We start from the raw sequence: 57,671 nt of genomic DNA on the forward strand, positions 1-57,671 counted from the left end.
TGTCGGGGCTGGTCGTGTGGAAGTCTGTGCAGTTTCCGTGGCTGCGCACGCTGATGGGCGGCTATGACAACGCCCGCGTCGTGCATTTCTTCGGCATGAGCTTTCTGGTTGCGTTCGTCGTGCTGCATGTGGCGATGGTCGCGCTCGTGCCGCGTTCGCTCGTATTGATGATCAAAGGACGTTGACGCCATGCCGATCAGCAAGAACACACTCGACGCCGAGTCCATCGTCAAGGACGCAGCGAAGGAACTCAAAGCGCCCGCGCGGCGCCTGTTCGGCAAGCGGATTCTTTCGCTGGGCGGCCTCGTAATGCTGTCGGGCTGCAATATCACCGACGACAAATCCGTGAACGCGATGCTGCGCAAGATTTCGTCGCTGAACGACGACGCGCAGGCGCTGCTCTTCGATCCGAACAAGCTCGCGCCGACGTATCCCGAGTCGATGATCACGCGGCCGTTTCCGTTTAACGCGTTTTATGACATCGACCAAGTGCCGGAAGTGGATCCGTCCGCGTACAAGCTTGCAGTCGGCGGTCTCGTCAAAGGCAAGCGCGTGTGGACGCTCGACGAGCTTCACGCGATGCCGCAGGAAAGCCAGATCACGCGGCACATCTGCATAGAAGGCTGGAGCGCGATCGGCAAATGGGGTGGCGTGCGCTTTGCGCAGTTTCTGGCGCGCGCGGGCGCGGATACGAGCGCGAAGTATGTCGCGTTCCATTGCGCGGACAACTACTCGACGAGCATCGACATGCCGACCGCGCTGCACGCGCAGACGCTGCTCACGCTGACCTACGACGGTCAGATCTTGCCGCCGAAGTACGGATTCCCGATGAAGCTGCGCATGCCGACCAAGCTCGGCTACAAGAACCCGAAGCATATCGTCGCGATGACCGTGACCAACGAATACCCCGGCGGCTATTGGGAGAACCAGGGCTACAACTGGTTCGGCGGTTCCTGATCAGACGTTGATTCAACACTTGTCTTTTGTTCAACCACAAGGAGATTGCATGTCCATTCGCATGAAACTCGGCGTCAGCATCGCGGCGCTCGCATTCACGGCTGGCGCGTTCGCGCAGACGCCCGCTGCCAAGCCCACGCGTATTCGCGGCGATATCGTTGCGCTGTCGGGCGATACGCTCACGGTGCATCGTCGTAGCGGCGATACGGTCAAAATCACGGTCAAAGCCGACACGCCCGTGACGGCGCTCAGGAACATCAAGCTGCAGGACATCAAGCCGGGCGAATTCGTCGGCACGGCCGCGACGACGGGCACCGATGGCAAGCTGACGGCGACCGAAGTGCTGGTCTTCCCGGAAGCGGCGCGCGGCACCGGCGAGGGTCACTACGCGTGGGATCTGGGCCCGCAAAGCTCGATGACGAATGCGAATGTCGATCAGGTCGTGCAGGGCACGAGCGGACGTGATCTGAAGCTGTCGTACAAGGGCGGGTCGAGTTCGATCACGGTGCCGGAGAATGTGCCGGTGGTGACGTTTGCGCCTGCCACGCACGATGATCTGAAGCCGGGGAAGAAGGTGTTCGTCGTGGCGAGCCCGGCGGGTGGGGATTTCGCGGCGCAGCGGATCGTGGTGGAGAAGGAAGGGGTTGTGCCGCCGATGTGAGGGGGCAGGTGGGCACACGGATGCCACGCACCCGAAAAAAAAACCCGGCCAAGGCCGGGTTCAATGTTCCCGCGCCCTTTCGGGCGCGGTCACCTGCAAAACACTTCCGCTTACGCCGCGAGCAGCGAGCGCAGCACGAACGGCAGAATCCCGCCGTGCTTGTAGTAGTCCACTTCGATCGGCGTATCGATACGCAGCAGCACCGCCACGCGATCTTCCTTGCCGTCTTTGCGGTGAATCACAAGCGTCACTTCCTGCTGCGGCTTGAAGTCGTCGCCGAGACCTTCGATGTCGTACGTTTCTTCGCCCGTGATGTTGAGCGACTGAACGCTGTCCGAGCCCTTGAACTGCAGCGGCAACACACCCATGCCGACGAGATTCGAGCGATGGATCCGCTCGAAGCTGCGCGCCACCACGGCCTTCACGCCGAGCAGTTGCGTGCCTTTCGCCGCCCAGTCGCGCGACGAACCCGTGCCGTACTCCTCGCCCGCGAACACGATGGTCGGCGTGCCTTCGTCGATGTACTTCATCGCGGCGTCGTAGATCGACAGCTGTTCGCCGCTCGGCTGGTGAATCGTCAGGCCGCCTTCCACGCGCGTGCCGTCCGCCTTGGGCGGGATCATCAGGTTCTTGATCCGCACGTTCGCGAACGTGCCGCGCATCATCACGTCGTGATTGCCGCGGCGCGAGCCGTAGCTGTTGAAGTCGGCCTTCTGCACGCCGTTCGCCTTCAGCCACACGCCCGCCGGCGACGTTTCCTTGATCGAACCCGCCGGGCTGATGTGGTCGGTCGTCACCGAATCGCCGAAGATGCCGAGCGCGCGCGCTTTCGTCACCGCCGGAATCGAATCGGCCGGCTTCATCGAGAAGTCATTGCCGAAGAAGGGCGGCTCCGCGATGTACGTCGACTTCGGCCAGTCATAGACCTGACCGGTTTCGCCCGCAATCTTGCTCCACAGGTCGCCTTCCTTCGTGAGCTGCGAGTAGTTCTGGCGGAACGTATCCGCGTCGAGGGCGAACTTGAGCAGCGCGTGCACTTCTTCGCTCGTCGGCCAGATATCGCCCAGGAACACGTCGCGGCCATCCTTGCCCTGGCCGACGGGCTCGGTCATCAGGTCGCGCGTGATGTTGCCCGCGATCGCATAGGCGACGACCAGCGGCGGCGATGCCAGGAAGTTCGCGCGGATGTTCGGGTGAATGCGCGCCTCGAAGTTGCGATTGCCCGACAGCACGGCCGCCGCGACGATATCGTTCTTCACGATCGCGTCGTTCAGTTCCGGCGTCAGGTCGCCCGCGTTGCCGATACACGTCGTGCAGCCGTAAGCGGCCAGCGTGAAGCCGAGCTGGTCGAGATACGGCAGCAGGTTCGTCTTCGTCAGATAGTCGGTGACGATGCGCGATCCCGGCGCGAGCGACGTCTTGATGTGCGGCGCAACCGTCAGGCCGGCTTCGACCGCCTTCTTTGCGAGCAGGCCAGCGGCGAGCAGCACGCTCGGGTTCGACGTGTTCGTGCACGAGGTGATGGCCGCGATCAGCACGTCGCCGTTCTTCACTTCGATGCCGTCTGACGTCTTGTACGTGGCCTGCAGGTCTTCCGGCTTCTTCGCGAAACCGTTTTCGCCGACCGGCTTCGAGAACAGGTCGGTGAACGTGCTCTTCACATTGCCGATCTCGATGCGGTCTTGCGGACGCTTCGGGCCTGCGAGCGACGGCGCGACGGTCGACAGATCGAGCGTCAGCGTCTTCGTGTATTCGATGTCGCCGGCCTTCGGCACGCCCCAGAGGTTCTGCGCCTTGAAGTAGTTCTCGAACGCCGAGATTTCTTCGTCGGTGCGACCCGTGCCGCGGAAGTAGTCGATGGTCTTCTCATCGACCGGGAAGAAGCCCATGGTCGCGCCGTATTCCGGCGCCATGTTGCCGATGGTCGCGCGGTCCGGCACTGCGATCGACGCCGTGCCTTCGCCGAAGAACTCGACGAACTTGCCGACGACCTTCTCCTTGCGCAGCATCTCGGTGATGGTCAGCACGAGGTCGGTGGCCGTGCAGCCTTCGCGCAGCTTGCCCTTCAGTTCGACGCCGACCACGTCCGGCGTCAGGAAGTACACCGGCTGGCCGAGCATGCCCGCTTCCGCTTCGATGCCGCCCACACCCCAGCCCACGACGCCGATGCCGTTGATCATCGTCGTGTGGCTGTCAGTGCCGACGAGCGTGTCCGGGTAATAGACGCCGTCCTTCTTGTGGACGCCGCGCGCGAGGTATTCGAGGTTCACCTGGTGCACGATGCCGACGCCCGGCGGCACGACCTTGAACGTGTCGAACGCCTGCATGCCCCACTTCATGAACTGGTAGCGCTCGTTGTTGCGCTGGAATTCCAGCTTCATGTTCAGGTCGAGCGCGTTCGGCTCGCGGAAGTGGTCGATCTGCACCGAGTGATCGACAACGAGATCCACCGGCACCAGCGGCTCGATCGCCTTCGGGTCCTTGCCCGTGCGCTTCGCCACGCCGCGCATCGCGGCGATGTCGGCGAGCAGCGGCACGCCGGTGAAGTCCTGCAGCACCACGCGCGCGACGACGAACGGGATTTCATCGACGCGGGCCGCGTTCGGCTTCCAGTTCGCGAGCTGCTTGATGTGCTCTTCGCTGATCTTCTTTTCGTCGTAGTTGCGCAGCACGGATTCGAGCACGAGACGAATCGAAACCGGCAGGCGCTGAATGTCGACGTTCAGTGCTTTTCCGAGTTGCGGCAGCGAGTAGTACTTGCCTTTGCCGGAGCCGCTGTCGAATTCCTTGAGCGTGTTATGGAGATTGTGGGCCATGGTTATTTTCCTAGGGCTAAACGAGGAAATAGCTTCGATGCAACGTTTCTGTATGACCGAGTCGATCGACTAAATCACGTACAGATCGACGTATTCATTGACCGGCATTGCTTCCAGCTTTGCCTGGTCCAGCGATACCGCGAGGATCGCCTGCTGTTGCCTGGTTGGAAAGCGCCGCGCGAGGTTCGTCTTGAACTTCTCGACGAGCAGCGGAATACCGTCCGCGCGGCGGCGCTTGTGTCCGATCGGATAGTCGACCGCGATTTCATCGAGCTTCGTGCCGTCGTTGAACTCGACAGTCAGCGCATTCGCGATCGAACGCTTGTCCGGGTCGAAATAATCCTTCGTGAATTGCGGGTCTTCCACGCATTCCATTTTCGCGCGCAATGTGTCGATGCGCGGGTCTTTCGCGACGACGTCTTCGTAATCCGCAGCCGTCAGCCGGCCGAAAATCAGCGGCACGGCGATCATGTACTGAATGCAGTGATCGCGGTCAGCCGGATTATCGAGCGGGCCTTTCTTGTCGATGATGCGAATCGCCGCTTCGTGGGTCCGAATGGTGATCTTCGCGATGTCTTCGACGCCTTTGCCGACTTCCTTCAGCTTGTCGTGCAGCGTCATGGCCGCCTCCACCGCCGTTTGCGAATGGAATTCGGCCGGAAACGAAATCTTGAAGAGCACGTTCTCCATCACATACGAGCCATACGGACGCTGGAACTTGAACTCGTTGCCCTTGAAGAGGACATCGTAGAAGCCCCACGTCTTGGCGGTCAGCACGGACGGATAGCCCATTTCGCCGGTCTTCGCGATCAACGCGAGACGCACGGCGCGCGAAGTCGCGTCGCCCGCCGCCCACGACTTGCGCGAGCCGGTATTCGGCGCATGACGGTACGTGCGCAGCGAGTGCCCGTCCACGAAGGCGAGCGATACCGCGTTGATCAGTTCTTCGCGCGACAGGCCGATCATCTGCCCGACCACCGCCGTCGATGCGACCTTGACGAGCAGCACGTGATCGAGCCCGACCTTGTTGAACGAGTTTTCGAGCGCGATGCAGCCTTGAATCTCGTGCGCCTTGACCATCGCGATCAGGACGTCTTTCATCGTGAGCGGCTGCTTGCCGGTCGCGACGGCGTTGCGCGAAAGCCAGTCCGCGGTGGCGAGAATGCCGCCGAGGTTGTCCGACGGATGGCCCCATTCCGCGGCGAGCCATGTGTCGTTGAAGTCGAGCCAGCGGATCATCGCGCCGATGTTGAACGCGGCCTGAACCGGATCGAGCTGGAATTGGGTGCCCGGCACCTTCGCGCCGTTGGGGACGATCGTGCCGGGCACGATCGGTCCCATCAGCTTGGTGCAGGCGGGGTACGAGAGGGCTTCGAGTCCGCAACCGAGTGTGTCGATCAGGCAATTGCGCGCGGTTTCCAGCGCAAGGGCGCTGTCGACGTCGTAATCGAGAACGTAGTCGACTATGTCGACGAGTACCTTGTCCGGTTCGGGCCGGACATTGGAGATCGGTGCGGACATCGAGGATTCCTGTATTGAATACTGATGTGGCTTATTCCGCCGGCTTGAGCAGCAGCGGGTTCTGCTTCAGCGCTTCCGCCTGCGTGGGCGCCGTCGCGCCGGCTGCCATCTCGGCTGTCATGCACTCGTCGGCAAGACGCGACGAGTCCTTGTCCGAGAACAGCATCGCCTTCGTCGGAATGACGACCAGGTCCATGCCTGTTGCGGCGTCGTGGAAGCGGTCTGCGCCGGTCGTCGTGTCCTGACGCGGCAGCTTGTAGTCCTTCTTGGCCCAGTTCACCGTGACGATCGCGTCACGCTTCATGTCGCCTTTCAGGTAGAAAGCCGAGCCGTCCTTGCAGGACCACTTCACTGCGCCGTCGGGGATCGGGTCCGTCTTCGCTGCCGCAGCCGCTTCGGCCTTGGGCTTGCGCTTGATCAGGCGGCGTGCCGGAGCGGGGCGTTTGGCCTTGGCCGCGCTCGATTCGGTTGTCGCGGCGAAGGCGTCGGCACTCACGAACACGCTCGGCGTGGCGAGCGTGCCGACGATTGCAGCGATCAGAAGTTTATTCATCGGTGAAACCTTTCAGAAACATTTGGGTTGAGTGGCGGTTGCTGCGCGGATGGAAATCGCGGAATCACGAATTCTGATCGCGCAGCCCGCTATTTTCGCTTATTTATCGGGACGAACTTCAAATTCTCCGGTCCCGTGTAATTCGCGCTCGGCCGGATGATCTTATTGTCGATGCGCTGCTCGATGATGTGCGCGCTCCATCCCGACGTACGCGAGATGACGAAGAGCGGCGTGAACATCGCGGTCGGCACGCCCATCATGTGATACGACACCGCGCTGAACCAGTCGAGATTCGGGAACATCTTCTTCGCGTCCCACATGACCGTTTCCAGGCGTTCCGCGATATCGAAGAGCTTGGTGTTGCCCGCTTCTTTCGACAGCGACTTGGCCACTTCCTTGATGACCTTGTTGCGCGGATCGGAGATCGTATAAACCGGATGCCCGAAGCCGATCACGACTTCCTTGTTCTCGACGCGACGCTTGATGTCGGCTTCCGCCTCGTCGGGCGTCTCGTAGCGCGATTGGATCTCGAATGCGACTTCGTTCGCGCCGCCGTGCTTCGGACCGCGCAGCGCGCCAATTGCGCCGGTAATCGCCGAATACATGTCGGAGCCCGTGCCCGCGATCACGCGGCTCGTGAACGTGGACGCGTTGAACTCGTGTTCGGCGTACAGATTGAGCGAGACATGCATCGCCTGCACCCACGACTGCGACGGCTCCACGCCATGCAGCAGATGCAGAAAGTGGCCGCCGATGGAGTCGTCATCGGTTTCCACTTCGATGCGCTGGCCGTTGTGCGAGTAGTGATACCAGTAGAGCAACATCGAGCCGAGCGAGGCCATCAGCTTGTCGGCGATATCTCTCGCGCCCGCGATGTTGTGATCTTCCTTCTCCGGCAAAATCGTGCCGAGCACGGAGACGCCAGTACGCATCACGTCCATCGGATGCGCGGAGGCGGGAATCCATTCGAGCGCAGCCTTCAGGTTCGCAGGCAAGCCGCGCAGCGCTTTCAGCTTCGTCTTGTACGCCTTCAGTTCGGCGACGTTCGGCAGCTTGCCATGCACGAGCAGATACGCGATCTCTTCGAACTCGGACGTGGTCGCCACATCGAGAATGTCGTAGCCGCGATAGTGCAGATCGTTGCCGGTCTTGCCGACGGTGCACAAAGCGGTATTACCCGCTGTCACGCCCGACAGCGCGACGGATTTCTTCGGCTTGAAACCACCGGCTGCGGCTGCGTCGCTCGATACGGTGTCGCTCATTGCTTCAAGTCTCCTGTGAACGCCCGTCCCGCGGCGTCGTCTCTTTCGCTTGAAACGCGCGCCGGGCTTGCGCTCGCGCCGCGTGACCAAAGGCTCGTGTCAGCTTGCATCTAGTTCGCGCCGAAAAGCGGCGCGCACTCGTCGGGCAGCGCGTGTCCCGTCGACTTCGCCCGGCGCAGCACCGACCAGTAATAGCGATAACTCGCGCGGTCGTGCAGCGTGTCGCCGTGGCGCGTCGGTCCCCATTGCGCGCGCTGTGCCGCGAGCAGAATCTCGGCGGCCAGCGTGATTTCGTCGGAGCGCGGCGAGAAAGCCTCGACAATCGGGCGAATCTGTTCCGGATGAATGCTCCACATGCGCGTGTAGCCGAACTCGTTGCGGGCGCGCGCGGCATCGTTCGCGACGACCGTCATGTCCCGCACTTCCGTCGACACGTTATGCGACGGCACCTTGCCATGCGCGTGACATGCGGCCGCAATCTCCAGCTTCGCGCGTCGCACGAGCGGATGATCGAACTGACCGGGCGAGCGCATCGCGGAATCCGGAATCGCGCCGTTGTGCGCGGACACGAAGTCCATCAGTCCGAAGCTCAGCGACTCGACGCCGGGCAGCGCGGCCAGCCCGAAGACATCCGCGAGCGCGCCATGCGTTTCGACCAGCACATGACAGGCGATGGCCTTCGCGATGCCCAACTCGCGCCGCGTGGCCTCGATGAATGCGACCATTTCGGCGGCATCGGAGACGCTGCGGATCTTCGGCAGCATCACGTAGGCCGGCGCCTGCTTCCCCTGACGCAGGATGATGCGCACGTCGTCGCGCCATGCGCGATGCTGGAAGTCGTGGATGCGCACGCCGACGCGCCCGAAGCGATCGTCCTCGCCGCCGACGAACGACGCCACCATCTCCGCATGTTCGGCCTCGCGACCGACCTGCGCGCCGTCCTCGCAATCGAGCGTGATGTCGAACACCGGGCCGAGCTGCGCCTGCAACGCGAGCGACTTCCTGATCAGCTTCTCGCTGCCCGCGTAGTGATCGCAGGGCGGCAGAACTGCGGGTTGCGGCTCGCCGTCAAACAGCACGTCGGCGGGGGAGAGAGCGGGCATTGTCGGCGTCGGGTCCGAGGAAATGTGAATTCGATGCTGCTCGTATGTCTGATTCGGCCGCGCTCGCAGTGGTACGCGAGGTACGCAAGCGCGACCGGATCAGGCGCGAACCGCAAAGTCCGCGCTGAAGGGAAGCGCGTGCGCTTCCCATGTGCCGCCGTGCTTACTTGCCCAGCAGATGCGCAACGCCGTCGCGCTCTTCGAGCAGTTCGTTCAGCGTGTTGTCCATCTTCTCGCGCGAGAAAGCGTCGATTTCCAGGCCTTCCACGCGCTTGTACTCGCCGTTTTCGCACGTGACGGGCACGCCGTAGATGATGTCTTCCGGAATGCCGTACGAGCCGTCCGACGGAATGCCCATGGTGACCCACTTGCCGTTGGTGCCGAGCACCCAGTCGCGCACATGGTCGATCGCCGCGTTAGCCGCCGATGCCGCCGACGACAGGCCGCGAGCCTCGATGATCGCCGCGCCGCGCTTGCCGACGGTCGGGATGAACGTGTTGCGGTTCCATTCATCGTCGTTGATGAGCTTCGTCAGGTTCTCGCCTTCGGCCGTCGCGAAGCGGAAGTCCGGGTACATGGTCGGCGAGTGGTTGCCCCACACGGCAAGCTTCTCGATGGACGCCACCGGCTTGCCCGACTTGGCCGCCAGTTGCGACAGCGCGCGGTTGTGGTCCAGACGCAGCATGGCGGTGAAGTTCTTCTTCGGCAGGTCCGGCGCCGACTTCATCGCGATATAGGCGTTCGTGTTCGCCGGGTTGCCGACGACCAGCACCTTCACGTCGCGGCTCGCGACTTCGTTCAGCGCCTTGCCCTGAACCGTGAAGATTTCGGCGTTGGCCGAGAGCAAATCCTTGCGCTCCATGCCCTTCGAACGCGGACGCGCGCCGACCAGCAGCGCGATGTCGGCGTCCTTGAACGCGACCTTGGGATCGTCCGTGACGACGACGCCCGCGAGCAGCGGGAACGCGCAGTCTTCCAGTTCCATCACGACGCCCTTCACGGCGGCTTGCGCTTGCGGCAGATCGAGCAGCTGAAGAATCACGGGCTGGTCTTTGCCGAGCAGATCGCCGTTGGCGATGCGAAACAGCAGCGAGTAGCCGATTTGACCTGCGGCGCCGGTGACGGCAACGCGCTTTGCGGACTTAGCCATTGAAACTCTCCTGGACGGTACGTGGAACGCTAGGGAAAAACGCCATTTTATGCGCGTTACGCAAAGCGTTGATGATGTCATGCCGGACATGCCGCCCGCGGATTGCTGAGAGCCTTCCGCCACGCGGGCCGCGCGCCGCATGGCTGCGCTTTCCCGCATGGCTGCGTGGCGGCATGACCGTCATGCCATGAATCCTTCTATGAGCGGAAAGTGCGGGACTGCGCGAGGAGGCGCATTTTCGCTAGAGTCTGACGGCAAGCGCCCATTCGAGACGGCGCTGGACGTTGCGAGGCGGTAGACAGGCAGCGGCGCGCGAATCGTGTGGCCGATCGGCGTAAGGCGAAGCGAAAGGGCGTGCCTGGCGGTTGGTGGCGTGGACCCGGCGCGCGCCCGACACTGGCAATTCGGCGAAAACCGCCGAAAAAACCACGCCGAACGAACGTTTCCGAAAACCGTGCGACGACCCGCAAACCCTTGCTCGACAAGGAGTGTAGGATTGCCCGCAGGCAAAGTCAACACTATCTTATGTCTTATATAAGACATAGAACTCGCGCGAAAATGTGGACGCGCGACGGGCCTTTGTGTTGAAATGCGCGGCATGAATTCGAACGCGCCAAACTCGGCGGGCACGCCCCCACAGAACGGCAGCGCACAGGCGGGCGAGCCCGCGGGCGCGCCGTCGCCGACGTTTAGCCCGCTGTATCAGCAAATCAAGGCGCTCATCACGCAGGGCCTCGAATCCGGCGAATGGAAGCCGGGCGAGATCATTCCGAGCGAGGTCGAGCTCGCGGCCCGCTACAAGGTGAGCCAGGGCACCGTGCGCAAGGCGATCGACGAACTTGCCGCGGACAACCTTCTGGTGCGCCGCCAGGGCAAAGGCACGTTCGTTGCGACGCACAGCGAAGATCGCGTGCAATTCCGCTTCCTGCGCCTTCTGCCCGACGATGGCGACATTCATCCCCATGTCAGCCGCCTGCTCGAATGCCGACGCCTGCGCGCGCCCGCCGAAATTGCGCGCCAGCTCGATCTCAAGCCCGCCGATCCCGTCGTTCTTATCAAGCGTCTGTTGCAATTCGATGGCGTCACCACGGTCTTCGACGAAATCTGGTTGCCGGGCGCCGTGTTTCGCGGGCTGACGGCGGAACGCCTCGCCGACTACAAGGGCCCGCTCTACGCGATGTTCGAAACGGAGTTCGGCACGCGCATGATTCGCGCGTCGGAGAAGATTCGGGCGGTCGCGGCGGAAGAGCCGGTCGCGCAATTGCTGGATGTGCAGCCGGGCTATCCGCTGTTGTCGGTCGAACGTATTTCGTACACCTACGGCGATCGTCCGGTGGAAGTGCGGCGCGGCTGGTACGTGACGAGCGGCTATTACTATCAGAACGACTTGAGTTGAGCGCGCGGGCTTGGGTCGAGTGGTCCGCCTGGTTGGAAGCGGCCTGGCAAGGGCATCCGAGGGCGCTATTTTCGCGTGGGCGGCAACAGTCTCTTGGGCCGCTTTTCGCTGCGTTGCGGAATGAAAAGGCGCTAAAATCGCGGGTTAGTGTAATAACAAGTTGGGGTCTAGCATGGCTGAAGCCGTAAAAAAACCAAGGCCCGAGTACCGGAACATCGGGCTTGGACAGATCGCGAAGTATCGCTTGCCGTGGGCGGGCAAGGTGTCCATCCTGCATCGCATCAGCGGTCTGTTGCTCTTCATCGCGCTGCCCTTTCTGCTGTATCTGCTCGACCAGAGCCTCACGTCCGAGATCAGCTTCGAGGCGTTCAAGGGCTTTCTCGCGCACCCCATCGTCAAGATCATCACGCTCGTGCTGTCGTGGGCGTATCTGCATCACTTCTGCGCGGGTATCCGCTTTCTCGTGCTTGACATGCACGTCGCCGTCAACAAGGAAGGCGGACGGCAGACCGCCATCGCGGTGCTGGTCGTGTCGCTCGTGCTGACGCTTGCCGTCGCGCTGAAACTTTTCGGAGCCTTCTAACATGGGAACGCAAAACCGGGTCGGCCCGAAGCGCCTCGTCGTGGGCGCGCATTACGGCACAGGCGAATGGCTCGCGCAACGCGTGACGGCCGTCGCCGTGGCGGTGTACACGCTCTTGCTGCTCGTGCTCTTTTTCGGCGCACATAACTTCTCCTATGAAGGCTGGGCCGGCATCTTCGCGATGCAGTGGATGAAGCTCGCCACCTTCGTCGCCTTGCTCTCGCTCTTCTATCACGCGTGGGTCGGCATGCGCGACATCTGGATGGATTACGTGAAGCCCGTCGGATTGCGCCTGGGCCTGCTGGTGCTCACCGTCCTGTGGCTCATCGGATGCGCCGGCTACGCTGCACAGATTCTCTGGAGAGTTTAAAGAACATGGCTGCAATCAAGACTTCCTTGCCGCGTCGTCGTTTCGACGTGGTGATCGTGGGCGCGGGCGGGTCGGGCATGCGCGCGTCGCTGCAGCTCGCGCGCGCGGGCCTGTCCGTCGCGGTGCTCTCCAAAGTGTTCCCGACGCGCTCGCATACGGTGGCCGCGCAAGGCGGCATCGGCGCATCGCTCGGCAACATGAGCGAAGACAACTGGCACTACCACTTCTACGACACGATCAAGGGCTCCGACTGGCTCGGCGACCAGGACGCGATCGAGTTCATGTGCCGCGAGGCGCCGAACGCCGTGTACGAGCTCGAACACATGGGCATGCCGTTCGACCGCAATCCGGACGGCACCATCTATCAACGCCCGTTCGGCGGCCACACCGCGAACTACGGCGAGAAACCCGTGCAACGCGCGTGCGCCGCTGCTGACCGCACGGGTCACGCGTTGCTGCACACGCTGTATCAGCAGAACGTCGCGGCCAAGACGCACTTCTTCGTCGAGTGGATGGCGCTGGACTTGATCCGCGACGCCGACGGCGACGTGCTCGGCGTGACCGCGCTCGAAATGGAAACGGGCGACGTCTACATCCTCGAAGGCAAGACGACGCTGTTCGCCACGGGCGGCGCGGGTCGCATCTTCGCGGCATCGACCAATGCGTTCATCAACACGGGCGATGGCCTCGGCATGGCCGCTCGCTCGGGCATCGCGCTGCAGGACATGGAGTTCTGGCAGTTCCACCCGACGGGCGTCGCGGGCGCGGGCGTGCTGATCACCGAAGGCGTGCGCGGCGAAGGCGGCATTTTGCGTAACGCGAACGGCGACCGCTTCATGGAACGCTACGCGCCGACGCTGAAAGACCTCGCGCCGCGCGACTTCGTCTCGCGCTCGATGGACCAGGAGATCAAGGAAGGACGCGGCGTCGGTCCGAACAAGGATCACGTGCTGCTGGACCTGTCGCACATCGGCGCCGAGACGATCATGAAGCGTCTGCCGTCGATCCGCGAGATCGCGCTCAAGTTCGCCAACGTGGACTGCATCAAAGAGCCGATTCCCGTGGTGCCGACCATCCACTATCAGATGGGCGGGATTCCGACGAACATGCACGGTCAGGTCGTCGGCACGGCCAAGGGCTACGACGATCCGGTCAACGGCTTCTATGCAGTGGGCGAATGCTCGTGCGTGTCGGTGCACGGCGCGAACCGTCTGGGCACGAACTCGCTGCTCGACCTCGTCGTGTTCGGCCGCGCGGCGGGCAATCACATCATCAAGCACGCGACCGAGATGAAGGAGCACAAGCCGCTGCCGGCCGACGCCGCCGACTTCGCGCTCGAACGCCTCGCGGTGCTGGAGAAGTCGACCTCGGGCGAATACACGCAGCACATCGCCAACGACATCCGCGCGACGATGCAGTCGCACGCGGGCGTCTTCCGAACCTCGAAGCTCCTGGAAGAGGGCGTCGGCAAGATCGCGGAGTTGGCCGAGCGCGTGAAGCACGTGCATCTGAAGGACAAGTCGAAGGTGTTCAACACCGCGAAGGTCGAGGCGCTGGAGCTGGCGAATCTGATCGAAGTGGCGCGCGCGACGATGGTCTCGGCCGAGGCGCGCAAGGAAAGCCGCGGCGCGCATGCGCATAGCGACTACGAACATCGCGATGACGAGAACTGGATGCGTCATACGCTGTGGTTCAGCGAAGGCAATCGCCTCGACTACAAGCCGGTGCAGATGAAGCCGCTGACGGTCGAATCGGTGCCGCCGAAGGCGCGTACCTTCTAAGGCAAGGGCAAGGATATCCAAATGGCAAAGAGAATTTTCGAGGTCTACCGGTACGATCCGGACAAGGACGCCGCGCCGCGCATGCAGCGCTACGAGCTCGACCTGACGCATGAACGCATGCTGCTGGATGCGCTGGTGAAGCTGAAGGAGCTCGATGAAACGCTGTCGTTCCGTCGTTCGTGCCGCGAGGGCGTGTGCGGATCGGACGCGATGAACATCAACGGCAAGAACGGGCTCGCGTGCCTCACGAACCTGAACGACTTGCCGCAGCGCATCGTGCTGCGTCCGCTGCCGGGGCTGCCGGTGGTGCGCGATCTGATCTGCGATTTCACGCAGTTCTTCAACCAGTATCACTCGATCAAGCCGTACCTGATCAACGACACGCCGCCGCCGGAGAAGGAGCGTTTGCAGTCGCCGGTGGAGCGGGATGAACTCGATGGGCTGTACGAGTGCATTCTGTGCGCGAGCTGCTCGACGTCGTGCCCGAGCTTCTGGTGGAATCCGGACAAGTTCGTGGGTCCGGCGGGTTTGCTGCAGGCGTATCGCTTTATCGCCGATAGCCGCGATCAGGCCACTGGCGAGCGGCTCGATAATCTGGAAGACCCGTATCGCCTGTTCCGCTGCCATACCATCATGAACTGCGTCGATGTGTGCCCGAAGGGACTCAACCCGACGAAGGCCATCGGCAAGATCAGGGAAATGCTGGTGCGGCGGGCGGTTTGACAAAGGACGATGACATGGTCGACAAGCAAGACGACTCGCATCAGTCCGACCCTCTTCGCCGTGCGCGTCTTCGCTGGCGCGCGCGGCGCGGCTTGCTGGAAAACGATCTGATCTTCGAGCGTTTTTTCAGCCGATATGAGCATGACCTCAGCGACGCCGACGTGGCCGCTTTGACGCGCCTGCTGGAGCTGAGCGACAACGAACTGATGGACCTGCTGCTCGCGCGCACCGAACCGGAAGGCGATCTCGCCACGCCGGACGTGCTGCGCCTGCTGCAGTGGCTGCGTTCGGTGTGATTTCGGCAAAGATCCCGGGCGTTCTGCACAATACGCGTACGAACCGGGCCGAAGTCACGCGACGACCAGCCTAAAGCACTCGCGGCTACTCAAAAGCGTTGCCGCGCAGCTTCCGTCGTGCAAATTATCGAAAACCTGTATCCATACTTCGATTGAGGATGTGCTATGACCCCGTCAGATGTTAAAGCCACGCTATCGTTCAGCGACAACTCGCCGAGCGTCGAAATGCCGATCTACAAGGGCACGATGGGCCCGGACGTGATCGACATCCGCAAGTTGTACGGGCAGACCGGCAAGTTCACGTACGACCCGGGCTTCATGTCGACGGCGGCGTGTAATTCGGCGATCACGTATATCGACGGCGACAAGGGCGAGCTGCTGTATCGCGGCTACCCGATCGAGCAACTGGCCGTGAACGCCGACTTCCTCGAAACCTGCTATCTGCTGCTGAAGGGCGAATTGCCGAACGCGGCGCAGAACAAGGAATTCGTCGACACGGTGACGCGTCACACGATGGTGCATGAGCAGATGCACTTCTTCTTCCGCGGCTTCCGTCGCGACGCGCACCCGATGGCCGTGCTGACTGCGGCAGTTGGCGCGCTGTCGGCGTTCTATCACGATTCGCTGAACATCAACGACCCGCGTCACCGCGAAGTCTCCGCGATTCGCATGATCGCGAAGCTGCCGACGCTCGTCGCGATGGCGTACAAGTTCAGCATCGGCCAGCCGTTCGTGTATCCGAAGAACGATCTGTCGTACAGCGCGAACTTCATGCACATGATGTTCTCGAACCCGTGCGAAGAGTACAAGGTCAATGACGTGCTGGTGCGCGCGCTCGACCGCATCCTGATTCTGCACGCGGATCACGAGCAGAACGCGTCGACGTCCACCGTGCGTCTCGCGGGCTCGTCGGGCGCGAATCCGTTCGCGTGTATCGCGGCCGGTATCGCGTGTCTGTGGGGCCCGGCGCACGGCGGCGCGAACGAAGCCGCGCTGAACATGCTGGAAGAGATCGGCTCCGTCGAGAACATTCCCGAATTCATCAAGCAGGTGAAGGACAAGAATTCGGGCGTGAAGCTGATGGGCTTCGGCCACCGCGTCTACAAGAACTACGATCCGCGCGCCAAGCTGATGCGCGAAACCTGCCACGAAGTGCTGAACGAGCTCGGCCTGCACGACGATCCGCTCTTCAAGCTCGCGATGGAACTGGAAAAGATCGCGCTGGAAGACGAATACTTCGTGTCGCGCAAGCTGTACCCGAACGTCGATTTCTACTCGGGCATCGTGCAGCGCGCGCTGGGCATTCCGACGTCGATGTTCACCTGCATCTTCGCGATGGCGCGTACCGTCGGCTGGATCGCGCAGTGGAACGAGATGATCGCCGATCCCGAGCAGAAGATTGGCCGTCCGCGTCAGTTGTTTATTGGTCAGACGCCGCGTGAGGCAAAGCCGCTGGATCAGCGTTAAGCCGATCTCACGGTTCAAGTAGGTTTGAAGGCCCCGGCGGGCGACTGCCGGGGCCTTTTGCGTTGTGAATGACAGAATCGACGGGGAGACTGATATGCGAACGACTGTCGCGATTGATCGTGACTTACTGGCTAGAGCGCAGGCTTACACTAGTCTGACGGACGAATCCGCGGTGTGTACGAAGCGCTGAAGGCGCTCGTGCAGCGCGAGGCAGCGCGGCGGCTTGCGAGCCTCGGCGGCATTCAGCCGGACGTTAAAGGCGCTCGCCGTCGTCGGTAGGAAGGGCGTAAAGATCTGGACGCGCGATAAGCGCTTGCACAAAGTCGCGGAAGAGCTCGGCGTCAATGCAGTGCTCCAACATTGATGGCACAGGAGCGGAAGGCTGGTAGTGCCCATCCAGGTACTGATACCACTACCATAACCCCATGTTTTCAATAGCTTTTTTGCCTTAGCCTATTACCCAAGCGGCGCGCGAAGGTGGCATAATCGTCCAACAAGCTGCCGACGAAGCGAAGCAGCGTCACCCCGCAGTCATCTGAGAAGCGCTCACCATGTCCCAGACTCTCTACGACAAGTTGTGGAACTCGCACGTCATCCACACGGAAGAGGACGGCACCTCGATCCTCTATATCGACCGTCATCTGCTGCATGAAGTGACGAGCCCGCAAGCCTTCGAAGGGCTCAAGCTGCATCAGCGTCCCGTCTGGCGCATCAGCGCGAATCTGGCCGTGTCCGATCACAACGTACCGACCACCGACCGCTCGCAAGGCATCGCCGATCCGGTGTCGAAGCTGCAAGTCGACACGCTCGACGCCAATTGCGACGAGTTCGGCATCACGCAGTTCAAGATGAACGACCTGCGGCAGGGCATCGTGCACATCATCGGGCCGGAGCAGGGCGCGACGCTGCCGGGCATGACCATCGTCTGCGGCGACTCGCACACGTCCACGCACGGCGCGTTCGGCGCGCTCGCGCACGGTATCGGCACGTCGGAAGTCGAGCACGTGCTCGCTACGCAAACGCTCCTGCAAAAGAAGAGCAAGAACATGCTCGTCAAGGTGGAAGGTCCGCTGCCGCGCGGTTGCACGGGTAAGGACATCGCGCTCGCGGTCATCGGCAAGATCGGCACGGCGGGCGGCACGGGCTACGCCATCGAGTTCGGCGGCTCCACCATTCGCGCGCTCAGCATGGAAGGCCGCATGACCGTCTGCAACATGGCGATCGAAGCGGGCGCGCGCGCGGGCATGGTCGCCGTCGACGATACGACCATCAACTATCTGAAGGATCGTCCGTATTCGCCGCAGGGCGTCGAGTGGAATCAGGCGGTCGAATACTGGCGCACGCTCAAGTCGGACCCGGACGCGCACTTCGATCGCGTGGTGGAGATCAATGCCGCCGAGATCGTGCCGCAAGTGACGTGGGGCACGTCGCCGGAAATGGTGACGTCCATCGACGGTCGCGTGCCCGATCCCGAGCGCGAGAAGGACCCGGTCAAGCGCGATGCCATGGAGCGCGCGCTGCATTACATGGCGCTGCAGCCGAATACGCCGATCGAATCGATCAAGCCGGACAAGATCTTCATCGGCTCGTGCACGAACGCGCGCATCGAAGACCTGCGCGCCGCCGCGTACGTGGTGAAGTCGCTCGGCAAGCGCGTGGCGTCGAACATCCGCACGGCCATGGTCGTGCCTGGCTCGGGTCTCGTGAAGGCGCAGGCCGAGCGCGAAGGGCTCGACAAGATCTTCACCAACGCCGGTTTCGAGTGGCGCGAGCCGGGCTGCTCCATGTGCCTCGCGATGAACGCGGACCGTTTGGAGCCGGGCGAACGCTGCGCATCGACGTCGAACCGCAACTTCGAAGGGCGTCAGGGCGCGGGCGGCCGCACGCACCTCGTCAGCCCGGCGATGGCCGCCGCGGCGGCCATCGAAGGTCACTTCGTCGACGTGCGCAAGCTCGCGTAACCCAACGGGACACAGAGACAGATCATGGAAAAATTCACCGTGCATAGCGGCCTCGTGGCGCCCCTGGACCGCGAGAACGTCGATACCGACGCAATCATCCCGAAGCAGTTCCTGAAGTCGATCAAGCGCACCGGTTTCGGCCCGAACGCGTTCGACGAATGGCGTTATCTGGACGTCGGCCAGCCTGGCCAGGACAACAGCAAGCGTCCGCTGAATCCGGACTTCGTGCTGAACCAGCCGCGCTATCAGGGCGCGTCGATTCTGCTCACGCGCAAGAACTTCGGCTGCGGCAGTTCGCGCGAGCATGCGCCGTGGGCGCTGGAACAGTACGGTTTCCGCGCGATCATCGCGCCGAGCTTCGCGGACATTTTCTATAACAACTGCTTCAAGAACGGCTTGCTGCCGGTCGTGCTGTCGGAGCAACAGGTCGACAGGCTCTTCAACGAGACGTACGCGTTCGTCGGCTTCAAGCTGACCATCGACCTCGAAGCGCAAGTCGTGCGCACCGGCGACGGCACCGAGTACGCGTTCGACGTGCCCGGCTTTCGCAAGTATTGCCTGCTGAACGGTTTCGACGACATCGGTCTCACGCTGCGCCACGCGGACAAGATCAAGCAGTTCGAAGCCGAGCGGCTCGCGAAGCAGCCGTGGCTGAACAATCGGCTCGTCGGATAAACGAAACACGCACACGTAGAAGGAAGCGACATGAAGATTGCAGTGCTCCCCGGCGACGGGATCGGTCCGGAAATCACGGCCGAAGCGGTCAAGGTGCTGAACGCGCTCGGCGAAAAGTTCGAGCTGGAGGAAGCGCCCGTCGGCGGCGCGGGTTACGAAGCGAAGGGGCATCCGCTGCCCGACGAGACGCTCGCCCTCGCGAAAGAGGCCGACGCGATTCTCTTCGGCGCGGTCGGCGACTGGAAGTACGACTCGCTCGAGCGCGCGCTGCGCCCGGAGCAAGCCATTCTCGGCCTGCGCAAGCATCTGCAGCTCTTCGCGAACTTCCGCCCGGCGATCTGCTATCCGCAACTGACGGCCGCGTCGTCGCTGAAGGCGGAAATCGTGTCGGGGCTCGACATCCTGATCGTGCGCGAACTAAATGGCGACATCTACTTCGGCCAGCCGCGCGGCGTGCGGCAAGCGCCGGACGGCCCGTTCGAAGGCGCGCGCGAAGGTTTCGACACCATGCGCTATTCGGAGCCGGAAGTGCGCCGTATCGCGCACGTCGCGTTTCAGGCCGCGCAAAAGCGCCAGAAAAAGCTGACGAGCGTCGACAAGGCCAACGTGCTGGAAACGTCGCAACTTTGGCGCGACACGATGATCGACGTCGCGAAGGAATACGCGGACGTCGAGCTGTCGCACATGTATGTGGACAACGCGGCGATGCAGCTCGTCAAGGCGCCGAAGGCATTCGACGTGGTCGTGACCGGCAACATGTTCGGCGACATTCTGTCCGACGAAGCCGCGATGCTGACCGGCTCTATCGGTATGTTGCCGTCGGCGTCGCTCGACAAGAACAACAAGGGTCTGTACGAGCCGTCGCACGGTTCCGCGCCGGATATCGCGGGCAAGGGCGTGGCCAATCCTCTCGCGACCATCCTGTCGGCCGCGATGATGCTGCGCTATTCGCTCGGCAAGACGGAGCAGGCGGATCGCATCGAGAACGCGGTAAAGAAGGTGCTCGAACAGGGCTACCGCACCGGCGATATCGCGACGCAGGACGGCAGGACCGTCGGCACGAAGGAAATGGGCGACGCGGTGCTGGCAGCGCTGTAATGTCCGTCTCGGGATGACCCGAGTCGGTACAGTTGACACGCAATTCGCGGCGATTTCACCGGAAAGACGGTACTTCCGACGAAAACGCCGCGTTTCGTGTATATTCTTTGGTCATGGCGAAGAACTCTCAATTCTCTACGGATTGCATCGGCCGCGGCATCGACGCTCGCGCGACCGGCTTCGCCATCGTCACGCGCATCGACGGCATCGCCAGCATTGGCGCTATCGGCACTATCGGCACGTCGAAAACGCGCATTACGAAACTCTCCATCAAAGCGATCACGATTCGCTGATCGTCCCTCGTGTCCGAGCGTCTTCCCCGCGCGGCCACGCCGGGTAAGGATGCGGGGAAGCCTCAACAAATAAGGTTAGTCATGAACGTAGGTCTCGTGGGTTGGCGCGGCATGGTCGGCAGCGTGCTGATGCAGCGCATGCAGCAGGAAGGCGATTTCGACCTGATCGAACCGGTGTTTTTCAGCACCAGCAATGCGGGCGGCAACGCGCCGTCGTTCGCCAAAAACGAGACGAAGCTCAAAGACGCGACGAGCATCGACGACCTGAAGAAGTGCGACGCCATCATCACCTGCCAGGGCGGCGACTACACGAACGACGTGTATCCGAAGCTGCGCGCGGCGGGCTGGAAGGGCTACTGGATCGACGCGGCCTCGGCACTGCGCATGAAGGACGACGCGGTCATCATTCTCGATCCGGTGAACCTCGACGTCATCAAGGATTCGCTCGTCAAGGGCGGCCGCGATTTCATCGGCGGCAACTGCACCGTCAGCCTGATGCTGATGGCGTTGGGCGGCCTCTTCCGCGAAAACCTCGTCGACTGGATGACGGCCATGACGTACCAGGCCGCATCGGGCGCGGGCGCGCAGAACATGCGCGAACTGCTGTCGCAAATGGGCGCGCTGAACGCGTCGGTGGCGGACGATCTCGCGAATCCGTCGTCGGCCATTCTGGATATCGACCGCAAGGTGCTCGCCACCATGAACAGCGACGCCATGCCGACCGACCATTTCGGCGTGCCGCTCGCCGGCTCGCTGATTCCGTGGATCGACAAGGATCTCGGCAACGGCATGTCGAAGGAAGAGTGGAAGGGCGGCGCGGAAACCAACAAGATTCTCGGCAAGCCGGCAATGGGCCAGCCGGGTTCCATTCCGGTCGATGGCCTCTGCGTGCGTATCGGCGCGATGCGCTGCCATTCGCAGGCGCTGACCATCAAGCTGAACAAGGACGTGCCGCTCGACGAAATCAACGGCATTCTGGCTTCGGCGAACGACTGGGTGAAGGTCGTGCCGAACGAGCGCGAAGCCTCGATGCGCGATCTGTCGCCGGCAGTCGTCACCGGCACGCTGACCGTGCCGGTCGGCCGTCTGCGCAAGCTCGCCATGGGCGGCGAATACCTGTCGGCGTTCACCGTCGGCGACCAGCTGCTGTGGGGCGCCGCGGAGCCGTTGCGCCGCATGCTTCGCATTCTGTTGGACAAGTAAAGTAAACTACGCGCCTGAGAGCGCGGACCTCGTCCAGGAAGCGTCGCGTTATCGCGGCGCTTTTTGTTTATGGAGCCGCATTTTTGGGACTGCGAGCGAATCGACCGGTCGTACGATTGGGGCGCGCATCAGTCTTGCTGTTCGTATCAACCTTCGCCGTACTTCTGGAGCTTCAATGATTCGACGACCCCGCCGGTCCTTCATCCCGTCATCGCGTGCGGCGCTTGCCGCGGCCAGCGCCGTTCTGTGCGCGGCGCTCTGGACGAACTCCGGCGCGGCGTTCGCGCAGGCGAGCGGCGCGACAGCCGATGCCGCCGCGCCCGGCAATGCGCCCGCGCAGCGGTACGCCGTGAAGCCGGGGCAGTCGCTGAGTGATATCGCGGGCGAGCTCACGGGTTCGAAAGAGCGGGCCGTCAAGGAGAAGATGGCGCGTGCGCTGTTCGACGCGAATCCGAACGCGTTCGCGGGCCACGACATCAATCGGCTGAAGCTGGGCGCGGTGTTGAACGTTCCGGCTATGGATGCCAGCGCGGCCTCTGAAGGCGCCGCAGCGCCGGCGCCAGCGCCGCAGGCAGTTCAGCCGAGCGCGCCGTCGGCGAATTCGGCGAGTGCAGCGCAGTCGTCGTCGCTGGCGGTCGAAACCGCGCCGGTTCAGCCGGCGGCGTCCGCCCCCAAACCGGCCGCGAGCGAGCAGGCCACGCCGGGCACGGCTTCGGCGGCATCGCAAGCCGCGCCCGAGGCCGCGCCTGCCGTCGCGCCCGTCGCGAGCGCGCCTGCGGCCGACGCCGCGCCGCAAGCCCACGGCGGCATCGATCCGAAGGTGATCGCGCTCGTTCTCGCGGTCATCGCCGTGCTGCTGTTTCTCGTGCTCCGCCGCAATAAGCGCCGCGCTCAGGCCGAAGCCGAAGCCCGCCAGCAGCCGCCCGCGCCGGTTCCCGCCGCAACGCCGCAGCGTGCTGAATCGGCAGCCGATCTGGAAGGTACCGCCGTCGAGCGCGATCAATCCGAACTGAACGCCGTGGCTGCGAGCCTGGAAAGTTACGAAGCGGCGCAGTCTTTCGCGACGCCGTCGGCGGATGACGCGCCCGAGTCCGCCAGAACGCCCGAAGCGCGCGCGGACCAGCCGAATCGCACAGAGCCTGCCGAGCCGTTCATTCCGACGCCGCCGGCCGCGGCTCACGCTGCCTTCGTTCCGCCGCTTGCGCATGCGGGCACGGCCGACGCCCAAACGCATGAGGCCCAGGAGGCTCACGTGCGGGAAATCGCCGCCCGCGAGGCCGCAGCGCACGAAGCCGAAAAGTGGGAAACCGAAGAACGGGAAGCCGCCGCGCGACAGGCCGCCGCTCGAGAAGCGGAGGAGCGCGAAGCCGCAGCGCGGGAAGCCGCAGCGCGCGAAGCACTGGAACGCGAGCTTGCCGGGCGCGACGAGGCGTCTCGCGAAGCGGCCGAGCAGGAAGCGCAGGCGCATCAGGCTCGCGAGGCAGCGGCGCGCGAGATCATCGCTCGCGAAGCCGAGTTGCGCGAAGCGCAGGCGGTTGCCGCGCGGCAGCAAGCAGCGGAGCAGCGCGCGGCGCAACAACGCGCCGTCGAGGAGCAAGCCGCGCGCGACGCGGAGAAGCATCCTGCGGGCGTCGAGGACGACGAACCGGCATCCGCTGACCGCTTCCCGATGCCCAAGTTTCCGACCGAAGCCGTCCAGGCGCTGGACTCGCTCGACATGAGCCTGCCGCCTCGCATGGAGCTGACGCTGGCTCCGCCTTCCGATGACCACGCTCCGCGCCACGACGCGCCGGCGCACCGGTCGGTCGGGGACGAGCCTTTCGTTCCGCAGCCGATTGCCGAGACGAACCCCGCGCACGAGGCGCAGGCATTCGCGCTGCCATCGGTTGCCGACGAGGATCAGTCGTCCGCCGCCGCGCGTATCGAAGCGGGAACGGCCGGCGCGCCGTCGGTCGCAGGGCTGGGCGCGACGCAGTTCGGCCCGTTGAGTCTCGACTTCAATCTTGATCTGCCATCGAGCCACACCGAACCGCTGCCCGCGCTGACCGCCGCGCAACTGGCGACCATCGCGCGCAATAAGCTGGAATTGGCGGTCGAATACATCGAATTGGGCGATCTTTCGGGCGCGCGCACGCTGTTGCAGGAAGTGATCGCATCGAACGATCAGGCGACGCGCCAGCAAGCGGCCGGCTTGCTCTCGACGCTCGCGCCGCACTCCTGATATGCGCATAGCGTTAGGCGTTCAGTACGACGGGGCCGCGTTTTGCGGCTGGCAATCGCAGCCGCATGGCAATACGGTGCAGAATGAACTGGAGCGCGCGCTCGCGGAATTCACGCAGACGCCGGTTCAGACGGTCGTCGCCGGACGAACGGACACGGGCGTCCACGGCCTCGGGCAAGTGGTGCACTTCGACACCGAACTGGACCGCACCGACTTCTCGTGGGTGCGCGGGACGAACGCGTTTCTGCCGAGTTCGGTCGCCGTTCAGTGGGCGAAGGCGATGCCCGACGACTTTCACGCCCGTTTCGCGGCCTTCGAGCGCACGTACTTTTACGTTCTGTACGTCAATCCGGTGCGTTCACCCATGCTGGCGAAACGCGCGGGCTGGGTGCACACGCCGCTCGACGTCGCCGCGATGCGCGATTCCGCCGCGTGCCTCATCGGCGAGCACGATTTCTCGTCCTTCCGTGCGGCCGATTGCCAGTCGAAGACGCCGGTCAAGCATCTCTATCGGATCGACGTGCGCGAACAGGGAGATTTCGTCCACTTTCGTTTTCGGGCGAATGCGTTCCTGCATCACATGGTGCGCAATTTGATGGGCTGCTTCGTCGCGATCGGGCGCGGACGCTATCCCGCGTCGTGGATGGCCGACGTGCTCGCAGCGCGCGACCGTCGCGCCGCCGCGCCGACCTTCATGCCCGACGGGCTTTATCTCGCGGAAGTCGGATACCCCGAGCATTTCGCGGTTCCGCCACCGCATATTGCAAGCATGCCGTGGAGCGCCGTTTGGGCCGACCAGCCATGACAACTCAAGATTTGCACCGGACCAGAATCAAGCTGTGCGGGCTCTCGACAGAGGAGCACGTTAAGCACGCCGTCGCGCTAGGCGCGGACGCCGTGGGTTTCGTCTTTTATCCGCCGAGTCCGCGCTCGCTGACCGTGTCTCAGGCGGTGGAACTGTGCCGCTACGTGCCGCCGCTCGTGGCGGCGGTTGGTCTGTTCGTCAACGCGACGCCCGAAAGGGTTCGCGAGGTGACGTCGAACGTGCCGCTCTCGCTGCTGCAATTTCACGGCGACGAAACGCCCGAGCAGTGTGCAGAACTGGCCGCGATTGCGGGTTTGCCCTGGTGGCGCGCAGTGCGTGTAGGGCCTGATGCGGCCGCAAGCGATTTGGTAGAATCGTCGCTTAACTATGCGGCTGCAGGCGGTATTTTGCTCGACGCACTCGTCGAGGGCTTCGGCGGCGGTGGGAAGGTATTCGATTGGTCACTTATTCCAACAGATCTCGGGCATCGGGCCGTTTTGAGTGGTGGGTTGAACGCGCAAAACGTCAGTGACGCCATCCGGCGCGTGCGCCCGTTCGCGGTCGATGTCTCGAGCGGCATCGAAGTGCCGGGCGCAAAGGGCGTGAAAGATTCCGCCCGAATGACCGCGTTCGTGCGCGCAGTGCGCGAAGCGGACGCCGGTTGATTCCGTCTGCGAGCCAACCAAGGCTCGCCACCGAGAGAGTGACGCAATGTACAACTTGCCTGACGAAAGAGGCCACTTCGGCCAATATGGCGGCGTGTTCGTCTCCGAAACGCTGATTCACGCGCTGGACGAACTGCGCCGCGCCTACGACGCAGCCCGCCAGGACCCTGCATTCCAGGCCGAATACGACTACGAACTGAAGCACTACGTCGGCCGTCCTTCCCCGATCTATCACGCGAAACGCTGGAGCGACATGCTCGGCGGCGCGCAGCTTTATCTGAAGCGCGAAGACCTGAATCACACGGGCGCGCACAAGGTCAACAACGTGATCGGGCAGGCGCTGCTCGCCCGCAAGATGGGCAAGCCGCGCGTGATCGCCGAGACCGGCGCAGGACAGCACGGCGTGGCGACGGCGACCATCGCGGCGCGCTTCGGCATGGAGTGCGTGGTCTACATGGGCGCGGAGGACGTGAAGCGGCAGGCGGCGAACGTCTATCGCATGAAACTGCTGGGCGCGACCGTCGTGCCCGTGGAATCCGGCTCGCGTACGCTGAAGGACGCGCTCAACGAAGCCATGCGCGACTGGGTGACGAACGTGGAAAACACGTTCTATATCATCGGCACCGTGGCCGGTCCGCATCCCTACCCGATGATGGTGCGCGACTTCCAGCGCGTGATCGGCGACGAATGCCGCGTGCAGATGCCCGAAATGGCGGGCCGCCAGCCGGATGCCGTGATCGCGTGCGTCGGCGGCGGATCGAATGCGATGGGAATCTTTTATCCGTACATCGAAGATGAAGCCGTACGTTTGATCGGCGTGGAGGCGGCCGGCGACGGTATCGACACCGGTCGGCACGCGGCGTCGCTGATGGGCGGAAGCCCCGGCGTGCTGCACGGCAACCGCACCTATCTCTTGCAGGACGACAACGGCCAGATCATCGAGACGCATTCGGTGTCGGCAGGGCTCGACTATCCGGGCGTCGGTCCGGAGCACGCGTGGCTCAAGGACGTCGGCCGCGCAGAGTACGTCGGCATCACGGACGACGAGGCGCTGAAGGCGTTCCACGACTGCTGCCGCATCGAGGGCATCATTCCGGCGCTGGAGTCGAGTCACGCGCTGGCGTACGGGGCGAAGCTCGCGAAGACGTTGCCGCGCGACAAGGTGCTGCTCGTCAACCTGTCGGGCCGCGGCGACAAGGACATGCACACGGTCGCCGAGCGATCGGGCATCCAGTTCTAAGCCGCAGATGCGCACCGTTATCGACGAACCGATGTCCGCCGGCGCGCTGCAAGGCGCCGGCATCGACATTCGGAACCGCGATTTTCTCGCCGATGCCGCCTCCATTCCCGATGCGTCGATCGATCTGATCGTCGCCGACCCGCCGTACGGGCTCGGCAAGGACTACGGGAACGATTCGGACATGCTGTCCGGCGAGGCCTTTCTTGCGTGGACGTATCGCTGGCTGGATATCGCGATACCCAAGCTCAAGAAAAGCGGGTCGATGTACATCTTCTGCACCTGGCAGTATTCGCCGGAACTGTTCGTGTTTCTGAAGCGCCGGATGACGATGGTCAACGAGATCGTCTGGGACCGGCGCGTGCCGAGCATGGGCGGAACCACGCGCAAATACACGTCGGTGCACGACAACATCGGCTATTTCGCGGTATCGAAGGACTACTACTTCGATCTCGATCCGGTGCGCATTCCCTACGACGCAGCGACGAAGAAGGCGCGCTCGCGCAAGATTTTCGAGGGCAGCAAGTGGCTCGAAATGGGCTACAACCCGAAGGACGTCTGGTCCGTGTCGCGGCTGCACCGGCAGCACGCGGAGCGGGTCGATCATCCGACGCAAAAGCCGCTGGAAATCGTCGAGCGCATGGTGCTGGCGAGTTGTCCGCCGGGCGGCCGCGTGCTCGATCCGTTCATGGGCAGCGGCACGACCGCTGTCGCGTGCGCGCGCCACGGCCGGCTGTTCACGGGCTTCGAGATCAACGCGGATTACTGCGCCATCGCGGAAAACCGCCTGGCGAAGGTGGATGCGCCGCTGACCGCCGAAACCGAGACCGCCGAATAACGCGCGAGCCGCCGCTTCGTCGCTGAAACGCGTCGAATGATCGACGCTAACGAATACGCTTACGAGAATTCTCATGTCCCGTATCAAGAACACTTTCGCGACGCTTGCCGCGCAAGGCCGCAAAGGGCTGATTCCGTTCATCACGGCGGGCGATCCGAACCCCGAGCAAACCGTCGAATTCATGCACGCGCTCGCTAGGGGCGGCGCGGACGTCATCGAACTGGGCGTGCCGTTTTCCGATCCGATGGCCGATGGCCCCGTCATCCAGCGTTCGTCGGAGCGCGCGCTGGCGCGCGGCGTGACGCTCAAGCGCGTGCTCGCCGACGTGACGCGCTTTCGCGAGACCGACGCCGACACGCCTGTCGTGCTGATGGGCTACGCGAATCCGATCGAGCGCATGGGCGCGGACGCGTTCGCGCAAGCCGCGAAGCAGGCGGGCGTGGACGGCGTGCTCGTCGTCGATTACCCGCCCGAGGAAGCCAGCGATTTCGGCGCGACGATGCGCGCGGCCGGCATCGATCCGATCTTTCTCCTCGCGCCGACATCGACCGATGAGCGCGTGGCGGCGGTCGGCAAGATCGCGAGCGGCTACGTGTACTACGTGTCGCTCAAGGGCGTGACGGGCGCGGCAAATCTGGACGTTTCCAGCATCGCGAGTAAAATCCCGGCCATCAAGTCGCAGGTGCCGCTGCCGGTCGGCGTCGGCTTCGGCATTCGCGACGCAGAGACGGCCCGCGCCGTCGCGGAAGTCGCGGACGCGGTCGTCATCGGAAGCCGGCTCGTGCAGTTGCTCGAAGAGGCGCCGCCGGACACGGCCGCCGCGTCGCTCACGAGCTTCATCGCGGAAATTCGCGCGGCGCTCGATTCCGCCAAATAACATGTGCTGCCGCGGCCGTCGTCGACGGTGCGCGGCGCTGCCCCGATCAGTCAAGGAACAACGATGAGCTGGCTCGACAAACTGCTGCCGCCCAAGATCAAGCAAACCGATCCCAAGAACCGCAAGAGCATCCCGGAAGGGCTGTGGGTGAAGTGTCCGTCGTGCGAAGCGGTGCTGTACCGCAACGACGTCGAGGCCAATCTGCACGTTTGCCCGAAGTGCAGCCACCACATGCGCATCGGCGCGCGCGAGCGGCTCGACCGCCTGCTGGACCCGGAAGGCCGCTACGAAATCGGCCAGGAAATCGTGCCGGTCGACGCGCTCAAGTTCAAGGACAGCCGCAAGTATCCGGACCGCCTGAAAGAAGCGATGGAAGACACCGACGAAACCGACGCGATGGTCGTCATGGGCGGCGCGATCCATACGCTGCCGTGCGTGGTCGCATGCTTCGAGTTCGCGTTCATGGGCGGCTCGATGGGCTCGGTGGTCGGCGAACGCTTCGCTCGCGGCGCGCGCAACGCGCTGGAGCAGAACGTGCCGTTCATCTGCTTCACGGCGTCGGGCGGCGCGCGCATGCAGGAAAGCCTGCTTTCGCTGATGCAAATGGCCAAGACCACCGCCATGCTGACCAAGCTCGCCGACGCGAAACTGCCGTTCATCTCCGTTCTCACCGACCCGACGATGGGCGGCGTGTCCGCGAGCTTCGCGTTCCTGGGCGACGTCGTGATCGCGGAGCCGAAGGCGCTGATCGGCTTTGCCGGCCCGCGCGTGATCGAGCAGACGGTGCGCGAGAAGCTGCCCGAAGGCTTCCAGCGCGCGGAATTCCTGTTGCAGAAGGGCGCGATCGACATGATCGTGGATCGCCGCAAGATGCGCGAAGAAATCGCCCAGTTGATGGCGCTGATGACGCGACAGCCGGCCGATTCGGTGACTTGACGCCGTTTTGTGCCCGCGCCGCGCCGCGCGTGAACCGCGAGGTTCCGCGCGGCGTTTTTGCTTTTCCGACTACCGAACATGACCACATTTCCCACTCTCGACGCGTGGCTCGCTCATCTGGAAGCGGCGCATCCGGTCGGCATCGACATGGGCCTCGCGCGCATCGGGCGCGTCAAGGAGGCGCTCGGCCTGCGCTTCGACTGCCCGGTGATCACCGTCGGCGGCACGAACGGCAAGGGCTCGACGTGCGCGATCCTCGAAAGCATTCTGCTGCGCGCGGGCTATCGCGTGGGCTGCCATACGTCGCCGCATCTGCTGTCGTTCAATGAACGCGCGCGCCTCGATGGTGTGGAAGCCACGGACGGTGACTTGCTGGAACACTTCGAAGCCGTCGAGAAGGCGCGCGTCAGTTTGCCGGATCCCGTTTCGCTGACGTATTTCGAATTTACGACGCTCGCCATCCTGCATCTGTTCGCGTCGCGCGGGCTGGATGTCGTCATCCTCGAAGTGGGGCTCGGCGGGCGGCTGGACGCGGTGAATATCGTCGATACGGACTGCGCCGTGGTGACGAGCATCGACATCGATCATGCGGACTATCTCGGCGACACGCGCGAGAAGATCGGCTTCGAGAAGGCGGGCATCTTCCGTCCGGGCAAGCCTGCCGTGTGCGGCGATCCTTCGCCGCCGCAGACGCTGATCGACCATGCCGCCGCTGTGGGCGCGGATTTGTGGCTCGTCGGCCGCGACTTCCGCTACGAAGCGCAGCCGGGCAACGAACGCCAGCAGTGGAGCTACATCGGCCGCACGCAGCGGCGCGCGGCGCTCGCGTATCCGGCGCTGCGCGGGGCGAATCAGCTCATCAATACGTCGGCGGCGCTCGCCGCGCTGGAGGCGCTGCGCGACCGCCTGCCGGTGTCCGCGCAGGATATTCGTCTCGGGCTCGCGAACGTGGAATTGCCGGGGCGCTTTCAGGTGCTGCCGGGCAAGCCGCAGATCATTCTCGACGTGGCGCACAATCCGCACGCCGCCGCCGTGCTCGCGCAAAACCTCGGCAACATGGGCTATTTCCCGTACACCTACGCGGTTTTCGGCGCGATGGGCGACAAGGACATCGAGGGCATCGTGAAGCAGCTCGCGGGCGAGATCGATCACTGGAACGTGACCGCGCTGCCGACGCCGCGTGCGGCCACCGCCGACCGCCTGGAAGCTGTCCTGCGCGATGCCGGTGTCAACGACGGCCCCGACAGCAGCGTTCTCCGATTCGAGACCCCGGCCGATGCATTTCGAGACGCGTTAAGTCGCGCGTCCGAAAATGATAGAATCGTGGTTTTCGGCAGTTTCTATACGGTGGCTGGCGTCATGGCCTACCGCAAATCGCAGCATCACTGAGACGGCAGGCCGTCTGAAGCTTCTCGCACCAAGCCATACATGGGACTTTTCTCGTTCGGCAAGAAAGACGACGCCCGCGCCGCGAGCGACGCATACTCCGATTCCCCGCGCGGCTCGCGTCATACCGTGCGCACGGAGCGCCGCACGCGCCGCACCGACCGTCCCGATGCCGACGCGATGATGCTCGACCCCACGCTTCCCGAGAAGCAGCGCGCGCGCCGCAGGCTCGTCGGAGCCATCGCGCTGGTGCTGGCGGCGGTCATTGTTTTGCCGATGGTGCTGGATTCGCGCCCGAAACCCGTCGCCGACGACATTTCCATCGATATTCCAAACCGCGCCGCGCCCGCCGCGAAGCAGTCCCGCGAGGCGAACGACGCGGACACGCAGGCAGGCGTCGCGCATGAGTCGCCTGCTGCGGCAACTGACACGGCCAACGTGGCCGCAGGCGTGACGCAGCCGCAACCGTCGGCTTCGGCGCCTGCTGCCGCTGCGCAGGCGAAGCCGGAAGCGAAGGTTGACAGCAAGCCGGCACCCGTTGCCAAGGAAGCCGCGAAGCCGCAGGCCCAAGCGGCCGCGGAAAAGGACGCCACCGCAAGCCCGGCATCGGGCGCGGCAAACACGCCGTCGTCGCCGGCCGGCAGCCGCTTCGTGCTTCAGATCGGCACGTTCGACGACGACACGGCAGCGCAAAACTGGGTCAACAAGTTGAAAGCCGCGGGCGTGCCCGCATATCTCGAACATCGTCAGCAGTCGGATGGCTCGTCCCGCGCGTTGTTGCGCGCAGGACCGTTCCCGGATCGCGCGTCGGCGTCCGCCGCGCTCGTCAAGGTGCGGCAGGCGGGCCTGGCCGGCGGCAAGCGGTCGGCGTCGAACTAAGCGTCGATGTCGATGTTCACGAGCTTCGACTACGCCGTGATGGCCGTGATCGGCTTGTCCGCCTTGCGCGGCATGTGGCGCGGGTTGCTCGCCGAAGCCTTCGGGCTGATTGGCTGGGTCGCTGCCATCTTGATCGCGGGCCGGTTCGTGAGCGTGGTGGTGCCGTACATCCCGGCATACTGGCCGGGCGGCGCGCTGACTCAGTGGCTCGTCGCGTTTTTGCTGGTGGTCGGCGCGGTGCTGCTGCTGTCGAGCGTGCTGTCGGCGCTGCTCACGCGCATCACGGAAGTGACGGGCCTGCGCGGCGTGGATCGTTCGCTCGGCCTGCTGTTCGGCCTCGTCCGAGGCGCTATATTGGTGGTGATTCTGGTCGCGCTCGCAGGTCTGACCGAATTGCCGCAAAAGGATTTCTGGCGTCACGCGCTGCTGCGGCCCATGGCCGAGCAAGGCGTGCGCGAATTGAGACCGCTTCTCCCCGATACGCTCGCCGCGTATGTGCACGTCGCACCGCAATCAGGCGACACGGCGCCAAGCGCCGCACAATAGACGAACGGCAGGCTACACGAGGAACGCGCGACGGCCAGTTGCGCAGCCGAACGCGCCCGCTCGCGCGGCTCGTTCGACCTGGCGCGACGCCGGCACGCCTCTCTACCGTTTCGACTCTTTGAAGGACCATGCCATGTGCGGCATCGTAGGTGTAGTTTCCCAAAGCCCCGTCAATCAGCTCATCTATGACAGCCTGCTGCTCTTGCAGCATCGCGGGCAGGATGCGGCGGGAATCGCGACAGCGAACGGCAACAACTTCCACATGCACAAAGCCAACGGCATGGTGCGCGACGTGTTCCGCACGCGCAACATGCGCAGCCTGCCGGGTAACGTCGGTATCGGGCAAGTGCGTTATCCGACGGCCGGTTCGGCGTCGAACGAGGAAGAAGCGCAGCCGTTCTACGTCAACGCGCCGTTCGGCATCATCCTCGCGCACAACGGCAACCTGACGAACTGGATGCAGCTGAAGGACGAGATGTTCCGGATCGACCGCCGGCACATCAACACCGCGTCCGACACGGAAGTGCTGCTGAACGTCTTCGCGCACGAACTGCAACTGGCGAGCTCCGGCCTCGAACTCGACGAAGCCGCGCTGTGGAAGGCGGTCGCGGGCGTGCATCGGCGGGTGAAGGGGTCGTACGCAATCGTCTCGCTGATCGCGGGCTACGGGCTCGTGGCGTTCCGCGATCCGTTCGGCATTCGTCCGCTCGTGCTCGGCAAGCTGGAAACGTCGACGGGCGTCGAGTGGATGGTGGCGTCGGAATCGGTGGCGATCGAAGGTATCGGCTTCGAATTCGTGCGCGACATCGAGCCGGGCGAAGCGATCTTTATCGACGCCGACGGCAATCTGCACAGTCACCAATGCGCCGAAAAGCCGGTGCTCAATCCCTGCATCTTCGAGCTCGTGTATCTGGCGCGTCCGGATTCGTGCCTCGACGGCGTGCCGGTCTACAACGCGCGTCTGCGCATGGGCGACTATCTCGCCGAGAAGATCAAGCGCGTGCTGCCGGACGTGCCGATCGACGTCGTGATGCCGATTCCCGATTCGTCGCGCCCCGCCGCGATGCAGGTGGCCGCGAAGCTCGGCGTCGAATATCGCGAAGGCTTCTTCAAGAACCGCTACGTGGGCCGCACGTTCATCATGCCGGGCCAGGCGGTGCGCAAGAAGTCGGTGCGCCAGAAGCTGAACGCGATGGGCATCGAGTTCAAGGGCAAGAACGTGCTGATCGTCGACGATTCGATCGTGCGCGGCACGACATCGCATGAAATCGTGCAGATGGCCCGCGATGCCGGCGCGAACAAGGTGATTTTCGCGTCCGCCGCGCCGCCGGTGAAGTTCCCGAACGTGTACGGCATCGACATGCCGACGCGTGGCGAACTCGTCGCGCATGGCCGCAGCGACGAAGAGGTAGCGCGCATGATCGGCGCGGACTATCTGGTGTATCAGGACGTCGAAGACCTGAAGAACGCGGTGCGCGACATTAATCCGGCGCTGAAGGATTTCGAGGCGTCCTGCTTCGACGGCAACTACATTACCGGCGACGTCACGACCGACTATCTGGATCGCATCGAAACCGCGCGTCTCGCGCCGCAAGAGCAGACGGACCGCGACATCGCGGGCGAGGCGCTCGAAGGCGGTCCCGCGCGTTCGCAACTGCATCTACAACTGTCGGTGGAATAAGCGTTCGTCGTGGCTTCGAGAAGCCCGCTCCGTCGATCAGACGAGCGGGCTTTTTTGCGTCTGTTGCTCGCGCGGCGTCTTGAATGCGCTGCTGCGCCATTGTCCCGGCGCCATGCCGAAGCGCTTGGAGAACGCATGCGTGAATGCGCTTTGATCCGCGAAACCGACTTCGAGCGCGACATGCGTGAGCGAGGCGCGCGGATCGGCGAGCAGGGTCAGCGCCGTGTCCAGACGCAGGCGATGCAGATAGCGATGCGGCGTCTCGCCGAACGCTTCGCTGAACAACTGGTGAAAGCGCCGCATGCCGAAGCCGCAATGCGCGGCGAGATCCGCGATGCGCAGCGGCTCGCACAGATGCGCACGCAGCCATCGGTCGATGCGCGCGAAGTCGAGGCCGCGCGATTCGGCATTGAGCGACGCGCTTGCATCGGCCATCAACGCGCCGCACAGATGCGTAGCTGTTTGCCAGGCCATGCGCGAGGGCAGGGCGCTACCGTCGCGATCGAGCCGTAGCGCGACGCTCGCGACGAGTTGCGTGAGAGAGGAATCGAGATCGACGGTACGCGCGCGCTCGAAGAAACGTGCGGGCACCGCGACCGATGAAGCGGGAAGATCGAGCACGAGCTGGCGATTGACGCCTTCGGCCCAGTACTCGTGACGCGCGCCGGCAGGAATGATCCACGCGCGATGACGGTCGATGAGCGATTCGCCGCCATCCACCGCCATGCCCATTGCGCCATCGAAACCGAGCACGATCTGATGGAAGTCGTGCTCGTCCGACGCCTGCACCGCTTCATAGCGGCGCAGCGAAACGGTAGGGCGGGGGACCGGCGCGTTCATGCCGCGAGCTCAGACGTCGAGCAGTTCCACTTCGAAGACGAGCGTGGCGTTGGGCGGAATCACGCCGCCCGCGCCGCGCGCGCCGTAACCGAGTTGCGGCGGGATGGTAAGACGGCGCACGCCGCCGACCTTCATGCCCTGCACGCCTTCATCCCAGCCCTTGATGACCATGCCCCCGCCGAGCACGAAGGCGAAAGGATCGTTGCGGTCCTTGCTGGAGTCGAACTTCTGGCCGTCGGTCAGCCAGCCGGTGTAGTGCACGCTGACGGTCTTGCCCGCGACGGCTTCGGCGCCTTCGCCGACGGTGACGTCTTCATACTTGAGACCGGAATCGGTCGTGACTGTCGACATTGTTTGCTCCTGGTTGCACGGCTCTACGCCGATGGTCGAAACCACCATTGTAGAGCGTAGCAACGAAGCAAGTCATGGCGATCAGGAGTGACGGCCGCGCGGATTCATGCGGCTGCCGATGCGCGGCCGTTTCGCGGTCATCGGCGAGCCGAGCCGCGCGCCGGCGTTCGGACTCACGCTCACGCCGAAATCGGGGCTGATGTACGAAGGCTCCATCGCGTTGCCCTGAACGCGGTCGCGCGTGTCGCTCCTCGCGAGCTTCAGCGCCCGCACGCGCACGTACGCCATCGCGATGAACGTCCACGGCGAGAGGTACGCGAACTCGGGCACCGACACCATCATCATGGTCCACGTCGCGACGCAGCACTGCCGCAGCGCCATGCCGCGCGCGTCCCAGTCGAGCTTGAAGGCAGGGTAGAGCATCAGCACGCTGACGCCGACGAGACCGACCACGCCCGTGTTGACGAGCAGCGTCGAGAACAGGTCAGTGGAGCGGATATAGCCGAAGCCGATGCCGAATAGCTGGTTCAGCGGGGAAGCATGCACCCACAAGCGCAACGACTCGAAGAACAGCATCGCGCGGTCGGAGCCGGACTCGTTCTTTCCCTCGAGCTTGTCCATCACCATCTGCTGGAACAGGTCGGCGATATAGTCCTGCAAGACGAACGCGACCACCGCGAGCAGGAAGAGGCCGATGAGCGCCTTGATCGGATTGATGCCGAGCTTGCGCATGCGAATGAGCGCGAAGACCGCATAGCCGATCAGCACCGTCGACGACGTGCTCATCACGAGCGAAATCCCGATGATCCACACCGGCCAGCGCAGGCGGGCCGTCGCGTTGAAGTAGATCCAGAACGGAAAGATGGACATGGCGTACATCGACGGCTCGCCGGTCAACGCCTTGAGACGCTGTATCGACATGCCGCCCGCGCTCACGACCTGAAACGAGCTGCCGTTCACGGTGCCGTCCGAACGCACGATGCCGCGGCCGAACTGGTCGCCGAACGCGCGGTTCGAGATGAAGTCGCCGGGCGAGCCCGTCAGCACGTAGAACACCACTTCATAGATACCGTAGATGGCGAAGAGCGTCACCGCCGCGAAAATCCACTGGTCCCACGTCGGCCGGTAGTAGTAGTACACGTACGCCGCATACAGCACGACCGCCGCCACGTAGATGGACTGCGTGAACATGCTCTTGCGCAGGATGAACGTGAGCGGGTCCTTATCGTCGACGAGCGCGATCTTGCTGAAGTCCGGATCGAACGGCGCCATCACGTCGGCGAGTTGCGTCGTGCAGACCATCAACAGCCAGACGAAGATGGCCGCGCCCACGAAGTGCATCCAGTTCTTGCGCGAACGGCCGCCGAACAGAAGCACGAGCGGCACGGAAAGAAAGCACATGAGATAGCCGATCGTCGTGCCCTGAATCGACGGGATCACGAGGAACGACGTCACCGGCATCGCAAAGGCCCAGATGCGGTAGTACTTGTCGAGCAGCGTTGCTTTGTCTTTCATCGTAGAGAGTGTGGCTGCGTCTTTTGTTTTGCTTGCCGTTGCGTGAGAAGGCCATGCCCCTGAAACGCAACGCCGCGTGACGGGCACGCGGCGTTTCGCTCAAGCAATGTTGCCTTGCTTCGAGACGTCCATCAGTTCGCCGACTTGAAGCTGCTCGTGTAGGCCGCCGCGTAACCATACGTGCGGCGGTTGCTGCGGCGCTTCGGAATGGCGTTGAACACCGAGCCGACGAGACGCCCGCCTGCGCGCTGCACCTTCTTGACGGTCTCTTCGATTTCCTCTTCGCTCTGGATGCCCGAGCGCAGAACCAGAACCGTCGAGCCCGCATCGCTTGCGACGATGGCCGCGTCCGTGACGGCGAGGAAGGGCGGGGTATCGATGAGCACGAGGTCGTACTGATCGCTCAAGCGCGCGAGCATGTCGCGGAAGCCCGGCATCATCAGCAGTTCCGACGGATTCTCCGGGTAGCTGCCGCACGACATGAACGAGAGCCCCGGCACGCCGACCTGACGAATCGCCTCGGCCGTGCCCACTTGACCCTTCAGCACTTCGGACAGACCGCCCGGATTCGACTGCTTGAAGAACGACGCGATATGGCCGCGGCGCAAGTCGCCGTCGATCAGCAGCACGCGCAGGCCGATCTCCGCGAGCAGAACCGACAGGTTCGCCGCGACGAAGCTCTTGCCCGCCGACGGAATCGGACCGGTCAGCATGACGATGTTGTTCGGCGCATTCACGAGGTCGCGATACAACTCGGTGCGCACCGCACGCAGCGCTTCGACGGCCGGATCATGCGGATAACGCGTCGCGAGCACGAAGGCGTCGCGGTCGGTATCGCCGAGATTCGGCATGGTGATGTCGTCGTGCGCTTCGCGCTTGATGTGCGGCAACGCCTTCGGCGCGCTGCCCGTTTGCGTGCCCGAAGACCCGAGCGCGTGACCGACCGGCGAGACCGAGATCTCATGATCGAGCAACTGCTGCTGGCGGCTGAAGAGCACTTCGCCGAGCACCGGCACCGAGAGGCGACGTTCGACGAACATCGGATCGGTGACGCCGATCATTGCGTGACGGCGCAGGAAGATGAAGAACGTGCCGACGAAGAAGCCGAGCGCCGTGCCCGCGACGATCACGAGCGGCTTATTCGGCTTGACCGGACGATGCGGACGCAGCGCGCTATCGACGATATGCGCGCCGCCGCTCGTGCTCGCGCGACGAATCGACAGCTCTTCGGCCTTGTTCATCATGCCGAGGTAGACCGTTTCCGCGACGCGCGCATCACGCGTGAGTTCGGCGCTTTCGCGTTCGGAAGCAGGCATGCTGTCGAAGCGCGATTGAATCTGCTTGTTGGTCTGCTCGTATTGCGAGATCTGCTGGTCCAGATTGCGAACCTGCGGGCTGTCCGGCGTGAAGCGCTGCAACGCTTGCGTGCGCTGAAGTTGCAGCATCGCGAGTTGCTGCATCGAAGTGATGCTGCCTTGCAGATACGCTTGCGCTTCGTTGATCGGCTGCACCGACTGCGACTTCGCGCGGAATGCGCTCAGGCGGCCTTCTGCGTCCTTCAGGTCGCGTTCGAGGCGCGGCAGTTCCGAGCGGATGAATTCGAGCGTCTTCGTATCGTTGGCCTGACGGCTCGCGACGGCGGCGGCGAGATAGGCCTGACCTAGCGCGTTCGCGACTTCGGCGGTTTGATCGGGATCGTCGCCGTTATACGAGATCTCGACGATGCCCGTGTCCTTCGTGGACTCGGCCACCTTGATCGACTTCAGCAGCAAGTCGATGGCATCCAGCGTGTTGTAGCGCGTGACCGTGAAGTGCACTCCCGGATGACCGACCGCGCCGTCCACGAGCATCGACACGCCGTGCGCCGAAGCGGGACGGCCGATGGTGCCGCGCAGGATCACGTTGCCGTCCGGGTCTTCGAGCTGATACTGATTGTTGTCGAGCAGCGTGAAGTCGAGCTTCGCGTCTTCGAGCGACGGCGGTACGTCCAGACGCGAGATGCGCAGATCTTCGCCGCCCCACGCATACGACTTCATGCCGAACCATGCGGGCGCGAGATGGCCGCGCTCGGCGAACATGCTCGCGATCCAGCCGAGCACCGGCATGGCATGCGGCTTGACCTTGATATCGAAGTGGAACTGATTGACGACCGGCTCCAGCACCGAGCGGCTCTTCATCACCGAGATTTCTGCCGGCGCGAGCTGAGTGGCCGACATTTGCGGCTGCTGCGCCTGCATCTGGTTCTGCGGCGCGATGCCGAGCGCGTTCGGATCCGGAGGATCGACGCGCACGACGACGTCGGCCGAATAGATCGGCTTCGCGAGGAAAGCGTAGGCGGACGCGAGCGCGGCGGCCGCGGCGATGAACACCAGCAACATGCCGATGTGATCGCGCAGCAGCTTGATCATGTCGCCCGCAGTGAATTCATTGTCGTCCTTGCCAGGACGCGAAGATCCAGAGTTGACGTATAGCGTGTTCAAAGGCGGCATCCTCTGTTCGAATGTTGAGCGTGGTTTTCCGGGCCTGACAGGAACGCAAAGCCCGCGCGGTTGGCCGCGTTACGTCGTTCGTGTTGTTTGTCCGGCGTGGCCGGGAGTGTCAAAGGCTTCAGGCGGTACGGCTCGTCGAGTTGCGCTCGAACGAGGAGAGCGCGAATCGTCGAGGCGCTCTATCGATCTGCAACGGCAGGGTGTTCGCCCCACGCGTGTGTGCGAATCGACACCATACGCCCAAAAAATATGTAGCGTCAGGCTAATCTTCCAGCCTTGAAGTGCTTACGTCTGTTAAGTAGCGAACGAAATATGGAGCGTAATGGCGCGTACCGCACTTGCATGAGCGGCGTTTCGGGCGATACTTACTGATTTGGCTCGAACGCCATTCTTCATACCTAACTTTTTTTCCGTTACGGCATCGGATTCGCTTTGATGAAGTCGCGCACGACGTCGAAGCGCGGCTTGCGCGTCTGCCCGTCGTCGTGAATCACGCCATAATTTCCGTCGCCGCCGAAGCGTTCGTCGTCGTAAAGCTCGTAGAGCGTGACGTTTTGAATGTCGTACGTTTTAGCCGCCTTCACAAAGCCCGCGAGCGCGTCCTTGCCGGTCAGATAACCGCCCGGGTCCGCATGGTCCGGGCGCACGCCGAATTCCGTGATCCAGATGGGCTTGCCGTAGCTATCACGCAGACGTTCGAGCACATTGACCTTTTTCGGGCCGGCCGCCGTGATCGAACCCATGTTCGAATACCAGTGCCACGCGGTGATGTCCCATTGAGGAATGGGGTGACCTTTCGTGCCGTCCGGTTGCGTGCCCGCGAAGAGCATGTCCGTGAAGCCGTAATGCAGCCATCCGAATGACGTGAGCAGAATCTTCGCGTCCGGGTTCGCTTCGCGTATGCCTTTGATGAGGCCGAGTATCGAGCCACGCGCTTTCATGAATCTCGCGTTGTCGTAATCCGACGGATGCTCGCCGCTGCGATCCGAGCCGAGAATGGTCCAGTTGTCGTACTCGTTGCCGACCTGATAGTAAGTGACGAGACCCTTCAACACGCGCCCCGCCGTCTTGCCGAGCGCATAGCCGCGCTCGAAGGTTTCCTGCTCGTTCGCGCGCTTTTGCGGCTCGAACGGCGTCACGAGCGCGAGCACGCCGATGCAGGATTTCGCGGCCTGACGCGCGAAATCCGCGACGAGATGCGCGCTGTCTTCACTCGACACGTCCTGCGCGTACATGGTGACGCCGAGATCGCGCAGTTGCGAAATCTGCAGGCCGAAGTCGGTCGTGCGATAAGCGCCGCGATGTTCGAGATGCCCGACGACGCCGTAGAACACGCCATTCGTGCGATCACCGCACTGCATCTTCGGCGCACCCGACGGTGCGGAATGCACCGCGCTAGTTCGCGCCTGCACCACGGCCGAGCCGCACAGCAGCACGCCGACCAACGAGATTGCGACCCACAGCCTTCGCTTCAACATTCATCCCTCACGAGAAAGCCCGATCAGCCCGGAACATCGGAGTGTTGCGGCGATGCCGGATCGAACGCGCCGCGGCACGGCATGGCGGGCAGCATGACGTTTTGCGCTTGCGCATCGAACGCTTCGCGCGAGAAGCGGCGGCGGAAGCTGTTGGCAAGCGCGGTCATCGGCACGTCGCGCGCGGCAAAGATGCGCTCGACGAACGCGTCGTGATCGCCAGGCCGGAAGAGCAGCGCATTCGGCAAGTACGAATCGAGGCCCGAGATACGCGACACGACGATGGGCCGCTCGGCCAGCACCGCTTCGATCATCACGAGCGGCACGCCTTCGAAGGCCGACGGCAACACGAGCGTATCGCTCGCGACGATATACGGCAGCACGTCATGCTTCGGCCCAACGATGCGCACGCATGCCGACAAGACCGGGCTCGCGTCGACCATTTCGGCAAGCCGCGCGGCATCCGGTCCTTCGCCCACGATCAGCACGACCGTGCGCTTGAATGCGTCGGCATGCCGCTCGATGGCTTCCATCAGAAAGTCCTGGCGCTTTTGCTTGAAGTTGATGCGGCCGATATGCGCGATGATCGTCGTGCCATCGTCCGGCAATCCCAGCGCTGCGCGCGCCGCGGGCTTCGTCAGCATGGAGCGGCTGAAGCGGTCGTCGACGTAGTTTTCGAGGATCATCGTGCGCGCCTGAGGCGCGAGCGCGCGCAACTGCCCGCGCAGATGTTCGTTAAGCGTGACGAATTCATCCGGCATGCGGTACAGCACGCGTTTCACGAGCCACTTCATCTTGTCGGTGACGCCGGCGTGTTCGGGCGCTTCATCGACGAGCGGCAGATAGCTCAGGGTCGGCACGCGTGCATAACGTGCTCCCAAAAGGCCCGCGAGGCCGGATGCAATCGTGCCCTGCGCGATCAGCAGTTTCGAAAGGTTGAGCGTGCGCAGCGTCGCGGCCGTCGAGCGAATGGCGCGCAAGAGCGCGAAGAGGTCGCCTCTAATGGACTCCGCCGTGTAAGCGAGCCCGATGGTGCGCACCTTCGCATGCTGGCGGCTCAGATCGCTGACATAGCGGTAAAGGGCTGCGTTCGTTCGCGGCACGAGAATGTGGAGCGTGTCGACGCTTCCGCTCGAAATAAGCGCGAGCATGAAACGCTTGAGCATCTCCTCGTGCCCGCCGTTGATGCCCGAATCGCAATAGATTCCAACGTTCACTGTATTTCCCCTGTCGCACGCGTGGGCGCGCTTCATCGTCTGCTTATCGTCTGTTTATGAACTGCATCAGCATTCGCGCGCTCTCGGTCCAGCGGTACCGCTCCGCATGCGCGAGTCCCCGGCGTCTGAGCTCTTCGCTCAGTTGCGGCGAGTCCAGCAGTTCGCGCAGCTTCGCGGCAATGTCTTCGACCGAGAAGGGATCGCAGTAAATGGACGCATCGCCGCACGTTTCCGGCAGCGCGGCCGCGCGTCCGACGAGCGTGGGGCATCCATTACGCATCGCTTCCAGTGGTGGAATGCCGAAGCCTTCATAAATCGAAGGGTAAAGAAAGCAGGCCGCATGCTGATACAGCGCCTTGAGCTTTTCGTCGCTCACGTAGCCCGCCTGCTTGATGTTCGGTGCGCTCGACAGATCCTGCGCCTTGCCGAAGATCGTCGCATTCTTCATGCCGACGATGACGAGATCGATGGACGGATCGTTCAGGCGCATGAACGCTTCGACCAGACGCTTGAAGTTCTTCGTCGGATTCATGCTGCTCACGGCCAGCACATAGCGGTTCGGCGTGAGCTTCAGGTCGCCGATGACCGACGTATCCGGCACGATGTGATCCAGATGGTCCGCCGCGAGCGGTACGACGCCGATTCGCTTCGGATCCACGCCGACATGATGGGCGAGCCGATCACGCGAGAACTCGGAGTTCGTCATCACACAGCTCGAAGTACGCGCGAGAATCCAGAACATCACGCGGTACCACATGCGGAATTTCCACGAGAAATGCGCGGGCGTGTCGAACACCGCTGCATCGTGCATGTAGATGATCTGGTTCGGCCGGAAGATGGAGCCCGAGTTGCTGAGATTGACGATGCGCGAGCGCCCCGCGAAAAGCGGCAGCACGATCTGCTCCCAGAACACGCCCTTGCCGAATCCGAGTTCGACGGTCGGCACGCCATCCACCGGCACGAGGCCCGGTTGCGGCGGCACGGCGAGCGTCACGTGCGAGCCTTCGGGCAACTTCATCAACGCGGCGACGAGTTCGCGCGCGACGCGCTGCACGCCGGTGGTTTTCTGGCTCGTGAAGCGGCCGTTGTAGACAAGCTTGTTTGGGGCGAAGGAGGTATCCATGTCTTACGCGTCAGAACTGTGAATCGGAGCTCGTCTCATACGATGCCACTTCATTCGTGCCGAGCGGTTCGCGCGAATGACGGTCCGAGCCGAACTCGTACATCGAAAGCCACTGCCGGAAGATCGCGTCCATCGAAAAGCGCTTGCAAGCCGACGCGCGCGCTTCGGCGCCCATGCGTTCGCGCAACGGCGCGTCGTCGCGCAGACGTGCGATGTAGCCTGCCATCTCTTCCTCGCTCTTCGCGACGAAGCCGGTCACGCCGTGCTGAACCACGTCGCGGTTTCCCACCACGTCGGTGACGACTGCCGGAATGCCCGCCACCTGCGCTTCGATCAGCGCGATAGGCATGCCTTCCCAGCGCGACGTCTGCACGTAGATGTCCAGTTCCGATGTCAGTTCGAGCGCGCGCTCGCGCGTCACCCAGCCGCTGCATTCGACCGCGCGCTTCGACTGGCCCGGCAGTTCTTCGACATTGCCGCCGATCCATAGAAACCTGACCGATGGCGCGTGCAGATCGGTTGCGAGCTTCACGAATGCCTCGTGATTCTTCTGGTACGAGGCGCGGCCGCTCATGCCGATGACGAGCTCGCCGCTCGTCTTCTGGATGCGAGGCGGAATCTCGGCAATGTTCACGCCGTTCTCGATCATGCGCGCGTCGGGCGGCCTGACCTTCGTTTCGATCTCGCGCAGTTCGCTCGTCGAACACGCGACGATGGTGCCGCCCATGCGCGCCGCGATGCGCTCGAACGTGAGATACGCGAACTGCTTGGCAGGCGATACATCGCGACGCAGGAACGACAGGCCATGCGGCGAATAGAAGACGCGCGCTTGCGGCGCGGCGATGCGAGCGGCGACGCGGCCCAGCACGCCGGCCTTCGAGGAATGCAGATGCACGACCGACGGATCGCATTCGCGCAGCGCGCGCGACAGATCGCGAACGCCGACGCAATCGTTTTTCGGATGTACTTCGCGGCACATGTTGACGTGCCTGAGTCTGACTGCGGGGTGGAACAGCTTCTCGAAGTTGTCCGGGGTTTCCTGCCTGATGGAATGAAGGATCGTTACGCCGACTCCTGCGGCTGCTGCGCGGTTGGATAGCTGGGTGAGCATCGAGAGAACCCCGCCTCCGAACGCTTCTGTTATATGGACGATCTCTTTCATGTTTGACTCTTCGAATAGCGTATTACCGTGCGCCCCGCGGCAATCGCAATGGAGAAGAACAGCGGTCTTGTCGTTATCAATGGTCGGTGACCCACATATCGCCATGTGCAGCATGCTCTGACGGCAAGGGCGCATCCACGTTCAAAGGAAAACACAAAAAACAGAACTAGGCGCGCAGCATCGCTAACCGAGTGTGGTTTCGACCACTCGGTCGGGATGCACCCCTACGCACGCCGCCTGCCATCGCCAGGCATCGTTCTGTCTTCCATGAATCCCCGGACAATCGCGAGATGCGCCTTCCCCGTCAAGATTCGCCCGTTTGTCCGGGCGGGCGACTCCAGTGAAGCTCCAACTCATTCTTTCGTGACAGATAACGCAGGCCCGTTTGCGCGAACGAATCGCCGCGCAACCGATCATTTTCGAGTCTGCTTGAAAAATCCGTACGGAACGTAAAGCCCATTTGTCATGCAATCAGTCGAGACCGGCCGGCTGAGAAAGCGCATGCTGACACGCCGGGGCATGTTGCGCATTCCCGTGCCGGCCGACTCGCGAGGGCTTTACTGATGATGGCGAAGTCAATTGACTTCCGGTTCTGTCTTGATGTCGGACATGGTCCGTTGTGCAAACGCTATTTCGCATACGTCCAGCAGGATTCGAAGATCCTTGACCGGCACCGCAGCGGATTGCATGCGCAGATTTTCAGCGCGCTCAACCAGCCTCTGCACGCGTTCGAACGATAGGTCGTCTTGTTTCATGCCACGGCTCACAATAAGGATTGATACCTAGTACCTTAAGCCCCCAAATGTCATCCGTCCGTGCGCTCGCCCACATACACCGGTGCAACTTTCGGAGTAGCGGCCAAGCAAGACACAAAAGCTTCACAGGGCGACGTGCAGGTTTGGCATGTCGTCCGTGAAAGTTCTATAGCAGGACAAAAGCAGGCAAGGTCGGGGTGCGAAGAAAAACCGGGGCTGTCAGGCTAGACAGCCCACGTGAAGATGCAGGAAACGGGCCAGGTCTCAACCGGCTCCGCCGGGCGTCATGGGGCGCTTGAGCAAGGGCACGCCTTCGAGGTGCAGCGTGAAGGCCATGGCCGCCGCAATGGCCGTCTCGACGATAAGGACGGTGGCCGCCGCGCCCTGTTCCCCGAAGAGCACCGCCAGTACCGCGAGCAGGCTGAAGTTCAGGATCGCGGAGCCGATCAACACGCGGCTGAAATGCGACTTCATGCCGAGCGGAAGCATGGTCTGAACGCCGAAGAGGTCGGTCAGTCCCGACATCAGCGGCACGAAGGCCATCCAGCGCAGCACGTCGACGGTCGGCCCGAACTGCGGACCGTACAGCAGCTTCACGGCGAGCGGCGCGCCGAAGAAGATGCCTACGGAGATGAGCGAAACGATCGTGCCTTGAACCACGAACATCTTGCGCAGGAACGCGAAGGCATCTTCGCGTGCATGGTGCATGAGGAAGCTCACGCGCGGATAAGCCGCCGTCTTGAGCGGCCTCAGCATGTTGAGCGCCGCGCGAATCAGCTTGTCCGCCGCGGCAAAGTAACCGCCCGCGACGTTGCCCGAGATGAACGTCAACAGCACGATATTGCTCGACGCATAGATGTCGACGAGCGATGTTGCCATGAAGACGCTCCATCCGTCTTTCAGGCGATCGATGACGGTCTTGAGCGAGACGTGAACGAAGTCGATATCGCGCCGGAAGTACAAGTAAATGCAGATCGCGATACCCGAGCCGAGCGGCACGAGCGTATTGACGAGCATGGCGTTGTTCACGTCGTCGTGATGACGCACGAAGAGATACATCGCGGGGATGCTGAGCGCGCGGCCCACGAACACGAGCGCGCTGATCACGCCGAGATCTTCGACGCCCTGGAAATACCACGTAGGAATCAGCATCGAGCCGATGGCCATGCCGAAGCCCACGAGCAGCAACTGTCGATTCTCCGCGAGCGTCGGCACGACGAACGTCAACACGAGCAGCACGAGAAAGCCAGCGACCGAGAGCGCAATCTGCGCATACATGGTCTCCCAGAAGATCTGGGACCGCACCGCGCGGTTATCACGGTTGATGGATATCTTGGGTGTGGCGGTGAGTGAGAAACTGAAGTTCGTGAGGGTGATGAAATAGGCCGTGAAGGCCATCGCAAACGAAAGCCGGCCATACTCGCTCGGACCCAGGACGCGTGCGAGCCACGGCAGCGTCAGAAGCGGTGCGAGGTAGGTCGATACCTGCAACGTCATCAGAATCGTGAAGTTCTTTCGAAAAGATGCCATTGAGCGATTTTTCCCGGCTTGAATGCTGCGCTTGATTTCGATGACGCAAAAAATGCTGACTCATACGTGCCTCGTGCATGTTCGCCCTGTCGGCGAGCCATTGCCAGACAACGCATCGGACGAATAGTTTCGTCGGACGCGCGGATCGCAACGGCAGGACGTAGGCCGTAGAGGGTGAAGCACCCGCGTCTTGGCCTGACAGCGAGTGAGCGAAGGAACATGCGAGGTAACGATGCAACGACATGACGGCGTCGCCTCAGTATCGCACCACGGGGCGCGAGTATGACGCGGACACAAGTAATGGGTATTTAACAGGAAAAAAAAGAATTGTTCAGTGGGTTGGCACACGAACGAATTGGCGCGCGTGTGCATGCGCGGCGTAGAGAACGAAGAGTCTGGCGTGTCCTCACGCACGCGGTTTGCTCCATCGCGAAAGACGGCCGCGAGCCGGGGTCGAGCGGTGGCGCTGTTTCGCCCCGCATGCGCGTCTGGCGCTCACCTATAATGCGCTGACGATAAGGCTACATGATCGGCAACACGGCTTGCATCGCTCAGGGCGCTCATGGGCGACCGGAACGCATCGGCTAAAGCGTCATTCACTGCAACATCGATACATGCAAGGACTAACAACCGTGACCACGTCTTTCTCAAGTACGGTCGAACGCACAGGCGCCCAGTCCGGCGATCCGGTCGTCGCAGGAAACGACGGCGTTCTGGTCCTCGATGCCGCCCTGCGCTGCATCTCGGCCGACGCCACCTTCGCCCATCTCTTCGAACTGGATGCCGCGGCCCTTGCCAACCGCGCGCTCGCCGACACGCCGCTGCCCAAGCCGCTCGCGGCCGCGCTCGGCGAAGCCGCGGACGCCGCGCTCGCCGGTCACCGCTTAAGCCGTGCGCGGGTGACGTTCGATGACGATGCCGCCTCGCGCAGCTTCACCATTCTCGCGCTGCCATCGGCAGGGGCGGTGACGGTCGTGGTCTCGCCATCGGCCGATGCGTCGGAGGAAGTGGCGCCCGGCCGCATCGCGCATCTTCGGGCGGAGGCCGCGCTCTTCATGCGCGATCACGTGCTGTCCATCGTCTCGCATGACCTGCGCGGGCCGCTCAACGCCATTCACAGCTGGGGCTACGTGCTCGAACGCAAGGTCGACGCGAAAGATCCCGCCGCGCAACGCGCGCTGACGGGCATTCGCTCGGGCGTCGAGCAGCAGGTCAAGCTGATCGAGCAATCCGTCGATACCACGCGCGCCGAAACGCGTGCCGTCGCGCTCTCGCTGGCGCCGGTGGCCGTGCGTCCGCTGCTCGACAAGAGCGTCGCGCTCGCGCGTGCGAGCATTGCGCGCTCGCGTGGCATCAGCTTCGCGGTGGAGTCGTCGTTGGCCGAGGAGCAGGTCGAAGGCGATGCCGAGCGTCTCACTCAAATGCTTTGGCTCATGCTCACGTTCGCCGCGGAAGCGAGCGCGCGCGACGCGAGCGTGCAGGTGTCGAGCGTCATGGAGGGCGGCATGTGGCGCACGGACGTGCGCTTCACGACATCGGCGCAGGCGCTCACCGATGCGTCATCGCCGCACGCGCTCGAAGCGTTCGCGCGCAGGCAGGCGCTCGAGCCGCGCGAGGCCGGGCGCATTGCGTGGGGGCTCGCGCTCTGCAAGCGCGTTGCCGAGGCGCACGGCGGCGGCTTCGAGCACGCGAATATCGTCGACGGCCAGGAGGCCGTGCTGTCGGCGCGTATCGCGGTCGCAGGAATGTAAGTTGACTTTCGATTACCTGTCGCCCATATACTGACGCTTTCCATTTTCGAAGAGAGTTGCTTTGGCTCAGGTTGTCGCGCTCGTCGGCGCATTGTTGTTGGTCGCCCTCAACGGCTTCTTCGTTGCGGCGGAATTCGGCCTCGTCAAACTGAGGGCGACGCGCGTCAAGGCCATCGCGCGGACCAACGGCTTGCCCGGCCGCTTGCTCGCCAAAGTGCACGGGCAACTCGACGCCTATCTCTCCGCATGCCAGCTCGGCATCACGCTGGCATCGCTCGGCCTCGGCTGGATCGGCGAACCGGCATTCGCCGCGTTGCTGCATCCGCTGTTCGCGCTCGTCGGCGTGCATTCGGAGCAAGTGATCGAGTCCGTCTCGCTCTTCTTCGCGTTCTCCGTCATTTCGTTCCTGCATATCGTCGTCGGCGAGCTCGCGCCCAAGTCGTGGGCCATTCGCCGCGCGGAACAAGTGGGCTTGTGGCTCGCCACGCCGCTCTACGGTTTCTATTGGCTGATGTACCCGTTCATCTGGGTGCTGAACACCAGCGCGAATCTCGTGCTGCGGCTTTTCGGCATGTCCGCTGAGCACGGCCACGACGCGCAGTATTCGACCGACGAACTCAAGCTGATCCTGCGCGGCCGGCGTCATGGGGGCGCGTCGTCGTATAACGCGGACGAGTGGAACACCATCGCGCATTCGCTCGATTTCAGCCGCATGACGGTCTCCGATCTGATGCGGCCCGCGCACGAACTCGTCGGCCTGCGCAACGACTTGCCCGCTCGCGAGAATCTCGCGATCATCTCGCGGCATCGCTTCAGCCGCTATCCGCTGTATGCGGACGCTTCCGGTGAGCGCGTGATCGGCATGGTTCATCTGAAGGACTTGCTGCTGGATCGCGGGCTCGCGAGCCGCACGTTCAGCTTCAGCATCACGAAGGACGCGAGCAAGCTGGAGAAGCTCTCGCGGTATGCGCGGCCAGTGCAATACGTCGCGCCGAATCTGTCCGCGCTCGAACTCTTCCGGCGCTTTCGCAAGGGCGCGCCGCATCTCGCCATCGTCGGCAGGAAGGGCGCGAAGCCGATCGGCTTCATCACGCTCGATAACCTGCTCGGCGCGCTCGTCGGCCAGATTCACGATGAATTCCGTCAGGGCGACGCGGACTGGTCGCGTATGGACGACGGCACGCTGATGGGCAAAGGCTCGTTGCCGGTGGTGTCGCTGGAGCGCGCGCTCGGTATCGATATCGACGAAGGCCGCGCGGAGTCGGTCGGCGGGCTCGTCATCAACGCGCTGGGCGATCTGCCATCGGAAGGGCAGCGCGTGGGCTTCGACCGCTTCGATATCGTCGTCAAGAAGATGAACGGGCCGAGAATCGTGCTCGTTCGCGTGTATCCTCGCGAAGAGGCGCTCGAAGGGGCCGAATGAAGCGTGGCCGCGAGCGGGCGCTCGCGGCCATCGCAACATCGACCTATCAACCGCCCGGAACGCCTTCCTCCACGAGCAACGCCACCGGCATCACGCCGAGCACGTCGCGCACGAACAACCGCTCGCCATCGGCCTTCGGCGCGTTGGGACTGAGCCAGTCGAAGAGCGCCCGCGAATGCAGCGCTTCCGGCAGCACGATCGACGTATCGCCCCAGACCGAAGGTTCGACCAGCGGCACATCACGCTTATCGCCGAGCAACCGCGCCGCATGCCGGGTCGCGACGACGATCGCATACGCGCTGCCCGCATGCCGCGCGTAGGCGATCACATGCTTCGCGTGTTCGCCCTGCACGGTGAGCGGCACGTAATCGCCCTGCGCGAACAGCGACTCGCAGTGCTTGCGCAACGCCAGCGCACGACGCACCAACCCAAGTTTCACGCGGCCGTCGCGCCAGTTTTCCATCTGCTCGGACGGCGGGCCTTTTTCGTCGATCTCTTCGAGCCACTTGCGGCGCAGCGCGTAATCCACCGGGCGCCGATTGTCCGGATCGACGAGACTGAAATCCCACAGCTCGGTGCCCTGATACAGGTCCGGCACGCCCGGCGATGTGAGCCGCAAGAGCGTCTGCTGGAAGCTGTCGATGGCGCCGAGCGGCCCGATGCGCTCGACGAACTTCGATAGCTCCTGCAGAAACCCGCTGCGGCGCTGCGGCGCGACGATATCGAACAGGAAGTCGCGGCACGCCTGCTCGTACGCCTCGTCGGGCGCGAACCAGCTCGTGCGCAGCTTGCCTTCGCGCAATGCCTTCAGCTGCCATTGCGCGACGCGTTCGGCGAGTTCCTGCACGCCCGCTTCGTCGTCCGGCGAGAGCGTGAGCGGCCAGCAGCCGACGAGCGTCTGATACAGCATCGATTCGGCGGCGGGACCGGGCGCCCAGTCGTGGCTGTCGCTCGTTTCGTTGTGGCCGCCGTTCGGCCCGCGCCGCAACGGTGCGTTCAGCGTGGACCACGCCTTCTGCGTCGCGGCCCATTCGTCGGGAATCTCGCTCAATGCGGCGATGCGCGCGCGCACGTCCTCGCCGCGCTTGTGGTCGTGCGTCGCGGTGCAGAGCATCGCGTGCGGGAAGGAGGCAAGCCGCTCGCGATTGGCCTTGTGGAACTCTTCGAGCGACAGCGAAAACTCGCCCGGATCGGCGCCCACTTCGTTGCGCGAGATGAGGCGGCCATAGCGATAGCACGCGGTGTCCTCGACCGCCTTCGCCGCGACAGGCGAGGTGAGTTGCGAGAACAGCGTCTGCGCCGCGCGCCGCTGCGATCCTGCGGATGCCTGCGGGTTCTGATTCGGGTTCTGGCCTTGCCCCGCGTGAACCTGCGCGTGATTGCGGTCGCGATTGCGTTCGGCTGCGCGATCCCGCTGACGGTCGTTCTTGTCGCCGCGCTCGTGTTGCGCGCCGTCGTCGGGCAGCTTGCCGCCGAGCCATTGCGCGACCTGATCGAGAATCTGATGATCCGCAGGCGCCAGCGACGCGCGCGCGGCTTCGAGTGCCTGCGAGAAGTAGCGTTCATCCTCGGGACTGCGCACGCCGCCGACCGGATAAATGCGATACACCGGGAAATGCACGACGAGTTCCGCCACCACGCGGCGAATCGACGTGAACGTGTAGTCGCGCGTGGTCTGCGCATCGCGTGCAATGCGATGCAGCGCCCGCGTCACGCGATCCAGTTCCGCCGACAGGTTCTCCGCGAGAATCTTGCGGCGCGCGATCAGCGCCTCGTCCGCGAATTCGCTGCTCTTGCCCGTGATCTCGGCCCACAGCGCGGCAAGCGGCTCCGCGCCCGCCGGATCATGCAGGAGCGCGCCGACGTCGTTCATGAAGTCGTAGCCGGTCGTGCCGTCCACCTGCCAGTCGCGGCGCAACGGCTCGCCGCGCGCCAGAATCTTTTCGACGACGAAATACGTGTGGCCATTGCCGTTGCGCAACGCTTCGGGCCGCTCCGCCGACAGTTCTTCGAGCCGCGCGCGCAGGCGCTGGCAATACTCGCGCGGTTCCGCGAGACCATCGACGTGATCGATCCGAACGCCGTCGATCAGCCCTTCCGTGAAGAGCCGGAAAATCAGCGCATGCGATGCCTCGAACACTTCCGGCCGCTCGACGCGCACGCCGCCCAGCGTGCTCACGTCGAAGAAGCGCCGCCAGTTCACTTCGTCCGCTGCCGTGCGCCACCATGCGAGCCGGTAGTGCTGGCGCTCCAGCAGCCGGTGCAGACGCTCGCGGCCCGCCGGCGTTTCCGGCGAATGCGCGGCGAGCACCGCTTTGATCGCGGCCCGGCCGCCTTCCGTGTTCGCGATGGTCACGAGCGCCGTGCGCGCGTCGGCGGCGCGCGGCTGATCGACGGGCTGCGTCGTCAGGCCGGCGAAGCGTTGCGCAAGCTCGGGCGCTTCCTGAAGCACGGCGGGGTAATCCACCGGACACACCGGGAACACATGCGAGTAATACTCGATGACGAAGCGCCCTTCCTCCTGACGATACGCGAGCTTGATCTTGCCGCCTTGCAGCTCTTCGCCGTAGGCCGCGCCGAGAAAAGGCGCGAGCACCTTGCCGCGCAGCGCGGGATCGGGCGAGTGCCAGTCGACATCGAAGAAGCGCGCATGCGCCGCGTGGCGTCCCCATTCGAGGATGTCCTGCCACCACGCGTTCTCCGATCCGCCGACGCCCATGTGGTTCGGCACGACATCGACGATCAAGCCCATGTCATGTGCGCGCAGTTTTTCGACGAAGCGGCGCAAGCCTTCCTCGCCGCCGAGCTCGGGGTTGACCTTCGTGTAGTCGACGGTGTCGTAGCCGTGCGTGGAACCGGAGGTCGCGGTCGTGATCGGCGACGCATACGCGTGGCTCACCCCGAGCGACGCGAAGTAGTCCACTTGCGCGGCGGCGTCGTCGAAGGTGAAGTCCTTGTGAAGCTGAAGCCTTAGCGTGGAGCGCGGTACGGTCATGGTGTTTCGGATTTGGGTGTGTCTGAGTTGTCAGGGCGCACGGCGCGCTTGCGGGCTGAATCGACGGCGAGCAGACGGTCGCGGAACGCATCGTCGTTCATCATCTCGTCCACCGGCAGCGCGAGACGCCGCCTCCAGTTCGGATGCTCGTCGATGGAACCGGGCAGATTCGGCTGCTCCACGAGTCCGAGCAGGTCTTCGAGCGGATACGTGACGAGCGGCGCGGGCGTCATGCCGACGAAGGCCAACGCCTCGTCCACCGGCGCGTTGTGGACGGAAGGCGGCGGCACGTCTTTCGGCGCAATGCCGGCTTCCTGAAACGCCTGCCACAGATGCCCGCGATCGACGCCGCGCTCTTCCATCGCCGCCTCGACCGGATCGCGGCCATCGGCGCGCGCCATCGTCTGGCCGATCTTCGAGCGCCATTCGATGTCTTCGCCGCGCCACCATCCGTTGACGGTCGGCAGGTCGTGCGTCGTCGTCGTTGCCGTCACGCCATCGCTCCATTCGCCCGGCGGCTTGAATCCTTCGCCATCCTGAGCACGTTCGAACCAGAGTACTCGTATGCCTAGCAAACCCTGCTCCTGCAAGCGCTCGCTGAAGCCCGGCGGCACGGTGCCGAGGTCTTCGCCGACCACGATCGCGCGATGCCGCCACGATTCCAGCGCGATCAGCCGCAACAGGTCTTCGAACGGATAGCGCAGATAGGCGCCGTCTTTCGCGCTCTCGCCTTCGGGCACGAGCCAAAGGCGGCGCAGCCCGAGAATATGGTCGATGCGAATGCCGCCCGCGTGCGCGAACGCGGCGCGCAGCATGTCGATGAACGCGGCGAAGCCCTGCATGCGCATGGCGCGCGGCGAGAACGTCGTGAGTCCCCACGACTGCCCGGCCTGATTGAAGAGATCGGGCGGAGCGCCGACGGACACGCCGGTCAGCATGTCGTCGCGATACGACCATGCGTGACTGCCCGCGCTGTCGCAGCCGACCGCGAGATCCGCCACGAGACCGACCGCCATGCCGGCATCGCGCGCGGCGTGCTGGGCGTGCGCGAGTCCCTTGGCCGCGAGCCATTGCGTGAAAAGATAGAAGTCCACTTCGCGCCGATGCGCCTCGGCGAACGCGGTCACCGCTTCGCTGCGCGGGTCGCGCAGTTCCTCGGGCCAGTTGCGCCAGTGACCTTCGCCGTTCTGCGCGATCTGTTCGGCTTGCAGCGCCTCGAAGCGCGCGTGGTCTAACAGCGCGCGGCCGCCTTTCTCGACAAACGATGCGAAGTCCTTCGCAAAGGGCGAATCGTCGTCTTGCGAGAAGCCGTCGAAGAGGGCGCGCAGCACGGCCACGCGCGCTTGCATCAAACGCGGCCAGTCGATCAGCGGCAGTCCTTCGAGCGCGGTGAGTTCATCGGCGACGCCGGCTTTCTCGATCGCGGCGCGCGCAGCCGGCGCGCCGAGCACGGCGGCCGGATCGATATGCGCGATGTTGACGAAGAGCCGCGACGACGGCGAGTACGGGCTGCACTTGTTCGGCTCGGCGGTGAACATGGCGTGCATCGGGCTGATGGCGAGCGCGTGGCTGCCTTGCTTCGCCGCCTGCGTCGCGAGCGATGCGAGCGCGGTGAAGTCGCCCACGCCGCCGTCGCCGTTGCGGCGCAAGCCATACACTTGCGCGGCGATGCCCCAGAGCGGCGGCGCGACTTGAGCGTCGTCGGCGTCGTCATGCAACGCGCGCCATGCGTCATCGACCGTATAGCAGCGCGTCGGCGCGACGGCGAGCGTCGTGCGATGGTCGTTGATGACGAGCGTGTGATAGCCCGGCTCGGCAATCGGCGCGAGCAGCGCGGTCTCGCCTTTGGGCGACGTGAAGCGCCCGTCGATGATCTCGCCGTTCTCCAGCTCGACGCGATAACGCGCGCCCGACTTGGCCGCCGCCGCCGGCAGCGCGATGCCGCGATCCACTTCCGCCGTGATGAGCGGCGGCAGCTTGCGGCCGCTCATTTCGGCATCGACGGCCGCCATGCTCTGCTTGATCTGCGTGGCGTTGCCGCACGGCAGGCCGAGCTTTTCGAGCAGGATGCGCAGCGTGTTTTCCGGCACGCGCTGCGTCTTCTTGTGCGCGTCCTGCCACTCGACTTCGAAACCCGCGCGCTCGGCGAGGGTTTCGATCGACGAGCGCGGGCGCTCACTTTTGCCTTGATTCGCGGCGCTCACGAGCGTTGTCCTTCAGTCGGTTCGAAGCGGCGCGCGTCGTGCGCGGTCGCGTATTCGTTCACTTCGCCGGTCAGCCACGCGACGAACGTGCGGCCGCCTAGTTCACCCTTGGCCGTGCGATCCTGCGCGCGCGGCGGCGTTTCGAAGATCACCTTGCCCTGTGGTGCATCGGAAGGCGAGTCGGAAAGGGCGACGGGCGCATCGGCCAGATTCAGCGCGATGGTGAGCGTCTCGCCGTCGCCGAGCTTCCAGCGCGCGACGAGCGCCTTCTCGCCGAGCACGTTCGCGCCGAGCGCCTTCGCGCCCTTCAGACGCGGCGTGATGAGCTTCGCGCGCACCGTCAGCCCCGAGCGATAGAAATGCAGCCATTCGAGGCGATCGAGTTCGTCTTCCTTGTTCGCGATGTTCGGCGACGACATCTCGAAGGTGCGCTTGTCGTTCGGATCGGGAATCTGCGCACGGCGCTTTTCATCCGTGAACGCGGAGAACTTCGCGAATTCCTTGCGACGTCCTTCGCGCACGGCGTCGGCAAGTTCATCGTGATAGTCGGTGAAGAACAGGAACGGTTGCTTCGAGCCGTATTGTTCTTCCATGAAAAGCATCGGAATCTGCGGCGATAGCAGCAAAAGGCCGGTGGCCGCATAGAGCGATTCGTCGTCGGTCAGCGCGCGCAGGCGATCGCCCATCGCGCGGTTGCCGACCTGATCGTGATTCTGCAGAAACATGACGAAGGCCGTGGGCGGCAAGTGACCGCTCGGCTCGCCGCGCGGGGCGCCGTCGTGAATCGGCGACGGATCGCCCTGATACACGAAGCCTTCCGACAGCACGCGCGCGAGCTTCTGAATGGGCTCTTCCGCATACGCGCCGTAGTAGCTCTCGTTTTCGCCCGTGAGCAGCACATGCAGCGTGTTGTGCGCGTCGTCGCTCCACTGCGCGTTGAAGTGGTTCTCGAGCAGGCTCGCCGTGTTGTGCTCGTTCTCGAGCACCAGATGCACGTGACGTCCCGCCTCAACGGAACTGCGCACGCGGTCCGCGAGTTCGCGCAGCCATTCGTCGTCGTTAATCGCATGCACCGCGTCGAGGCGCAGGCCATCGAAACGGTACTCGTTGAGCCAGTACAGTGCGTTGTCGAAGAAGAAGTCGCGCACTTGCGGACGCTCGAAGTCGATCGCCGGGCCCCACGGCGTGTTCACGCCTTCGCGGAAGAAGGTCTTCGCGTAGGCGTGCAGATAGTTGCCGTCCGGGCCGAAGTGGTTATAGACGACATCGAGAAAGACCATCAGCCCCAAGCCGTGCGCGGTGTCGATCAACTGCTTCAGTTCTTCCGGACGGCCATACGCGGAATCGGGCGCATACGGCAGCACGCCGTCATAGCCCCAGTTGCGCGTGCCGGAGAAGTCGTTGAGCGGCATCAGTTCGATGGCCGTGACGCCGAGTTGCGCGAGTTCCGGCAGACGCGCGGTGACGCCCGCGTAGCCGCCCATCGCGCCGACGTGCAATTCGTAGAGCACGGTCTCTTCCCACGGCCGGCCGTGCCAGTTGGTATTCGTCCAGCGATAGGCGCGCGGATCGACCACTTCGCTCGGACCGTGCACGTCCTGCGGCTGAAAGCGCGAGGCCGGATCGGGCACGGCGAGGTCCGCATCGAGACGATAGCGATACAGCGTGCCTGCGCCGCCATCGGCTTCGGCTTCGAACCAGCCGTCGCCCGTCGCCTGCATGTCGACGAGGTCGGGCGTCGTGTTGCCGGGGCGTTGAATCTCCACTTGAACGTGGTCGCGGGAAGGCGCCCAGAAGCGAAAGCGCGTGCGCGGATTGTCGCCCGCCGCGCCGGTGAGATGCGCGCCGAAAGGAAGGCAATGCGCGTGGTGATGCTGATGAGGATCGATCGGACGTTCGGACATGATTGAGTGCCAGGTTTGCTTGTCGCATTGCCTACGGTGGAGCGTGCCGCGCGAGCCTCGACGTCGTGCGTCCGACGTGGCGCTACTGCGTCGAATCGGTCTCGTGTGGCCGGTTCGACGGCAACGTGCCGGGGTCCGGCGGCAGCGCGGTCAGAAGTCGCGGGCCCTGATGCGCGCCCGCCATCCAGACAGCCTGCCAGTCCGCTTGGCCCGACGGCTGCGCCAGCAGCACGACGATGCTATGCGCTTCCAGCTGCAGTTCGCTGCCCACGAGCGGCCGTTCGACGGCGTCAGGTTCCGCGCTGTCTAGCAGCACGTTCCATTCCAAGTGCGGCGCGGGCGGCGCGAACGCGAGCGGGCTCGCGGAGCCGTTGATCATGATGAGGATGACGTCGATTTCGCTGTGGATGCCGGGTCCCGCGCGACGCAAAGTCAACGCGCGGCCTTCGGGGTCCTGCCACGCTTCGATGGCGAGCGCGTTGCCGCGTTCGTCGAACCAGCTGACGTCGTAGAGGCCGGGCAGCACTTCGCGGTCGCCGTAGAGAAAGCGCGTTTCGCGCAGCACCGGGTACTTTTTGCGCAGCGCGATCACGCGCGCGACGAATTCCGTCATCTCCACGCCGCGCGGGCTTTGCGCCGCTTCCCAGTCCATCCACGACAACTCGTTGTCCTGACAGTACGCGTTGTTGTTGCCGCCCTGCGTGCGAAGAAACTCGTCGCCGCCGAGAATCATCGGCGTGCCGAGCGAGAGCAGCGTCGTCGCGATCATCGAACGCGCGAGACGCGCGCGGACGTCGAGGATCTTCGGGTCGTCGGTCGGGCCTTCCACGCCCCAATTCGCGCTGCAATTTTCGTTGTGGCCGTCATTGTTGCCTTCCTGATTCGCTTCGTTGTGCTTGTGCGTATAGGCGGTCACGTCGGCGAGCGGGAAGCCGTCGTGCGACGCGACGAAGTTCACCGATGCCCACGGCTTGCGAAAACGCCTGTTGAAGAGTTC

Annotated in this window: 48 protein-coding genes and 1 pseudogene (2 of these 49 running past the window's edge); 29 read left to right on the forward strand and 20 right to left on the reverse strand. The window is 63.7% G+C overall.

Translation table 11 applies throughout. The annotated features are described in order from the left end of the window. The 3 genes in view from JYK05_RS14155 to JYK05_RS14165 are tightly spaced (at most 49 nt apart) and all read left to right on the forward strand, a layout consistent with a single transcriptional unit that may run on beyond the window. Positions 1-185 carry the end of a cytochrome b/b6 domain-containing protein gene (locus JYK05_RS14155; protein WP_241269992.1) on the forward strand. The gene continues 337 nt to the left of window position 1, outside the view, so 185 of the gene's 522 nt are visible here — the last part of the coding sequence; the start codon falls outside the window, past its left edge; its stop codon occupies positions 183-185. Positions 186-189: 4 nt separating this feature from the next. Further along, entirely contained in the window at positions 190-957 is a 768-nt protein-coding gene (locus JYK05_RS14160; RefSeq protein WP_206469109.1) for a molybdopterin-dependent oxidoreductase, read from the forward strand. A gap of 49 nt (positions 958-1,006) precedes the next feature. Continuing rightward, positions 1,007-1,618, forward strand: a complete 612-nt coding sequence (locus JYK05_RS14165) for a DUF5666 domain-containing protein (protein ID WP_175940897.1) — start codon at positions 1,007-1,009, stop codon at positions 1,616-1,618. Positions 1,619-1,728: 110 nt separating this feature from the next. Here the strand turns inward: JYK05_RS14165 and acnA are convergent, their stop codons facing one another. From acnA to JYK05_RS14195, 6 genes are all read right to left on the reverse strand, one after another. After that, the gene (acnA, locus tag JYK05_RS14170; protein WP_206469110.1) at positions 1,729-4,434 is read right to left on the reverse strand and encodes an aconitate hydratase AcnA; all 2,706 of its coding nucleotides are present in this window, start codon (positions 4,432-4,434) and stop codon (positions 1,729-1,731) included. 69 nt (positions 4,435-4,503) lie between these two features. Next, positions 4,504-5,955 (reverse strand): bifunctional 2-methylcitrate dehydratase/aconitate hydratase, encoded by a 1,452-nt coding sequence (locus JYK05_RS14175; protein WP_175940899.1) that lies wholly within the window; start codon positions 5,953-5,955, stop codon positions 4,504-4,506. A 31-nt stretch (positions 5,956-5,986) separates the two neighbouring features. Further along, complete coding sequence (locus tag JYK05_RS14180; RefSeq protein ID WP_206469112.1) at positions 5,987-6,508, reverse strand: hypothetical protein; 522 nt, start codon at positions 6,506-6,508, stop codon at positions 5,987-5,989. Positions 6,509-6,597: 89 nt separating this feature from the next. Continuing rightward, positions 6,598-7,770, reverse strand: coding sequence for a 2-methylcitrate synthase (gene prpC, locus JYK05_RS14185; protein WP_206469114.1), 1,173 nt, complete (start codon positions 7,768-7,770; stop codon positions 6,598-6,600). 110 nt (positions 7,771-7,880) lie between these two features. Next, positions 7,881-8,873 (reverse strand): CoA ester lyase, encoded by a 993-nt coding sequence (locus tag JYK05_RS14190; protein WP_206469116.1) that lies wholly within the window; start codon positions 8,871-8,873, stop codon positions 7,881-7,883. 163 nt (positions 8,874-9,036) lie between these two features. Beyond that, complete coding sequence (locus JYK05_RS14195; RefSeq protein ID WP_175940903.1) at positions 9,037-10,023, reverse strand: malate dehydrogenase; 987 nt, start codon at positions 10,021-10,023, stop codon at positions 9,037-9,039. A 589-nt stretch (positions 10,024-10,612) separates the two neighbouring features. On the opposite strand from JYK05_RS14195, the gene JYK05_RS14200 reads away from it, so the two are divergent. The 24 genes and pseudogenes from JYK05_RS14200 (at position 10,613) to purF (ending at position 33,940) form a co-directional block, all read left to right on the forward strand. Then, the gene (locus JYK05_RS14200) at positions 10,613-11,419 is read left to right on the forward strand and encodes a GntR family transcriptional regulator (protein WP_175940905.1); all 807 of its coding nucleotides are present in this window, start codon (positions 10,613-10,615) and stop codon (positions 11,417-11,419) included. A gap of 172 nt (positions 11,420-11,591) precedes the next feature. Beyond that, positions 11,592-12,002 carry a succinate dehydrogenase, cytochrome b556 subunit gene (sdhC, locus tag JYK05_RS14205; protein ID WP_159834264.1) on the forward strand — a complete coding sequence of 137 codons (411 nt, stop codon included), beginning with the start codon at positions 11,592-11,594 and terminating at the stop codon, positions 12,000-12,002. A 1-nt stretch (position 12,003) separates the two neighbouring features. After that, on the forward strand, positions 12,004-12,372 hold the full coding sequence (sdhD, locus tag JYK05_RS14210; RefSeq protein WP_175940907.1) for a succinate dehydrogenase, hydrophobic membrane anchor protein: 369 nt from the start codon (positions 12,004-12,006) through the stop codon (positions 12,370-12,372). 5 nt (positions 12,373-12,377) lie between these two features. Then, positions 12,378-14,153, forward strand: a complete 1,776-nt coding sequence (gene sdhA / locus JYK05_RS14215; RefSeq protein ID WP_206469118.1) for a succinate dehydrogenase flavoprotein subunit — start codon at positions 12,378-12,380, stop codon at positions 14,151-14,153. A gap of 21 nt (positions 14,154-14,174) precedes the next feature. Beyond that, on the forward strand, positions 14,175-14,876 hold the full coding sequence (locus JYK05_RS14220) for a succinate dehydrogenase iron-sulfur subunit (RefSeq protein ID WP_175940909.1): 702 nt from the start codon (positions 14,175-14,177) through the stop codon (positions 14,874-14,876). A 14-nt stretch (positions 14,877-14,890) separates the two neighbouring features. Further along, entirely contained in the window at positions 14,891-15,172 is a 282-nt protein-coding gene (locus JYK05_RS14225; RefSeq protein WP_206469119.1) for a succinate dehydrogenase assembly factor 2, read from the forward strand. 165 nt (positions 15,173-15,337) lie between these two features. Beyond that, on the forward strand, positions 15,338-16,639 hold the full coding sequence (gene gltA / locus JYK05_RS14230) for a citrate synthase (protein WP_175940911.1): 1,302 nt from the start codon (positions 15,338-15,340) through the stop codon (positions 16,637-16,639). Between the two features lie 94 nt (positions 16,640-16,733). After that, positions 16,734-16,918 (forward strand): annotated as a pseudogene (locus JYK05_RS26325) (type II toxin-antitoxin system VapB family antitoxin). A gap of 272 nt (positions 16,919-17,190) precedes the next feature. After that, entirely contained in the window at positions 17,191-18,600 is a 1,410-nt protein-coding gene (gene leuC, locus JYK05_RS14235) for a 3-isopropylmalate dehydratase large subunit (RefSeq protein ID WP_175940912.1), read from the forward strand. Between the two features lie 24 nt (positions 18,601-18,624). Further along, positions 18,625-19,275 (forward strand): 3-isopropylmalate dehydratase small subunit, encoded by a 651-nt coding sequence (gene leuD / locus JYK05_RS14240; RefSeq protein ID WP_206469121.1) that lies wholly within the window; start codon positions 18,625-18,627, stop codon positions 19,273-19,275. A 30-nt stretch (positions 19,276-19,305) separates the two neighbouring features. Then, positions 19,306-20,373, forward strand: coding sequence for a 3-isopropylmalate dehydrogenase (leuB, locus tag JYK05_RS14245; RefSeq protein WP_175940914.1), 1,068 nt, complete (start codon positions 19,306-19,308; stop codon positions 20,371-20,373). A gap of 32 nt (positions 20,374-20,405) precedes the next feature. After that, on the forward strand, positions 20,406-20,666 hold the full coding sequence (locus JYK05_RS14250) for a hypothetical protein (RefSeq protein ID WP_206469123.1): 261 nt from the start codon (positions 20,406-20,408) through the stop codon (positions 20,664-20,666). A gap of 81 nt (positions 20,667-20,747) precedes the next feature. Continuing rightward, on the forward strand, positions 20,748-21,869 hold the full coding sequence (gene asd, locus JYK05_RS14255; protein ID WP_206469125.1) for an aspartate-semialdehyde dehydrogenase: 1,122 nt from the start codon (positions 20,748-20,750) through the stop codon (positions 21,867-21,869). A 175-nt stretch (positions 21,870-22,044) separates the two neighbouring features. Then, the gene (locus tag JYK05_RS14260; protein WP_206469127.1) at positions 22,045-24,090 is read left to right on the forward strand and encodes a FimV/HubP family polar landmark protein; all 2,046 of its coding nucleotides are present in this window, start codon (positions 22,045-22,047) and stop codon (positions 24,088-24,090) included. A 1-nt stretch (position 24,091) separates the two neighbouring features. Next, on the forward strand, positions 24,092-24,895 hold the full coding sequence (gene truA / locus JYK05_RS14265; RefSeq protein ID WP_206469129.1) for a tRNA pseudouridine(38-40) synthase TruA: 804 nt from the start codon (positions 24,092-24,094) through the stop codon (positions 24,893-24,895). Further along, positions 24,892-25,560 (forward strand): phosphoribosylanthranilate isomerase, encoded by a 669-nt coding sequence (locus tag JYK05_RS14270; RefSeq protein WP_206469131.1) that lies wholly within the window; start codon positions 24,892-24,894, stop codon positions 25,558-25,560. Before truA ends, JYK05_RS14270 begins: the two co-directional genes overlap by 4 nt. A 46-nt stretch (positions 25,561-25,606) precedes the next feature. Beyond that, a complete protein-coding gene (trpB, locus tag JYK05_RS14275) occupies positions 25,607-26,800 on the forward strand; it encodes a tryptophan synthase subunit beta (protein ID WP_206469133.1) in 1,194 nt (397 codons plus the stop codon). A gap of 7 nt (positions 26,801-26,807) precedes the next feature. Continuing rightward, positions 26,808-27,635, forward strand: a complete 828-nt coding sequence (locus JYK05_RS14280) for a site-specific DNA-methyltransferase (protein WP_206469135.1) — start codon at positions 26,808-26,810, stop codon at positions 27,633-27,635. 73 nt (positions 27,636-27,708) lie between these two features. Continuing rightward, positions 27,709-28,512: a tryptophan synthase subunit alpha gene (gene trpA / locus JYK05_RS14285; RefSeq protein ID WP_206469137.1), complete on the forward strand. Its 804-nt coding sequence runs from the start codon at positions 27,709-27,711 to the stop codon at positions 28,510-28,512. 63 nt (positions 28,513-28,575) lie between these two features. After that, a complete protein-coding gene (accD, locus tag JYK05_RS14290; protein WP_206469139.1) occupies positions 28,576-29,448 on the forward strand; it encodes an acetyl-CoA carboxylase, carboxyltransferase subunit beta in 873 nt (290 codons plus the stop codon). Positions 29,449-29,526: 78 nt separating this feature from the next. Beyond that, entirely contained in the window at positions 29,527-30,837 is a 1,311-nt protein-coding gene (gene folC, locus JYK05_RS14295; RefSeq protein WP_206469141.1) for a bifunctional tetrahydrofolate synthase/dihydrofolate synthase, read from the forward strand. A gap of 39 nt (positions 30,838-30,876) precedes the next feature. Next, positions 30,877-31,713: an SPOR domain-containing protein gene (locus JYK05_RS14300; RefSeq protein ID WP_206469143.1), complete on the forward strand. Its 837-nt coding sequence runs from the start codon at positions 30,877-30,879 to the stop codon at positions 31,711-31,713. A 12-nt stretch (positions 31,714-31,725) separates the two neighbouring features. Continuing rightward, positions 31,726-32,259 carry a CvpA family protein gene (locus JYK05_RS14305; RefSeq protein WP_206469556.1) on the forward strand — a complete coding sequence of 178 codons (534 nt, stop codon included), beginning with the start codon at positions 31,726-31,728 and terminating at the stop codon, positions 32,257-32,259. Between the two features lie 133 nt (positions 32,260-32,392). Beyond that, positions 32,393-33,940 (forward strand): amidophosphoribosyltransferase, encoded by a 1,548-nt coding sequence (gene purF, locus JYK05_RS14310; RefSeq protein WP_175940926.1) that lies wholly within the window; start codon positions 32,393-32,395, stop codon positions 33,938-33,940. A gap of 36 nt (positions 33,941-33,976) precedes the next feature. Here the strand turns inward: purF and JYK05_RS14315 are convergent, their stop codons facing one another. From JYK05_RS14315 to JYK05_RS14360, 10 genes are all read right to left on the reverse strand, one after another. Next, positions 33,977-34,780: an AraC family transcriptional regulator gene (locus tag JYK05_RS14315; RefSeq protein WP_206469145.1), complete on the reverse strand. Its 804-nt coding sequence runs from the start codon at positions 34,778-34,780 to the stop codon at positions 33,977-33,979. 9 nt (positions 34,781-34,789) lie between these two features. After that, on the reverse strand, positions 34,790-35,131 hold the full coding sequence (locus tag JYK05_RS14320) for an FKBP-type peptidyl-prolyl cis-trans isomerase (RefSeq protein WP_040049973.1): 342 nt from the start codon (positions 35,129-35,131) through the stop codon (positions 34,790-34,792). Positions 35,132-35,212: 81 nt separating this feature from the next. Then, positions 35,213-36,646 (reverse strand): hypothetical protein, encoded by a 1,434-nt coding sequence (locus JYK05_RS14325; RefSeq protein WP_241269960.1) that lies wholly within the window; start codon positions 36,644-36,646, stop codon positions 35,213-35,215. A gap of 131 nt (positions 36,647-36,777) precedes the next feature. Then, positions 36,778-39,135, reverse strand: a complete 2,358-nt coding sequence (locus JYK05_RS14330; protein ID WP_371826444.1) for a polysaccharide biosynthesis tyrosine autokinase — start codon at positions 39,133-39,135, stop codon at positions 36,778-36,780. Positions 39,136-39,548: 413 nt separating this feature from the next. Further along, entirely contained in the window at positions 39,549-40,613 is a 1,065-nt protein-coding gene (locus tag JYK05_RS14335) for a glycosyl hydrolase (RefSeq protein ID WP_206469149.1), read from the reverse strand. A 23-nt stretch (positions 40,614-40,636) separates the two neighbouring features. Further along, on the reverse strand, positions 40,637-41,827 hold the full coding sequence (locus tag JYK05_RS14340) for a glycosyltransferase (RefSeq protein WP_175940930.1): 1,191 nt from the start codon (positions 41,825-41,827) through the stop codon (positions 40,637-40,639). A gap of 43 nt (positions 41,828-41,870) precedes the next feature. Next, entirely contained in the window at positions 41,871-42,950 is a 1,080-nt protein-coding gene (locus JYK05_RS14345) for a glycosyltransferase family 1 protein (RefSeq protein WP_206469151.1), read from the reverse strand. Between the two features lie 10 nt (positions 42,951-42,960). Then, positions 42,961-44,112, reverse strand: coding sequence for a glycosyltransferase (locus JYK05_RS14350; RefSeq protein WP_206469153.1), 1,152 nt, complete (start codon positions 44,110-44,112; stop codon positions 42,961-42,963). A gap of 575 nt (positions 44,113-44,687) precedes the next feature. Continuing rightward, complete coding sequence (locus JYK05_RS14355) at positions 44,688-44,867, reverse strand: hypothetical protein (protein WP_159835836.1); 180 nt, start codon at positions 44,865-44,867, stop codon at positions 44,688-44,690. Positions 44,868-45,131: 264 nt separating this feature from the next. Continuing rightward, the gene (locus JYK05_RS14360; protein WP_175940933.1) at positions 45,132-46,397 is read right to left on the reverse strand and encodes a flippase; all 1,266 of its coding nucleotides are present in this window, start codon (positions 46,395-46,397) and stop codon (positions 45,132-45,134) included. A 632-nt stretch (positions 46,398-47,029) separates the two neighbouring features. Here JYK05_RS14360 and JYK05_RS14365 point away from each other — a divergent pair. Together JYK05_RS14365 and JYK05_RS14370 are read left to right on the forward strand one after the other, a co-directional pair. Beyond that, a complete protein-coding gene (locus JYK05_RS14365) occupies positions 47,030-48,148 on the forward strand; it encodes a sensor histidine kinase KdpD (RefSeq protein ID WP_175940934.1) in 1,119 nt (372 codons plus the stop codon). 61 nt (positions 48,149-48,209) lie between these two features. Continuing rightward, the gene (locus JYK05_RS14370; RefSeq protein ID WP_206469155.1) at positions 48,210-49,571 is read left to right on the forward strand and encodes a hemolysin family protein; all 1,362 of its coding nucleotides are present in this window, start codon (positions 48,210-48,212) and stop codon (positions 49,569-49,571) included. Positions 49,572-49,617: 46 nt separating this feature from the next. Here JYK05_RS14370 and treY read toward each other — a convergent pair whose 3' ends face one another. The 4 genes from treY to glgX all read right to left on the reverse strand — a co-directional run. Beyond that, entirely contained in the window at positions 49,618-52,566 is a 2,949-nt protein-coding gene (gene treY, locus JYK05_RS14375; RefSeq protein ID WP_206469157.1) for a malto-oligosyltrehalose synthase, read from the reverse strand. Then, the gene (malQ, locus tag JYK05_RS14380; RefSeq protein ID WP_206469159.1) at positions 52,563-54,770 is read right to left on the reverse strand and encodes a 4-alpha-glucanotransferase; all 2,208 of its coding nucleotides are present in this window, start codon (positions 54,768-54,770) and stop codon (positions 52,563-52,565) included. The genes treY and malQ overlap by 4 nt, the downstream gene beginning before the upstream one ends. Then, positions 54,767-56,674, reverse strand: a complete 1,908-nt coding sequence (gene treZ, locus JYK05_RS14385) for a malto-oligosyltrehalose trehalohydrolase (protein ID WP_206469161.1) — start codon at positions 56,672-56,674, stop codon at positions 54,767-54,769. The genes malQ and treZ overlap by 4 nt, the downstream gene beginning before the upstream one ends. 82 nt (positions 56,675-56,756) lie before the next feature. Then, positions 56,757-57,671, reverse strand: partial view of a glycogen debranching protein GlgX gene (glgX, locus tag JYK05_RS14390; protein WP_206469163.1) — the 3' portion only. The gene runs 1,311 nt beyond the window's last position; 915 of the gene's 2,226 nt are visible here — the last part of the coding sequence; its start codon lies beyond the right edge, outside the window; the stop codon is at positions 56,757-56,759.

Source organism: Caballeronia sp. M1242 (assembly GCF_017220215.1).
Taxonomy (GTDB): Bacteria; Pseudomonadota; Gammaproteobacteria; order Burkholderiales; family Burkholderiaceae; genus Caballeronia.

Bases quoted from the DNA above. Each gene is read 5' to 3' on its own strand.
- JYK05_RS14160 (WP_206469109.1), top strand. From the start codon at position 190: ATGCCGATCAGCAAGAACACACTCGACGCCGAGTCCATCGTCAAGGAC.
- JYK05_RS14165 (WP_175940897.1), top strand. From the start codon at position 1,007: ATGTCCATTCGCATGAAACTCGGCGTCAGCATCGCGGCGCTCGCATTC.
- acnA (WP_206469110.1), bottom strand. From the start codon at position 4,434: ATGGCCCACAATCTCCATAACACGCTCAAGGAATTCGACAGCGGCTCC.
- JYK05_RS14175 (WP_175940899.1), bottom strand. From the start codon at position 5,955: ATGTCCGCACCGATCTCCAATGTCCGGCCCGAACCGGACAAGGTACTC.
- JYK05_RS14180 (WP_206469112.1), bottom strand. From the start codon at position 6,508: ATGAATAAACTTCTGATCGCTGCAATCGTCGGCACGCTCGCCACGCCG.
- prpC (WP_206469114.1), bottom strand. From the start codon at position 7,770: ATGAGCGACACCGTATCGAGCGACGCAGCCGCAGCCGGTGGTTTCAAG.
- JYK05_RS14190 (WP_206469116.1), bottom strand. From the start codon at position 8,873: ATGCCCGCTCTCTCCCCCGCCGACGTGCTGTTTGACGGCGAGCCGCAA.
- JYK05_RS14195 (WP_175940903.1), bottom strand. From the start codon at position 10,023: ATGGCTAAGTCCGCAAAGCGCGTTGCCGTCACCGGCGCCGCAGGTCAA.
- JYK05_RS14200 (WP_175940905.1), top strand. From the start codon at position 10,613: ATGCGCGGCATGAATTCGAACGCGCCAAACTCGGCGGGCACGCCCCCA.
- sdhC (WP_159834264.1), top strand. From the start codon at position 11,592: ATGGCTGAAGCCGTAAAAAAACCAAGGCCCGAGTACCGGAACATCGGG.
- sdhD (WP_175940907.1), top strand. From the start codon at position 12,004: ATGGGAACGCAAAACCGGGTCGGCCCGAAGCGCCTCGTCGTGGGCGCG.
- sdhA (WP_206469118.1), top strand. From the start codon at position 12,378: ATGGCTGCAATCAAGACTTCCTTGCCGCGTCGTCGTTTCGACGTGGTG.
- JYK05_RS14220 (WP_175940909.1), top strand. From the start codon at position 14,175: ATGGCAAAGAGAATTTTCGAGGTCTACCGGTACGATCCGGACAAGGAC.
- JYK05_RS14225 (WP_206469119.1), top strand. From the start codon at position 14,891: ATGGTCGACAAGCAAGACGACTCGCATCAGTCCGACCCTCTTCGCCGT.
- gltA (WP_175940911.1), top strand. From the start codon at position 15,338: ATGACCCCGTCAGATGTTAAAGCCACGCTATCGTTCAGCGACAACTCG.
- leuC (WP_175940912.1), top strand. From the start codon at position 17,191: ATGTCCCAGACTCTCTACGACAAGTTGTGGAACTCGCACGTCATCCAC.
- leuD (WP_206469121.1), top strand. From the start codon at position 18,625: ATGGAAAAATTCACCGTGCATAGCGGCCTCGTGGCGCCCCTGGACCGC.
- leuB (WP_175940914.1), top strand. From the start codon at position 19,306: ATGAAGATTGCAGTGCTCCCCGGCGACGGGATCGGTCCGGAAATCACG.
- asd (WP_206469125.1), top strand. From the start codon at position 20,748: ATGAACGTAGGTCTCGTGGGTTGGCGCGGCATGGTCGGCAGCGTGCTG.
- JYK05_RS14260 (WP_206469127.1), top strand. From the start codon at position 22,045: ATGATTCGACGACCCCGCCGGTCCTTCATCCCGTCATCGCGTGCGGCG.
- truA (WP_206469129.1), top strand. From the start codon at position 24,092: ATGCGCATAGCGTTAGGCGTTCAGTACGACGGGGCCGCGTTTTGCGGC.
- JYK05_RS14270 (WP_206469131.1), top strand. From the start codon at position 24,892: ATGACAACTCAAGATTTGCACCGGACCAGAATCAAGCTGTGCGGGCTC.
- trpB (WP_206469133.1), top strand. From the start codon at position 25,607: ATGTACAACTTGCCTGACGAAAGAGGCCACTTCGGCCAATATGGCGGC.
- JYK05_RS14280 (WP_206469135.1), top strand. From the start codon at position 26,808: ATGCGCACCGTTATCGACGAACCGATGTCCGCCGGCGCGCTGCAAGGC.
- trpA (WP_206469137.1), top strand. From the start codon at position 27,709: ATGTCCCGTATCAAGAACACTTTCGCGACGCTTGCCGCGCAAGGCCGC.
- accD (WP_206469139.1), top strand. From the start codon at position 28,576: ATGAGCTGGCTCGACAAACTGCTGCCGCCCAAGATCAAGCAAACCGAT.
- folC (WP_206469141.1), top strand. From the start codon at position 29,527: ATGACCACATTTCCCACTCTCGACGCGTGGCTCGCTCATCTGGAAGCG.
- JYK05_RS14300 (WP_206469143.1), top strand. From the start codon at position 30,877: ATGGGACTTTTCTCGTTCGGCAAGAAAGACGACGCCCGCGCCGCGAGC.
- JYK05_RS14305 (WP_206469556.1), top strand. From the start codon at position 31,726: ATGTTCACGAGCTTCGACTACGCCGTGATGGCCGTGATCGGCTTGTCC.
- purF (WP_175940926.1), top strand. From the start codon at position 32,393: ATGTGCGGCATCGTAGGTGTAGTTTCCCAAAGCCCCGTCAATCAGCTC.
- JYK05_RS14315 (WP_206469145.1), bottom strand. From the start codon at position 34,780: ATGAACGCGCCGGTCCCCCGCCCTACCGTTTCGCTGCGCCGCTATGAA.
- JYK05_RS14320 (WP_040049973.1), bottom strand. From the start codon at position 35,131: ATGTCGACAGTCACGACCGATTCCGGTCTCAAGTATGAAGACGTCACC.
- JYK05_RS14325 (WP_241269960.1), bottom strand. From the start codon at position 36,646: ATGAAAGACAAAGCAACGCTGCTCGACAAGTACTACCGCATCTGGGCC.
- JYK05_RS14330 (WP_371826444.1), bottom strand. From the start codon at position 39,135: ATGCCGCCTTTGAACACGCTATACGTCAACTCTGGATCTTCGCGTCCT.
- JYK05_RS14335 (WP_206469149.1), bottom strand. From the start codon at position 40,613: ATGTTGAAGCGAAGGCTGTGGGTCGCAATCTCGTTGGTCGGCGTGCTG.
- JYK05_RS14345 (WP_206469151.1), bottom strand. From the start codon at position 42,950: ATGGATACCTCCTTCGCCCCAAACAAGCTTGTCTACAACGGCCGCTTC.
- JYK05_RS14350 (WP_206469153.1), bottom strand. From the start codon at position 44,112: ATGAAAGAGATCGTCCATATAACAGAAGCGTTCGGAGGCGGGGTTCTC.
- JYK05_RS14355 (WP_159835836.1), bottom strand. From the start codon at position 44,867: ATGAAACAAGACGACCTATCGTTCGAACGCGTGCAGAGGCTGGTTGAG.
- JYK05_RS14360 (WP_175940933.1), bottom strand. From the start codon at position 46,397: ATGGCATCTTTTCGAAAGAACTTCACGATTCTGATGACGTTGCAGGTA.
- treY (WP_206469157.1), bottom strand. From the start codon at position 52,566: ATGACCGTACCGCGCTCCACGCTAAGGCTTCAGCTTCACAAGGACTTC.
- treZ (WP_206469161.1), bottom strand. From the start codon at position 56,674: ATGTCCGAACGTCCGATCGATCCTCATCAGCATCACCACGCGCATTGC.